This window comes from Micromonospora sp. NPDC049204 (genome assembly GCF_040647935.1).
Lineage (GTDB): Bacteria > Actinomycetota > Actinomycetes > Mycobacteriales > Micromonosporaceae > Micromonospora.
In genome coordinates, this window is record NZ_JBEZDC010000007.1 from 229,028 (window position 1) to 279,711 (window position 50,684).

Sequence of the window (50,684 nt, forward strand, 5' to 3'; positions counted from 1 at the left end):
AGGCGCACGGTTACGTCTCCGCCCCGCCCAGCCGGCAGGCGCTCTGCGCGCAGGGCCGGATGCCCGACTGCGGGCAGATCAGGTACGAGCCGCAGAGCGTCGAGGGACCCAAGGGCCTGCGCAGTTGCAATGCCGGCATCGCCCAGTTCGCCGTCCTCAACGACGACAGCCGGGGCTGGCCGGCCACCTCGGTCGGCAGCTCGCTGACCTTCACCTGGGTGAACACCGCCCGCCACGCCACCAGCAACTGGGAGTACTGGATCGGCAACACCCGCGTCGGCGTGGTCAACGGCAATGGCCAGCAGCCGGGCGCGACGGTCTCGCACACCGTCAACCTGGGCGGCTTCTCCGGACGGCAGAAGATCCTCGCGGTGTGGAACATCTCCGACACCGCGAACGCCTTCTACTCCTGCATCGACGTGCAGGTCGGCGGCGGCGGGTCGAACCCGACCCCCACCACCTCACCCACCCCACGACCCACCCCGACCGCCACGCCGAGCGCGACGCCCGCCCCGGGCGGCAGTTGGACCGCGGGACGGGCGTACCAGGTCGGTGACCAGGTCACCTACGGCGGAGCGACGTACCGCTGCCGGCAGGCGCACACGGCGATCCCGGGGTGGGAGCCGCCGAACGTACCGGCGCTCTGGCAACAGGTCTGACCCCACGGGTGCGGTCATCGGCCGCACCCGTGTCGCCGTCCCCGCGTGAACGGAGCACCGGCATGCGCCGTCGTACCCGTCTGGTGTCCCTTGTCGCCGCGGTGCTGCTCACCGGCGCCTGCGGTGGGTCGCCCACGTCGAGCCCGCCGGTCGTGCCGCAACCGGCCCCCGCCGCGACGGCGTCGTCCGGGGGCGCGGGGTCCGCGGTCGCCGGGGACACGATGAGCGGGATCGACGTGGTCTTCCTGACCACGATGGTCGGGCACAGCGAACGCACCCTGCAGATCGTCGCGCTGGCCCGCGACCGGGTGCGCGACGACGCGCTGCGCACCCTGGCCGCCGCCATCGAGGCGACCGAGGCCGACGAGCTGTCCGCGATGCGCGGCTGGTTGCCCACGGCCGGGCCGGGTGCCGGCGCGGGCGCGCACCAGCACGACGGGCACGGCGACGACGGCGCGCTCGACCGGCTGCGGACCGCGCCCGACCCGGACGTCGACCGCGCGCTGCGCGAGGTGCTCGCCGACCACCAGCGTGCGGCGGCCGACCTGGCCCGAGCCCAGGTCGGCGTCGGCCGAAACGAGCAGGTCCGCGACCTGGCCCGGCGGATCGAGCAGTCCCGGACCGCCGAGGTCGAGCTGCTCCGGGGTACGCCGTGAGCGCGCGTCGACCGCGCCCGCACAGCTCAGGTCAGCGGGGTTCCAACCGGACCGAGATCGAGTTGACGCAGTGCCGGGTGTCCTTCGGGGTGAAGCCCTCGCCGTGGAAGACGTGCCCGAGGTGACTGTCGCAGCGGGCGCAGCGGATCTCGGTGCGCGCCATGCCGAGGCTGCGGTCCTCGATCTCCTTCACCCGGCCCGGGATGGCGTCGTCGAAACTCGGCCAGCCGCAGTGCGAATCGAACTTCGTGTCGCTGGAGAAGAGTTCCAACCCGCAGGCGCGGCAGTGGTAGACCCCCTGGGTCTTCGTGTCCACGTACTCGCCGACCCACGGGCGTTCGGTGCCGGCCTCCCGCAGGACGTGGAACTCCTCGGGGGTCAACCGGACCCGCCACTCGTCGTCGGTGCGGGGCAGCTCGTTGTCGTCAAGACTCACCCCTCAACGGTACGTCGAACGTCGGGGGTGTGGCATAAGGTCGCGAGATGGCGGGCACCAAGGCAGCGGTCACCGAGGTCGAGGTGGCCGGGCACACCGTACGACTGAGCAGTCCGGACCGGGTGATCTTCCCCCAGCGGGGCTTCACCAAGGCGGACGTCTTCCACTACTACCTCGCGGTGGGCGACGGGATCATGCGTGCCCTGCGGGAGCGACCCACCACGCTGCAACGCTTCCCCGAGGGCATCGAGGGTGAGGCGTTCTTCCAGAAACGCGTGCCCACCCGAGGGGTGCCGCCCTGGCTGAGCACCGCCCAGATCACCTTCCCCAGCGGTCGCAGTGCGGCGGAGCTGTGCCCGGCCGATCTGGCGCACGTGGCCTGGGCGGCACAGATGGGCACCATCGTCTTCCACCCCTGGCCGGTGCGCGCCGCCGACGTCGACCGACCCGACGAGCTGCGCATCGACCTCGATCCGCAGCCCGGCACCGACTTCGCCGACGCGGCGCGGGCCGCCGCAGGGGTCCGCGCGGTCCTCGACGAGCTGGGCGTGGCCGGCTGGCCGAAGACCTCCGGTGGCCGGGGTGTGCACGTCTACCTGCGCATCCAGCCCCGCTGGACGTTCACCGAGGTGCGCCGGGCCACCATCGCGCTCGCCCGGGAGGTGGAACGCCGCCACCCCGACCTGGTCACCACCTCCTGGTGGAAGGAGGAGCGCGGCAACCGGGTCTTCGTCGACTTCAACCAGACGGCCCGGGACCGGACGATCGCCTGCGCGTACTCGCTGCGGGCCAACCCACGGGCCACCGTCTCGACCCCGGTCAGCTGGGACGAGCTGCCCGACGTCGACCCGGACGACTTCGACCTGCGTACCGTGCCGGCCCGGCTCGCCGAGCGGGGCGACCCGCACGCCGACATCGACGACGCCCCGTGGGACATCACGCCACTGTTGGAGTGGGCCGACCGGGACGCCGCCGCCGGCCAGGGCGACCTGCCGTACCCGCCGGACCACCCGAAGATGCCCGGCGAACCCAAGCGGGTGCAGCCCAGCCGCGCCAAGCGCACACCCGACGAAAGCGCCTGAGCGAGGCGCGGTGGCGTCCTCGCTGGACGTCGGTCACCGGGTCCATCCAACGAACCTCTCCCATGCCAGACGAATGTCATCGCGAGCGAAGTTGTCGTACACCTGTTCTAGGGTTTGGGTGTGATCGATGAGTTGGTGCGGGCGGAGGGTGCGGTGGCGGCCTGCACCGACGCGGCCGCCTGGGCTCTCGCCGAGCAGGAGCTGATCGATGCTCTCGACGCCGCGCACCGCGTCGAGCAACGTCTTGCCGCCGTCAAGCTGGCGTTGGTGCGTGAGTTGGACGGTCGCGGCACCGCACTGACGCAGGGCGCTTCCAGCACGGCGGTCTGGTTGCGCGAGCGACTGCGGCTGACAGTTCCCGCCGCGCGCCGGCTGGTCGACCTCGCGGCCCGCGTCGACGCGGCCCCGAGCGCCGTGCGGGATGCCTTGACGAGCGGCGCGGTCAGCGTGGAGCAGGCCCGGGTCATCGCTGACACCGTCGCCACCGTGCAGACGGCCGCCGGGCCGGAGGTCGCCGACAAGGCCGTCGGCGTGCTGGTCGACTGGGCCGGCCAATTCGACCCCACCCTGTTGCACAGGCTCGGCAGCCGCATCCTCGACCACGTCGCCCCCGAGATCGCCGACGCCGCAGCCGCGGCGGCCCTGGAGGCCGAGGCCGCTCGCGCCGCCCGCGACCGGCACCTCACCGTCTCCGAGCAGACCGGCGGGCAGCTACGGCTCAGCGGCATCCTCGACGCGGAGACCGCCGCGCTCGTGCGCGCCGCCATCGACCCGCTCAGCGCACCCAGTGCAGCCGACGACACGCGCACCGCCGGCCAGCGTCGGCACGACGCCCTCGCCGACGTGTGCCGGCTGGCTCTGCGCACCGGTGAGCTACCGGAGCAGGGCGGCGACCCGGCCCAGCTCGTCGTCACCACTGGCTTCGACGAGCTGACGCGGCGGTTGCGCGCCGGCGCGCTCGACGTCGGCCCGCGGCTCACCCCGGAGACGGTGCGTCGGCTCGCCTGCGACGCCGCCGTCCTGCCGGCCGTGCTGGGCGGTGCCGGTCAGGTCCTCGACGTCGGCCGGCAACGCCGCCTCATCAGTGGTCCGCTGCGGCGTGCGCTGGTGCTGCGCGACGGAGGCTGCGCCTTTCCCGGCTGCGACCGGCCGCCCCGCTGGTGCGCCGCCCACCACATTCGACACTGGGTCGACGGCGGCCCGACCAGTCTCGACAACGCGGTGCTGCTCTGCGGCCACCACCATCGGCACCTGCACCAGGGCGAGTGGGCGGTTCGGCTGGGGGGCGACGGCAACCCGGAGTTCGTCCCGCCGGCCTGGCTCGACGCCGACCAGATCCCGCGTCGCAACCACTACCACCGGCGGACGTGACCGATCCCAAGCGGCCCCGAACCGGCGACCGAGGTGCGAGGCGGCTCGGGGGATGCCCGCCGCCGCCGGGGGCGTCATGGCGTCCAGGTGTCCCGGTGGACGTGCCGCGTGGATGACGCGGGTTCGGCTCAGCGCGGGTTCGGGTCAGCGCGGGTTCGGGTCAGCGCAGGTTCAGGTCAGCCTGGAGTGAGGACGCAGAACTCGTTGCCCTCGGGGTCGGTGAGGACCTTCCAATGGATCTCGCTCGGGCTCAGGTCGACGGCGGTGGCGCCGAGGGCCTGCAGCCTGGCCGCCTCCGCCGCCAGGTCGTCGCCTGGATAGGGGCGGACGTCGAGATGGACGCGGTTCCACCCGGTCTTCACGTCGGGGGTGCGGACGAACCGCAGATATGGGCCAACGCCCTTGGCGGAGCGCAGCACCGCGCTCTGGTCGGTCACCTCGTGCGAGGTCCAGTCCGTGGCCGTGTCCCAGAAGCTGGCCATGGCCCGTGGATCCGCGCAGTCGACCACCACGGCGGCGATCGGGCCGGTGTCCCGGTAGAGCGGTCGGGGGTCCAGCACGCAGAACTCGTTGCCCTCCGGGTCGGCCAGGACCGTCCAGGGCACATCGCCCTGACCGATGTCGACTGGTGTCGCGCCGAGATCCCGCAGGCGCGTGACCAGTTGCGCCTGCTGGGCCGCGGAGGAGGTGGCGAGGTCGACGTGTACGCGGTTCTTCACCGTCTTGGGTTCCGTCGAGACGACGAGGTCGACGCAGACGGCGACGGGATCGGGGTAGACGAAGCCCTCGGGTTCGAGGTTTGTCACGCCGGGTCCCTCGCTGGAGATTCCCCAGCCGAGCGCCTGCGCCCAGAAACCGCCGAGTGCGGCATCGTCCCGAGCCTTCATGTTGATCTGCACAAGCCGTGTTGCCATGGCGACGATGGTAGAGCCTGACCGGCCGGCGGCTGGCCGTGACGTCGGCCCGGGCGTCGGCCATGCGTCCGCCCCGGCGTCGGTCCTGGTGTCCACCGGGGCGTCGGTGTCGGCCGTGGCGGTTAGCCTGCCGCCATGGTGAGCCCAGAGCTGGATGAGTTGATCGTCGCGGACAACGCGGCCCTGCGCGCGTGGTTGTCGGCCAACCACGCCACATCGCCCGGTGTCTGGCTCGCCCTGACCAAGAAGGGCGGCACGGTCACGACGCTGACCTGGCAGCAGGCGGTCGACGAGGCCCTGTGCTTCGGCTGGATCGACGGGCAGGCCCGGAAACGGGATCAGGAGAGCTCCTGGATCCGGTTCACCCCGCGCCGGGCCCGTAGTGCCTGGTCGCAACGCAACGTCTCCCACGTGGCCCGACTGGAGGCGGAGGGGCTGATGCTGCCCTCGGGTCGCGCCGCGGTGGAGGCCGCGAAGGCGGACGGGCGCTGGTCGGCTGCCTACGCCCCGCCGTCGGAGGCCGAGGTGCCGGCCGATCTCCTCGCCGCCATCGCCGCCGACCCCGCCGCGCAGGCCATGTTCGACGTCCTCACCAAGACCAACCGGTTCGCGCTCATCCACCGCCTCAACGCCGTCAAGCGGGCGCAGACCCGCGAGCGGAAGATCGCCGAGTTCGTCGCCATGCTGGCCCGCCACGAGACGATCCACCCGCAGAAAGCGAGCCCAGTGGCTGCCCAGGCGGGAGATGACGCTTCGGAGAGCGATTGACTTTCGATAGGTAACGAGCGAAACTCGATGCATGGTGACAGAGCATCGAGCGGTAGCCGCTCTCAGGGTTTTTCTCGGGGTGCTGTTCGTGGTCCTGATCGGGTTCCAGACGTTCTCGCTGCCCGGACAGTTCGCGCACATGGCCCAGGAGTCGCCGGAGCAGGCCTACCTCCGGTGGCCGTTGACCGCCATCACGGTGTTCTGGGTGCTGTGCGTCCAGGTGGTCATCGTGTCGACGTGGATGCTGCTCAGCCTGGTCAAGAACGACCGCATCTTCACCGAGGCGTCCCTGCGGTGGGTCGACCTGATCGTGTGGGCCGTCGGCGCCGCGTGGGTGGTGCTCGTGGGGGTCTTCCTCTACGTCGGCTTCAACGCGGACGATCCGGGTGGTCCGATCCTGCTGTTCCTCCTGACGATGGGTGTCACCGTGCTCGGGCTTCTCATGGTGGTGATGCGTGCGCTGCTGCGGCAGGCGACCACGCTGCGGACCGACATGGAGGCGGTGATCTGATGCCCATCGTCGTGCGCATCGACGTCGAGTTGGCCAAACGCAAGATGAGCGTCGGTGAGTTCGCCGAGCGTGTCGGGCTCACGCCCGCCAACGTGGCGGTGCTCAAGAACGGCCGTGCCAAGGCCGTCCGCTTCAGCACGCTGGAAGCGATGTGCCGGGTCCTCGGCTGCCAGCCCGGAGACCTGCTCGAGTGGGTCGAGGAGGACACCCCGTGAGGTACGTCCTGACCGTCGGCGTCGTTCTCGCGGTCGCCCTCGGCGTCGCCGGCATCGTGCACGGGGAGGCCGACGACTCGCCCGGCCTCCAGCTCCTGGGCGTCGTGCTCGTCCTCGGAGCGGTGGCGTTCGGCATCCGCAACCTCCGCGGCGGCAGCTAGCCAGCCGTCCGGGCGCGGGCCGGCAGCCCTCCCGAAGCGCGGGCCGGCCCGCACCGACCCCTCTCGTAGTAACGATCATGTAACGGGCGCGAACCTTTCCCGGTGGGTGGCCTGTCTTGATGGTCGTCGGCCCGTCAGGGCCAGGGGAGGCGTCGGATGAAGCTGGTGTGGAGGCGTGCCCGAGAGGCGCGAGGGTTGCTGGTCGCCGCGGTGATCGCGGCCCTGGTCGCCGTCGCGTTGGTCACCGGGCTGTCCGACTACAACCGTCGGGCGGTGGACGCCGGGCAGCGGGCGCTGGTGGCCGCCTCGCCGGCCGAGGAACGCGGCCTCCTGGTCACCGGGTCGGGCGGGCGCGACGCGGCCGAGTTCGCCACCCGCGACGGGGCGGTCCGCGCCGAGCTCGCCGACGGGCTGGCCGGCGTCCCGGTCGGCGTCTCGGTCGCCCGGTTCGGCACCGGACGGGAGCTGACCGGCTCGCTCGGATCCGTGCCCCGTACCGGCGACGAGCCCGTCTTCGCCAACCTGGCCACCCTCGACGACCTCGCCGCGCACGCGGAGCTGACCAGCGGAACCTGGCCACGCCCAGGGGCGAACCCGACCCAGGTGAGCCTCCCGGAGCGGGCCGCGGGTGCGCTGGGCCTCAGCGTCGGTCAACGCATCCCGGTCCGCGACCGGGCCACCGAACGGCGCAGTGAGCTGGTGCTCGCCGGCACCTGGCGGCCCCGCGACCCGGCGGACGCGTACTGGCTGTTGGCCCCCGGGGTGGGGACGGGCAGCGCGGGCTCCGGCACGTCGTACGGGCCGTTCGTCCTCGACCCGGCTGACTTCGCGGCCATCTTCCCCGGCTCGGTGTCGGCGTCCTGGCTCGTCGAACCGGATCTCGCCGGCGTCGACGCGGCCGACCTGCCCGCCGTGCGGAAGGCCCTCACCGAGGCGTCCGCGGCGGTGCCCGAAGCCGCCCAACTGGGCAGCTCCGGCCAGGCGGTGACCGAGATGCCCCAGCTGCTGGACCGGATGGGCCGCGCCGACCTGGTCGGCCGTTCCGCGCTGGCCACCCCGCTGCTGCTCATCCTGGTGCTCGGCGGGTACGCGCTGGTGCTCGTCGCCGCGCTCCTGCACGAGGACCGTCGCGCGCAGACCGCACTGCTGCGTGCTCGCGGCGCCGCCCGCCGACAGTTGGCCGGCCTGGCCGCCCGCGAGGCGACCCTGGTGGTCGCCCCCGCGGTCCTGCTCGCGCCGGTGATCGCCGGTGTGGCGCTGCGATTCGTCCGACCCGGCGGTGCCGAGCAACTGTCCAGCGCCGGCGGCAGCACCGTCCTGGTCTGGGCGGCCGCCGCCGCCACGGCCGCCGGCTGCCTGGTGGTCATGGTCGCCCCGACGCTGCGCGGCGCCGGCACGTACGTGGCCGACATGGCCGCCCGCTCCCGCCCGAACCGGGCGGCGAGCGTCCAGCGGGCCAGCGTCGACCTGGTGCTCGTGGCGCTCGCCGTGCTCGCCTGGGTGCAGCTGCGCCGGTACGCCTCGCCGCTGGCCGGCTCGGGCGGCCGGCTCGGTCTCGACCCGCTGCTGATCGCCGCCCCGACACTCGGGGTGCTGGCGGGTGCCGTGCTGGCGCTGCGGGTGCTGCCGCCAGTCACCCGGTTCGCCGAGCGGTTCGTCGACCGGCGGCCCTGGACGGCCACCATGTTCGGCATGTGGCAGGCCGGTCGCCGTCCGCACGCCGGCCCGGTGCTGCTGCTCGCCCTCGCCGTCGGTGGCAGCACCCTGGCCTGGTCCCTGATCAGCACGGGGGAGCGGTCCCAGGTCGAGCAGGCCGGGCACACGGTCGGCGCCGACCTGCGGGTCACCGAACGAGCCGGGGCCGCCCCCCTCACCCGGGCCGGTGAACTCGCCGCGCTGCCGGGCGTCCACCGGGTGTTGCCGGCGTGGCGGGACGACATCCGGGTCGGGCGGGCGGACCTGCCGGTGACCGTCGTCGGTATCGACCCGGCCAGCGCCCCCGGGGTCGTCCGACTCCCCGACCGTCTCAGCGATGATCCGGTGTCGGAGCAGTACCGGCGCATGATCCAGGCGCGCGGTGCCAGCGGGGGAGTCGAGCTGCCGGAGGGCACCCGGGCGGTCACCGGAACCGTCCGTACGCCTCTCGAACAACCCACCGAGCCTGTCGACGAACCCATCGAGCCGCACCGGATCGCGGTGACGCTGCTGTTCACCACCACCGACGGCCTCGCCTTCCGGCTGCCGGCGGTCGAGGCACCGAGCACCGGGGAGGCCACGCGGTTCACGGTCACGCTTCCGGACGTGGGCGAGGCGCGGCTGCGGCTGGCCGGCTTCGAGGCCGACGCCGGGTACGCGGCCGGCATGTCGTACCCGTTCCAGGTGCAGGGGTTGGCGTTCGTCGATGGTGGCGGTGCGACCCGGCCGGCGGAGCTGACCGGTGACTGGACGGTGACCTGGCCCGGTGGGCCGCGCGCGCCGGTGGAGTCGAGCGGCGCCGGGTTCGTCGCCAACCGTCCCATCCGGCTGATCGCCGAGGAGGGACGGCCGGACCGGCCGGAGGGCCAGTTCGTCGTCGTGCCGGGAGCGGCGAGCGCGCCGGTCGCCGGCGTCCCGGTGCTGATGACCCCCCGGGTACGCGAGGCGCTGAGCCTTCACCTCGGCGACACCGTCGAGCTGGCGCTCTCCGGGGTGACGCTGCGGGTCCACCTGGTCGGTGAACTGGAAGCCGTGCCGACGACCACCGGCGAGGGCGTACTGCTCGACCTGCCGGCGGCGGTCGACGCGCTTGTCGGATCCGGCGGGACGATCCGCCCGACACCGGAGTGGTGGATCGGCGCCACCGACGCGATGGCCGCCGCCGGGGCGGCCGAGGAGCTGCCGGGAGTCACCGTCCTCAACCGGGAAGCGGTGATCACGGCCGCGGCCGACGACCCGTACTGGCAGGGTTCGCGGACCGGGATGCTCGCCGCGGCGCTCGGCGCGGTGCTGCTCGCCATCGTCGGCCTGATGGTGGACGTCTGGGCGACCGCCCGACGCCGACTCAGTGAGTTCGCGGTCCTGCACACCCTCGGCGCCACGCCCCGACTGCTGGCTCGGGCGCTGCTAGCCGAACAGGCGTTCCTCGCCGGCATCGGCGTGGGGGTCGGTCTGCTGCTCGGCGCCGTGGTCGGAGCCACCATGGCCCCGCTCGTCATCCTCACCCCGGCCGCCGGTCGGCCGATCCCCCCGGCGACGTTCGCGCTGCCCTGGGTGCCGATCGGTCTGACCGCGGTCGGTCTGCTGCTGGCGGCGCTCGCCTTCAGCGCGTTCATCGCCTCCGGCATCCGGCAGCGGGTGGCGGCGGTACAGCTGCGAATCGGGGGAGAACGATGAGCGTCGGCGCGGTGGCCCGGCGGGTCCGGGTGTACGGCGGGCAGTTCCTCCTGCTGGCGGTGCTGACCCTGGTGGTCACGCTGCTGATCAGCGGCGTGCCCCGGCTGGTCAACCAGCTCGCCGAAGAGGGGCTCCGGGCGCAGTTGAACAGTGAGCTGCCGGCCCGGCGGGACCTCTCGTACAGCACCGCCGTGGTGACCGCCCCCGCCCTGAAGCCGGCGATGGCCTACGGCCGCGAGCGGTTCGACGCGCTGGCCGCGGGCCTGCCGCCGCAGGTGCGCTCGGCGGTGTCCGAGCGGTGGTACAACGTGGACGCGCAACCGGCCCGCGTGGTCGGCCCGGACCTCAAGGCCCGCGACCTGCTCGTCGACCTGGGTCTGCGCGGCATGCCCGGCGTCCAGGACGCCAGCACCCTCGTCGAGGGGGCGTGGCCGAGCGAGACGTACCTTCCCGACCGGCCGATCGAGGTGGCGCTCGACGCCGACGTGGCCGGCAAACTCAACCTGCGCACCGGAAGCCAACTGCGCATCGGCCGGGTCGATGAGCAGAAGCGTCTCCACGACGCCGTCCCGCTGACCGTGGTCGGGCTGTACCGCCCCGTCGACCGTACGAGCGGCATCTGGGACGGGCTGCCATCGATGCTCCAGATCATCCCACCGGAAGGGGACGCTCAGCCGTTCATCGCCTCCGGGGTCGTCGCCCAGTCGACCCTCGACAAGCGGGCCGCGGAGGGGTGGCCGATCCGGTCGAACTGGCGGTACCGGCTGGGCGCCGACAAGATCGATACGCGGCAGCTGGACCAGCTGATCGACGGCCTCCAGGAGACGCAGCTGCGTAGGCCTGCCGACCTCTCGCTGGCCCAGGGAATCGACATCCCGTTGCGCGCGTTCGCCGCCCAGGTCAACGCCGCCCGGACCCTGCTGGCGGTGATCGCGGCCGGCGTACTGGCCACGCTGGCCGGGCTGATCGTCCTCGCGGCGACCCTCGCCACCCGGCGGCGTCGGGCGGAGTTCGTGCTGATCCGGGCGCGTGGCGGTGGGAGCACGGCCGGCGCCCGACGCAGCCTCGCCGAGTCACTGCTGGTGGTGCCGGTCGCCGCCGCGCTCGGCTGGTGGCTGGGCACCCTGTTCCCGGGCGCCCCGGACCCGAGCACCCCGTACGCGATCGCCGCGACCGTGCTGGTCACCCTGGCCCTGCCGCTGGCCACGCTGGCCGTGCCGACCGGCGGGGCGTCGCGCCGAGACCTGGTCCGGATGCGCCCGTCGACCCGCCGGCTCACCGTCGAGGTTTCCGTGCTGCTGCTCGCCGTGCTCGCCGCGGTGCTGCTGCGTCGGCGCGGCCTCACCCTCGGTGAGGTGGACCCGCTGCTGGTGTCGGTGCCGGTGCTGCTCGCGATCGCCGCGGCGGTACTCGCGCTGCGGGCGTACCCCTGGCCGTTGTTGCTGGTCAGCCGGCTTGCCGCGCGGAGAAGGGGCAGCGTCGCCTTCCTCGGCACGGCGCGGGCCGGCCGGTCGTCCGTCGCCGCCCCGCTGGTTGTCGTGGTGCTCGCGATCGGCACCGCGGCGTTCTGCGCGGTCGTCGCCGCGGGCGTCGACGCGAGCCGGGACCGGGCCGCCGAACGGATCGTGCCCGCCGACGCGGTGATCCGAGGTGAACGCTTCGCTCCCGACACGATCGACGAGCTGGGTCGCCTGCCGGGGGTCCGGGCCGCCACCGGAGTGCTGTTCGCGTCCGACGAGCGGCTGGCAGCCGACGAACTCGGCACCGACCCGCGGCTCGAGGACACCGCCGTGCTGCTGATCGACGGCTCACGGTTGGCCGAGGTGGCCAAGCAGTCGGCCGTGGATCTGCCGCTACCGGCGGCGTTGCGCACCGCCCGGCCCGAATCGGGGCCGGTGCCGGCGATCGTCTCGCCGGCGGTCGCCGCCGACCTGACCAAGGCCGGACTGGACCGCTCCGCCTTCATCTCGGTGCAGAACCAGCGGTACGAGTTCCGGGTGGCCGGCAGCGAGGACAGTTTCCCCCTGCTGTCGGCGAACACCGACCGGTTCGTCATCCTGCCCTGGCAGGCGCTCCCGGCGCGCCCCACCTCGCCCGTGGCCACCAGCCTGCTGGTCGCCGGCGATCGGCTGGACGTCGAGGCGCTGCGCCGCGCCGGTGACGAGGGACAGTTGCGGTACCAGCAGCAGGGGGCCGTCACCGGGGGGCAACGCCCACTCGGGGTCGTCGTCGACACCCGGGCCGACGTCCGCCGGGATCTCGGCGCGGGCGGCGCGAACGGCGTACTGGCCTTCGGGTTCGTCGCCGGTGCCGTCGGTGGCTCGGTGCTCGGGCTGCTGGCCATCGCGTTCATCGTGCTGGCCGGCGCGCGGGCCCGCGGCCAGGTGCTGTCCCGGCTGCGTACCCTCGGCCTGTCCCGCCGGCAGTGGCGCGGGCTGCTGCTGGTCGAGCTGGCCCCGCTGGTCGGGGTGTCGGTGCTGACCGGCGCGCTCGTCGGTGCGGTGCTGCCCCTGCTGCTCAACCCGGTGCTCGGCCTGTCCGCGTTCACCAGTGGCATGCCGGTCCGGGTGGCCTTCGAGCCCGGCCTGGTGGCGGCGGTGCTCGCGCTCGGGGTGGTCGCCCTCGGCTTCGCGGTCGCCGTCGAGGCCCTGAACAACCGCCGGTTGCGCCTCGGTGAGGTGCTTCGGCTCGGAGAGGAGAGCTGAGATGACCGCTACCGCCCAGACTTCACTGGTGCCCGACCTGGCCTCCCTGCAACAGCGGGCAGCGCAACGCGCCGCCGAGCGGGCCGGCGGGCAGGACCGACTGCGCGGACACATCGTCTGCGACGGCCTGGTGCGCATCTTCAAGACCGAGGGGGTGGAGGTGGTCGCCCTGCAGGGACTCGACCTGGTCATCGACCGGGGGGAGCTGGTGGCGATCGTCGGCGCGTCCGGCTCGGGCAAGTCGACCCTGCTCAACATCCTCTCCGGCCTGGACACGCCCACCGCCGGCATCGCCCGGGTGGCCGACTACGACCTGCTCACGCTGTCCACCAAGCGTCGGCTGAGCTACCGGCGGGAACTGGTCGGCTTCGTCTGGCAGCAGACCGGCCGCAACCTGCTGCCGTACCTCACCGCTGTGGAGAACGTCGAGCTGCCGATGCAGTTGGCCGGCAAACGCGGCGGCCGGGCCCGCCGGGAACGGGCCCGGGAGCTGCTCGACATGGTCGGCGTGGGTTACTGCGCGGACCGCCGGCCGGGGCAGCTCAGCGGCGGCGAACAGCAGCGGGTCGCGGTGGCGGTGGCGGTGGCCAACGACCCGGAGGTGCTCTTCGCCGACGAGCCGACCGGCGAGTTGGACGAGGCGACCGGCGCCGAGGTCTTCGCGGCGCTGCGCACCATCAACGCCGAGCTGGGCGTGACAATCGTGGTCGTGACCCACGACCACGCCGTGGCCACGCAGGTCCGCCGGACCGTCGCGATCCGCGACGGCCGGACCGCCTCGGAGGTACGCCGAACCGCCCGGACCGACGCGGACGGCAACACCGAGCTGGTCAGCGAGGAGTACGCGGTGCTGGACCGCAACGGCCGGATGCAGCTGCCTGCCGCATTCGTCGACGCGCTCGCGCTGAAGGAGCGGGTCCGGCTCGACCTGGAGCCGGACCACGTGCAGGTACGGCCCGGCGACCGGGCCGCGGACGAGCGGGGAGCACGGGCATGAGTCAACGGGACATGGTGGTCACCGGTGCGGCCGGGTTCGACGGCGGAACCGCCGGACAACCGGTCGAGGTGGTCCGGGTCAGCGGTGTGAGCCGCACCTTCGGTCGGGGCGAGCACGCCGTGCACGCGGTGCGGGACGTCTCGTTCAGCGCCAACCGGGGCGAGCTGGTCGCCATCCGGGGCCGGTCCGGGGCCGGCAAGACCACGCTGCTGAACCTGATCGGCGGTCTCGACCGCCCGGACAGCGGTCAGGTGGTGGTGGCCGGGCACGAGGTGACCGCGGCCGGCGAGGCGGAACTCTTGCGGCTGCGCCGGGGCACCGTCGGGTTCGTGTTCCAGACGTTCGGGCTGGTGCCGATCCTCTCCGCCGCCGAGAACGTGGGCGTGCCGTTGCGGCTGGCGCAGGTGCCGGCCGCCGAGCGCGAGCAGCGGGTCGCCGTGCTGCTGGAGATGGTCGGCCTGGGCGGACACGCGGCCCAGCGCCCGTACGAGCTCTCCGGTGGGCAGCAACAGCGGGTCGCGGTAGCCCGAGCCCTGGCCAACGAGCCGGATCTGCTCATCGCCGACGAGCCCACCGGTCAGCTCGACTCGGAGACGGGCCGGTCCATCATGGACCTGCTGCGCGCGGTGGTGCACGCGCGCGGCATGACGGCGCTGGTGGCCACGCACGACCCGGCCCTGATCGACCTCGCCGACCGGGTGCTCATGTTGCGCGACGGCCGCCTGGTCGACGGCTGACCGCTGCGCCCTCGGCTGTGGCTCTGCGCCGTGGAGCGCGGGCCGTGGGCCGTGGGCTGCGAACTCGGTCAGCGACCCGGCGGTCGTAGCGCTTTCTCCGTCGTCGGGTTGGCCCGGCCGGCGTCCTTGCGGCCGTTGGGGAGGGCGCCGGCGAGCGGGATCAGCAGACAGCCCAGCAGGGCCAGCAGAGTGCCGATGCCCGGGCCGGTGCCGAGCAGATCGTCCTCGACGTAGGGGTCGTTGGCCTCGAAATACCAGAACACTCCGGTGAGGCTGCCGCAGGCGAGCACGTTGGAGACGAGCATGCCCAGGCTGGCCTGCCGCCACACCCAACGGGACGGACCGGGGTTGGCAAGTGACAGCACCGCGAACACGGCGCCGACCACCGCGAAGGGCAGCGCCCAGCCGATCACCTCGGTGCCCGGTGTGACATCGGTCCGCCCCGGGTAGACGCTGCGCCAGGCGGGCAACCAGAACGCGACGACGACCAGCAGGCCGCCGACCACCAAGAGAGCTGAGCCGATCAGTCGCCAGGGCGGGCGCGACGGTGCGGCGCTCTTGGCAATCGGCGTCCTGCTCATGACAGCGAACGTAATCCGGTCGGGCGAGCCCTGTTGCCCCGCCGGGCGGGCGTGACGGCGGGTCAGAGCGCGAGCTTCATGCCCTCGTGACTGGCCACGAAGCCGAGGCCCAGGTAGAAGCGGTGCGCGTCCGCGCGGGTCTTGTCGGTGGTGAGCTGCACCAGCGCGCAGCCACGCTGCCGGGCCTGGTCGACCGCCCAGGTCATCAGGTCCCGGCCCAGCCCCTGGCCGCGCCGGTCCGAGTGGACCCGGACCGACTCGATGAGCGATCGCTCACTGCCGTGCCGACCCAGGCCCGGGATGTAGGTGATCTGCAGGCAGCCGACCAGGTCGCCGGCCTGCTCCGCCACGATCAGCTGGTTGCGCGGGTCCGCGTCGATTGCCGCGAACGCCCTCTCGTAGGCCTCGTCGACCTCGGTGAAGTCGCGGGCCTTGCCCAGAACGTCGTCGGCGAGCAGGGCGATGACGCCGGGCAGGTCAGCCCGGACCGCCTCCCGGAAGATCACGTCGGTCATGCCGATGAGCCTGGCACAACGAAACCGGCGAATGGGCCGGCGCTGCTTGCGGGCAACGGGCAGCATGGGGCGCCATGGAGCTCCTGCTGCTGCCGTTCCGGTGGATCTACCGGGCTTTGGTGTGGTTCGCCAACTCGCCCCGCACGTTGATCACCTCGTACCTACTGATGATCGTGGTGGCCGGGATCATCTACGGCGAGGTCGAGCAGCGCAGCCCGGCCGACGCCGTCTGGTGGGCGGTGGTGACCGCCTCCACCGTCGGGTACGGCGACATCTCGCCGACCACCTGGGCGGGCCGGACGCTGGCCGCGCTGCTCATCTCGACAATGGTGCTGCTGGTCATTCCGCTGATCACCGCGCACTTCGCGAGCCGGCTCATCGTCGACGACAACGCCTTCGAGCACGAGGAGCAGGAGCAGCTCAAGGCCGACGTACGTCGGATGCGGGCGTTGCTGGAGGAACTGGCCAGCCGGCAGGGCATCGAGGTGCCCGCGTTGCCGCCATTCCAACCGGTCACCGGGCCGGGCAGCGCTTCCCTTCCGGTGGCACCGTCAGGTCGAGCAGGTAGGCGTCGACCGCGTCGGTGATGCAGGACGTCTGCGGGTACGCGGTGTGCCCCTCGCCCTCCCAGGTCAGCACCCGCCCGACGCCCAGCATCGAGGCGAGCCGCGGGGTCTGCTCGTAGGGCGTCGCCGGGTCGCCGGTGGTGCCGACCACCACGATCGGCGGTGCGCCGTTCGCCTTCCCGGTCGGGTACGGGTCACGCCCGCCCGGCCACTCGACGCAGCTCAGCATGCCGACCGCCAGCGCCGGCCCGAACAGCGGATATTTCCCCCGCCACTCGGACTGCAACTGCCGGATCTGCTCCCGGCTCGGCTTCTCCGTCTCGTCGGCGCAGTTGATGGCCAGGTTGGCGTCGAACAGGTTCGAGTAACGCCCGTCGTCGCCCCGGCCGGCGTACGCGTCGGCGAGCCGGAACACGTCCTTCGGATCGCCCTTGGCCAGCTTGTCGATCGCCTGGGCCAACTCCTGCCAGCCGGATTCGGTGTAGAGCGACGAGATGACCGCGTAGAACACCCAGCCGGCGGTGGCTTCCCGCCCGCCGGCGCCGCCTACCGGAGAGGCCTTGGCCTTGTCGATGGCCGTGGTGACCGCGGCCCGGGCGTCCGGGGCGATCGGGCAACGGCCGGCGTTCGCCGCGCACCAGCGGGTGAAGTTGGTGAAGGCCCGCTCGAAGCCGCGAGCCTGGCTCTCCGAACCCTCCACCAGCCGCTGCTGCGGGTCGACGGCCCCGTCGAGCACCAGCGCCCGCACCCGCTGCGGGTAGAGCTGGGCGTAGGTGGCACCGAGCAGGGTGCCGTAGGAGTAGCCCAGGTAGGTGAGCTTGTCGTCACCCACGGCGGCGCGCACCGCGTCCATGTCACGGGCAGCCTGCTCGGTGCCGTACAACGGCAACTGGTCGCCGTACCGGTCCCCGCAGCCGCGCCCGATGCGCTGGCTCAGGCCGACGAAGCCGTCGAACTCCGACTGGCTCGCCGGGTCCGGGTCGAAGCCGAAGCTGGCGTCCAGGTCGGCGTCGGAGATGCACTTCACCGGGCTGGACCGGGAGACCCCGCGCGGGTCGAAACCGACGATGTCGAAGCGCTCGGTGATCGAGGCGGGCAGCCCGCCGAACTGGGGACCGAACGACAGGTAGACGGCGGTGTCGACGCCGGAGCCGCCCGGACCGCCCGGGTTGACCACGAGCGAGCCGACCCGGTCGCGCTGCTTGGTGGAGCGGGCCCGCAGCAGGGCGATCTCGAAGGTCTCCCCGGCACCCGGGCCGGTGCTCGCCCCGCCGCCGGTGCCCCAGTCTCGGGGTACCGCGATCCGGGCGCACTCGTAGCGCATGTTGGGTGCGCCGCGCCCGACCAGGTCGTCGGGCACGTCCGGGCAGGGCCGCCAGGTGGGCGCGCTGCCGGTCGGCGCGGCCGCGCCCTCCACCTCGGTGCGTGGCGCGAACGCCGGCAGCGTGCAACCGGCGGTGAGCAGCGCCGTGACGACGAGGGCGGCCAGTGTGCGACGGACCCGGCGACTGGTCGCCAGCCGAAGCTGATGGGCGGTGCGGATCACGTGCTCCTCCGGGGTCGGGTCGACGGCCAGGCTACGCCGAGCCATCGGCGGCACGGTCCACGGTGGCCGCCGGGTCACCGCGCAGCACCTGGTCCACATCGAAGCGGATCGGCCGGTCGAGCTGGTCGTAACGGCACGACCGGGGGTCGCGGTCCGGGCGCCAGCGGACGAACCGGGCGGTGTGCCGGAACCGTTCGCCCTCCATGGCGTCGTAGCCCACCTCGACCACCAGCTCCGGGCGGACCGGCTCCCACTCCAGGTTCTTGGTGCCGGTCCACCGGCTCACCCCACCCGGGATGCGTTGGCCGCGCTCGTGGTCGCCGTGCACCCACGGATGCTCGCCGCCGATGTCCCGGTAGGGGGCCAACTCGTCGAGCAACTCGGCGCGACGGGCCATGGTGAACGACGCGCTCACCCCCACGTGGTGCAGGACCCCGGCGTCGTCGTAGAGACCGAGCAGCAGCGAGCCCACCACCGGGCCGGACTTGTGCCAGCGGAAGCCGGCCACCACCGCGTCCGCGGTGCGGGCGTGCTTGACCTTGGACATCAGCCGCTTGCCCGGCTCGTACGGCAGGTCGGCAGGCTTGACGATCAACCCGTCCAGCCCGGCGCCCTCGAACACGTCGAACCAACGGCGGGCGGTGTCGGGATCGGTGGTGACCTGGGTGACGTGCACCGGCGGGCGCACTCCGGCCAGCGCCTCGACCAACCGTTCGCGGCGGAGCGGGTACGGCTGGTCGAGCAGCGCCTCGTCGCCGATGGCCAGCAGGTCGAACGCGACGAAATCGGCAGGTGTGGTCTCGGCCAGCAGCTTTACCCGGGACGCGGCCGGGTGGATGCGCTGGGCCAGCAGCTCGAAATCCAACCGGGGTTGGCCGCTCGGCCCGTCGCGCCGGATGACGATCAACTCGCCGTCGACCGCGCACCGCTCGGGCAACTGCCGGCGGGCCTGGTCGACCACCTCGGGGAAATAGCGGGTCATCGACTTGCCGCCCCGGCTGGCCAGCTCGACCTCGTCACCGTCGCGAAACACGATGCACCGGAACCCGTCCCACTTGGGCTCGTAGGTCAGCCCGGAGGCGGTGGGAAGCTTGGCGACACTCTTGGCCAGCATCGGCTCGACCGGAGGATTGATCGGCAGGTCCACGGCGACCAGTCAATCAGACGGCACCGACAGTCGTGAGGCAGATCACCGTGGGCACCGGGGTGGCGTGTCCGCCCACGCGCCGCTCGTCCCGACCGGGCGAATCGAATATTCGCAGGTCAGAGCTACTTTCGCGAGGTGTCCGAGTGGGTCTGTGACTGCTGCGGGCGGTGGCGGGTGAGCGTCGAGCTGATCCGGGGCCGCTACCGCTACCGGCTGACCCGCCGCTATCCGCAGCGGTTCGGCGGCGGCCGGAACGTGCTCGGCGAGGTCGGTTCGGTGCCTGAGCTGGAGGAACTGCTGCGGCTGCGGACTCCGCTGAGCCTGGCCGACCTCCGCGAGGCCGCCTGATCCCGCCGGGGTTGCGCGCGGGTGTCACGATCCACCCGGCGGCCTTGTCCGCACCCGTGGGCGGTGCGCGACGGCACCGCCCAGGGAGGGGACGTCATGCGGTTCGAAGCCACGGCGGAGATCGTCGCCGACGCCGAGCAGGTCTGGGCGGTGCTTGTCGACGTGGAACGCTGGCCGGAGTGGACGGCCTCGGTGACCCGGGTCGAGCGGGGGGAACCGGAGCCGCTCGCCGTCGGCGCGACCGCCCGGTTGACCCAGCCGAAGCTGCGGCCGGCGGTGTGGCGGGTCACCGAGCTGACCGAGGGACGGGAGTTCACCTGGGTGTCCGACACCCCCGGGGTACGGACCCGTGGGGAGCACCGGCTGCTGCCGCTGCCCGACGGTCGTACCCGGGTCGAGTTGGCCATCGACCAGTCCGGGCCGCTGGCCGGCCTGATCGGCCGGCTGTACGGCGGCCTGCTCCGGCGCTACCTGCGCCTGGAGGCCGACGGTCTCAAGCGCCGGTGCGAGCAGTGGACCTGACGTACCCGGAGGTGGGGGCGACCCGGCACGGGCCGCTACCCGGCGGGTACCACCACCTGCGTCACCGGTATCCGTTGCCGGTCGGCTGCTTCGAGACGGCGGCCGAGGCGGTGCTGACGTGGCGGTTGCACCGCTCCGCCGGGGTCCGGATCCGCACCGACGCCCCCCGGGCCACCGAGGGTGTGCTGGTCAGCTCCGGCCTGGGCGTCGGCCCGGCCCGCATCTGGGGGTCGTGTCGGGTGATCTGGAGCGAGGAGTCGCCGGCACTCGCGGGCTTCGGCTACGGCACCCTGGCCGGGCACCCGGAGCGGGGCGAGGAGGCGTTCGTGGTCGGCCGCGACCACGACGGCGCGGTCTGGTTCGAGGTACGCGCGTTCAGCCGCCCGAGCCGCTGGTTCACCCGTGCCGGTGGCCCGGCGGTCCGTGCGGTGCAGCACGCGTACGCGTGGTGGCTCGGCCGTACCCTGCGCCGGCTCTGCGCCGGGCGGTGACCGTTCAGTACCGGGCAAACGAGCGGATCGTGGCGCGCGGACCGTACTTCGGCGCCCCGATGCCGGCGGCCCCCAGCAGCAGGCAGACCCGGCCCCGGTGCCCCCGGAACGGCTCCAACAGGGCCAACATCCGGGCGTCGTCGCCTCTGGGCTCGCCGGCGAGCGCCCAGGCCACCGTGTTCGGGACGTGGTAGTCGCCGACGCTCACCGCGTCCGGGTCCCCGTACGCGACCCGCACCACCTCGGCGGCCGTCCACGGCCCGATGCCCGGGATGGCGGTCAGTCGACGGGTGGCGTCGGCGGCGTCGGCGCTGCGCTCCAGCCGGTCGGCGAGCGCGGCGGCGCGGCGCAGTGTGTCGGCCCGGCGTTGTTCCACGCCGAACGGGTGGAACACCCAGTACGGGGTGGCGGCCACCGCGGCGGCCTCGGGCGGCAGCAGCAGCGACGGCGACGGGCCGGGCGCCGGCTCCCGGAAGTGCCGCACCGTCGCCGCGTACGCCCGGTACGCCTCCTTGACGGTGACCTTCTGCTCGAAGACGACGCGCAGCAGCCGGGGGAAGACCTGCCCGGTGCGGGGCATCCGCAGCCCCCGGTGCTCCCGAGCCAGCCGGGCCACCAGGGGGTGCGCCCCGGCCAGCTCGGCGAAGCCGGTCAGGTCGTCGTGCAGCCCGGCGATCGCGTCGGCCCGCGCCACCACGTGCGCGGCGCCCGGCCCGTAACCCTCGGCGAGCAGGTCACCGGCGGACGACCGCAGCGCCAGGGTGGCCGGCCCGTCCGGGGTGCGGGTGGCCCACCAGAAGGTGCCGCCGACAAACCGCGCGCACGGGTCGTACGGCGTGAAGGTCAGCGCGTGGACCGACGCCGCCAGCCGGTAGCCGACCGGCGGGCGCAGCACCCGGGTCGCGGCGGGTTCGGTGTCGGTCACCCCACTACTTTGCCAGGTCGCGGCGTGGTCACGGCCACCACCGGCCCCCACGGGTACGACGGTGGCCGGTCGCGCCCTCCCCGGCTGCGACCGGCCACCGTCGTGCCCGTGGTGTCCCTGATCAGTACGAGTAGCCCGAGCCTCCGGCGTCGTTGGTGCCGCTGTCCGCGGGCGGCGCGACCGGCTTCGGCGTGGAGGTGGGCAGGCAGCTGAGGTTCTTCTTGCCGTCCGGCTGGACCACGAACCAGGTGCCACCAACCGCCTGGCCCTTCCACTGGCCGGGCTTCTTGTCGCCGATGTAGCGGTAGACCGGCCAGCCGGCGATGGTGAGCTGGCGGGTGCCGTCCTGGCGGGTCACGCTGCTGACCTTGTCGTCGGACACGCCGCTGAGCTGCGGGTTGCCGTCGGTCAGCGCCGGCGGCCACACCTCGGCGCACTTGTCGACGCAGTTCGACGAGGGCGGGTCGGCGGTGTCCTTGTCGAAGCGGTACAGGATCCAGCCGTCCTGGTCGGTGACCACCTTGCCCATCCGGGCGACGCTCTTGCCGACCAGTTTCTCGGTCAGGTTGACGTTCGCGGGCGGCGCGTCGGCTGGCGGCGCCTCCGCGGACGCTGACGCCTCGGCTTCAACCGACGCGCTGGGCTCGGCCGCGGCGACGGCGACCGGCTCGGCCGCGCTCGAGTTCGCCCCGTCGTAACCTGCGGGAGCGCAGGCCGTTAGTGCGACCATCGCGCTCGCGACGATGACGGTCCGCTTCATCTTTGCCACGTGCCCTCCTCATTCTTGGCAGTTCACCCATAGGTACGGGAGTCAGGCTGTCAAGGTTGAAGTAACAACAGTGGTCAATTTCACGTGGACTGATTGAACCAATTCCAGCGCGAATGCGTACGCCCCTGATGCGAGACCTCTCCGGCAACGACAGATCGGCGCCGGCCATTGTCGCCAGGGCCGGCGCCGATCCGTACGCGAGACTACATCGGTAGCGTGACCAGCGGACTCGCCACACCATTGGCGTCCACCGACTGCACCTGAAGTTGCTTGATGTCATCCACCGGAGCCGACGTCGACGCACTCAACTCCAGACCCTGCGGTCGGGTGTTGGTGCCGTAACCGCCATCCGGCACGGACCAGCTCGAAACGACCTCGGTGCTGGCGTTCTTGCGCACCACCACCAACCGGCAGATGCGGGGGCCGGGCAGCTTCCGCAGAACGAAGTTGATCCGCGTCCCGTACTCCCGCTTCACCAGGAACATGGTGGTCTGCACACCTGTCGTCGGGTCGGTGGCCTCGACCTGGTCGCCCTCCTCCTCGGTGCCGCCGACACCCGGGCCGCTCGGCGGGGCCGTCGGCCCGCTGGTCTGCGGGTCGATCGGTGCGCTCGGCGTCGGACCGGCGACCGGAGTCGATCCGCTGTCGGTCACGTTGACGAAGCCGTACCCGCTCAGACCGCCGAAGACCACCACCGCGGCGGCCGTCGCGAGCATCTGCCGAAACCGGGTACGCCGACGGTCGGCCCGGACCGCGCCCAGCGTCCGGTTCAGCAACGCCGGGTCGGTAGCCGTCTGCTCCAGCGCCATCATCGTCTCGCCGTCGATGTCGGAGAGCAGTCCGACCACCGGCACCATCGTCTCCAACTCGGCCGCGCACGCCCAGCAGGTCGCGAGATGCTCCTCGAACCGCTCCGTGTCCTGCTCGTCGAGCACACCGAGCGCGTACGCCGCGACGTCCATGTGGTCCGGCCGGCTCATTCTGTCACCCCCCGCTCCTGCAGAGCCGTGCGCAGCGCGCGCAGCGCGTAGTAGACCCTCGACTTGGCGGTGCCGAGCGGTAGCCCCAACTCCTCGGCGGCCTCCGGCACCGTCCGCCCCCGGAAGTACGTCGAGATCAGGATCTCCCGGTGCGACTGACTGAGCGTACGCAGCGCGTCCGCGACCGTCATGGTCCGCAGCACCCGGTCGGTGCTGTCCGCCTCGGCGAACGCCGTGAGATCCCGGTCGTACGTCTCCGGCGGCCGAGCCTCCTGGCTGCGATGTTCGTCGATGGCGATCCGCCGGGCCACCGTGACCAGCCACGGCCGCAGCGACCCCTGCCCCTGCGTGCCCAGGCGGTGCGCGTTGCGCCAGGCCCGCAGCAGCGTCTCCTGGACGATGTCCTCCGCACGCTGCCGGTCCCCCCCGGTAAGACGCATCACGAACATCAGCAACGGACCGGCGTGCTCGGCGTAGAGCTGACGGATCAACTGGTCGGAATGGCTGGCCTCGGTTGTCGTCGCCTGATGGCGTCCGGGCGCCGGTCGCGGCGTCACCGGACCATTCTGGCGAGACGGCGCGTGCGCGTCGACCCCCCGGGCAGACGACGTCGGCCGTGACGAGGACCGCGCCGACATCCAGTCCGCGCCAACCACGTCGCCATGCCAACCGGCCGCCACCGCGTGCATGCAGACCTCCGGGGTGTCCGTAACCATCGCCGGCCCACGAAGCGTGGCCGCCCGGTGGTACGCAGCAGCACCCCGAGCGGATCAACGAACGGCGAAAATTTTCCCCGCCGTCGTTGAGTGGACGGTCAGCGACGGACGGAGAACAGGCCCGGTGGCGGCGGATCCGAGCCGGTCGCGTCGGCGTCGTGGACCACAGGCGCCCCGCTGGCGAAGCGGTCCAACTCGTCGCCGGCCACCACCCGTCCCGGGAACCAGTCGCCGGCGGCGCGCCGGGTCAGCTCCGGCACCGGGGGCGTGGACCGCCCGGCGACCAGCACCAGATTGCCGTACCGGCGGCCCCGCAACACCGCCGCGTCCCCGACCAGACAGGCCTGCGGCAACACCGAGCGGACCGTGGCGACCTGCCCACGCGCGTGCCGCAACGGCGGGCCGTCGGCCAGGTTCGCCAGATACCAGCCCGCCGGGCGGAGCACCCGGGCCACCTCGGCCGCGTACTCCACCGAGGTGAGATGAGCCGGGGTGCGGGCACCGGCGAACACGTCGGCGACCACCACGTCGTAACTGGCGTCCCGGGTGGCGGTCAACACGGCCCGCGCATCCTCCACGCGGACCCGCAGCCGGGCGTCGGACGGCCACGGCAGCACCCTGCGGACCAGCTCCACCAGCGCGCCGTCCACCTCGGCCACGCGCTGGGTGGAGCCGGGCCGGGTGACCGACACGTAGCGGGGCAGGGTCAGTGCCCCGCCACCCAGATGCAGCACCCGCAGCGGCTCACCCGCCGGTGCGATCAGATCCACCGCGGCCGCCAGCCGCCGCACGTACTCGAATTCCAGGTGCGTCGGGTCGGTCAGGTCGACGTGCGACTGCGGCGCGCCGTCCAGCAGCAGCGTCCACGAGCCGGGCCGGTCCAGGTCCGGCACGAGCTCGGCCTGCCCCGTGTCGACAGACTCGACCACCCGGTCAGCCGCCCGTTTACGTCCCATCCTGACCAGTATCCGCGGTCAACGGGCCGCGCGGGCCGCGGCGGTCAACGCGCGGTGCAGCAACCGGGAATCGCCGAGCAGGGCACGCAGCCGGCGCTCCAGCCCGGCGATCGGAATCAGGTTCTGTGGGGCCCGCGGGTCCTTGTACGGGGTGGAGGCGAAGCGGGGCAGGGTGACGAGCGACAGGTCGGCCAACTCGATCGCCGCCTCGACGGGCAGGTCGGCCGAACACTCCACCCGGACGATGCCCGCCCACGGTGCGCCGATCGCCACCGGCAACCGCAGATACCACGACCAGCCACCCCAGGCGGTGCCCAGCCGGAACACCGGAGAACGCTCGCCCGACGCCAGACCGGTCACCACCGCGGTCAGTCGGGCATCCAGATACTGGCTGTGCTGGGTCTTGATGTAGCCCAGCGTGCGCGGCAGCTGCCGGCGACTCCGCAACGGGCCGTCCACCACCAGCAGATCGCCGTCGACCCGGGCGGCGTCGGACACCGCCACCTCCAGCGCGGTCAGCGGACCCTGCACGGCGGCCGGCAACTTCGCCAGCTCACCCGTGCCACCGACCCGGTGCACCGGGTAACGGATCGAGCCCGCCACCACATCCTGCGCCGACGGGCTCGCGGTGAACAGGCCCCGACCCACCCGGGTACCGGCCAACTGCGCGGCACCCCGACCCAGGTCACACCGGACCACCCCGGCCGCGTACGAGGCGGCCAGACCGGGGAACGACAGGCCGTCGGCCTCCGCCGTCCAGATGCTCGCGTCGATCCGGCGGACCCCGTCGACGAGCAACACCACGTCGGGCGCCCGCACCTGGGGGCGTACCCCGATCGCCCGCCAGTCCACCGCGGGCAGCTCCACGTCCGCGTCGACCTGCGCGCTGCTCGGCGCGGCCGGTCCGGCGGTCGACGCCTCGAACGACGCGCCATACGCCGGATCCCACGAATCCACGAAGAACGCGGGGTCGCTCCTCGCGCTCACCGGCCCGTCCGCTCCACGCGCGCGGAACGCGCATCCTTGCGCACCTCGAAGCGGACCGGGATGCGTTCGGCCAGCGCCGGCACGTGGGTGACCACGCCGACCATCCGGTCGCCCCGGGCGGCCAGGTTCTCCAACGTGGCGGCGACCGTGTCCAGGGTCGCGGCGTCGAGCGTGCCGAAGCCCTCGTCCAGGACTATCGACTCCAGGCTCGCCGCCGTCGTCGACATCCCGGCCAGCTGCTCGGAGAGCGCCAACGCCAACGCCAGCGACGCCTGGAACGTCTCGCCGCCGGAGAGGGTTCGCACCCCCCGGCGCAGACCCGCGTCGTGGTGGTCGACCACCACGAACTCGCCCTTGTCGTGCACCAGCTCGTACTGGCCGGAGGACAGCTCCCGCAGGATCCCCGACGCGCCGTCGACAAGCAGGTCCAACGCCTCGGCGAGCAACCACCGCTCGAAGTTGTTGGCCCGCAGGTGCCCGGCGAGAGCGCGCGCCACCTGCGCCTCCCGCTCGTGCCCCGCCCGCTGCTCGCGTAACGTGCCGGCCTGCTCGCGACGCTCGTGCAGCCGCCGCCGTTCGGCGTCGGCCCGCTCGACCGCCACTGTCGCCGCGTGCACCGGGTCGTCACCGACCGGCACGTCGGCGTCGGCGAAGATTCCGGTGATGCGCCGCTGCACCGCGTCGGCCACCGACTCCGCCTCGGCGACCGCGACGGCCCGGCTCGCCCGATCGGCGCGGCGGCGGTCCGCCTCGGTCGCCGCCCAACCGGTCAGCGCCGCCCACGCGACGGCCACGTCGTCCCGATCGGTCACCGGCGGGCCGAACCGCGCCAACCCGTCGCGGGACGTGTCGAACGCCCGCCACGCCGCCCGCAGCCGCTCCTCGGCGGCGTCCACCCCGGCCCGGGCCTGGCGCGCGGTCTCGCGGCCGGCCCGCACCGCGGTCGCCGCGTCCTCCAGCGCACGCCGCAACCGGGCGTGCTCGGCCAACTCCCGGCGCAACACCGCCGGCTCCGCCGCCCCGGCGAGCTGCCCGTCCAACTCGGCCAGTCGGGCATCCACCTGCTCCTGCCGGGCCCGCGCCTGCACCAGCAGCCGCTCCAGGTCCCGCGCCGCCGCGTCCCGCTCCTGCACGGTCGCCTGCGCGGCCTTGGTCGCGGCCCGCGCCGCCTTGCCCGCCGCCGTCGCCGCCGCCACCGCCGAGTCGGCAGGCACCGCCGGCACCCGCTCCACCTGCTGCTCGCAGACCGGGCAGGCCGCGCCGGCGTGCAGGTGCACCCGCAGGCTGACCGCCAGGTCGGTGGCCTTCGCCTCCTCGTGCGCCCGGAAGGCCGCCTCCAACTCGGCGTCGGCCCGCTCGGCGACCACGCGGGCGGCGGCCAGGGCCGCCACCGCCGTGACGTGCTCGTCGTTCGCCGCGCGTACCGCCGCGCGGACCGTGTCGGCCTCGCCGGACAGCCGGTCCCGATCGTCGTACGCCCGCAGCAGCAGCCGCACCGCGCTCTCGTCGCCGGCACCGGCCAGCTCGCCGCGCAGCTTCTCCTCCCGCTCCTCGGCCAACGACACAGCGGTCGACGCCGCCTCCGCGTCGGCCCGCGCCGCGGTGACCGCGCGGGCCACCTCGGCCACCCCGCGCGGCGCGCGCACCCCGGTCAGGACGGTCAGCTCGTCGTCGAGGGCGGTCAGCGCCGCCGCCGCCTCCCGGGCGGTGAGCCGGGCCGTCGCCAGCTCCGGCACCGCCTCGGCCACCTTGCCGGCCAGCTCGGCCATCCGGTCGACCCGCGCGTCGGCCTCGGCCAACGCCTCGTCGTCCACGCCGGTCAGCCCGGCGAGCACCTGGTCGACCGCCTCCAGTCGGGCCTCCGCCTGCCCGGCGCGGGCCGTCGCCTTCTTCTGCACGTCCTCGTAGACCCCGAGGCCCAGCAGGTTGACCAGGATCTGCTGCCGGGTCGCCGGCTTGGCGTGCAGGAAGTCCGCGAACTGCCCCTGCGGCAGCACCACACAGCTGGTGAACTGCTCGTACGGCAGCCCCACCGCCTCCAGCACCGCCTGCTCCATCTCGGCGGGGGTGCCGGCCACCACCTCACCGAGGTCGTCCGGGCTCAACCCGGTGTCCAGTTTGGTCACGTCGAAGCCGGCCGGCATCAGCTGCAACCCGGCGTTCGCGGTCTTCACGTTGCCCCGGCCGTCCCGGCGAACCACCCGGGTCGCCACGTACCGGGCGCCGCCGGACTCGAAGACCAACCGCACCCGCGCCTCGGTCGCCGACGGCGCGAGCGCATTCGCCAACCCCCGGGCGCCACCCCAGCGGGGCACCATGCCGTAGAGGGCGAAGCAGATCGCGTCCAGCACCGTCGACTTGCCCGAACCGGTCGGGCCGATCAGGGCGAAGAAGTCGGCGTCGGTGAAGTCGACTGTCGTCTCGTCCCGGAAGACCGTGAACCCGGCCATGTCCAACCGCATCGGACGCATCAGTGCTCGACCTCCTCGAAAAGCTCGTCGAAGAGCTCCCGGACACCCTCGTCGGCGTGGCCCCGGCTGTCCAGGTAGTCGGCGAACAACTCCCGCGGCGAACGCCCCGAACGCTGGGCGATGCGCGCGCCGCTGCCCGGGGCGGTCAACAGCTCCGGGTCGATCCGGATCTCCAGGGCCCGGGGGAGCAGCTCCTGCACCTCCTCGCGCAGGCCGGCCCGGGGCTGCTCGCGCACGTACACCCGTAGCCAGGCGTCCGGTGCCTCGATCTCGGCGAGCTGGGCCAGGGTGCCTCGCACCGTGCGCAGCGCGCTCGCCGCCGTCACCGGCACCTCCCGCACCCGGGCGGCGGTGCTGGCCGTCACCTCGACGATCGTCACCGAGGGGACGTTTTCCTGCTCACCGAAGTCGACAGCGAGCGGACTGCCGCTGTACCGCACCGGGCAGGGGCCCGCGACCCGCTGCGCCCGGTGCAGGTGGCCCAGCGCCACGTAGTGCGCGGTGGCCGGGAAGACCGTGGCCGGAACGGCGTAGCCCAGCACGGTGTGCGCGTCGCGTTCGCCGCCACCGGTGGCCGCGCCGGTCACCGTGAGGTGCGCGGTGACCAGGTGGACCCGGTCCGGTTCGGTGAAACTCTCGGTCAGGCGCCCCAGCACCCGGCCCAGGTGGTCGGCGTACGTCTGGTTGGTCTCCGCGGCGGTCAGGTCGTACATCTCCAGGGCGCGGACCGCGTACCGCTGGGACAGGAACGGCAGCGCGGCCAGCCGCCACCGCTCACCGCCGGCGGTGGTGCCGTCGATCACGTGCTCGTCGGGATCTTCCCGCACCCCACCGCGGAGCGTGATGCCGGCGGCATCGGCCCATGGGCGCAGCGCGTCCAGCGCGGGGCCGTTGTCGTGGTTGCCACCGATCGCGACCACGTCCGCGCCGGTACGCCGCAGCGCGGTCAGCGCCCGGGTGACCAGCCGGGTCGCCTCGGAGCTGGGCGCGGCGGTGTCGTAGAGGTCACCGGCGACGATCACCAGATCCGGCTGCTCGGCACGGGCGATGTCGATCACGCCGGCCAGCACGGCCTTGTGCTCGTCGGCCCGGGACTGCCCCTTGAGCACCTTTCCCACGTGCCAGTCGGAGGTGTGCAGGATCTTCATTGCTGTGCTGGCCCCTGCCTAGAACGGGATGTCGTCGTCGGAGCTGCCGCCGCCCGAGCCCACCACGGCGAACGGGTCGGCGGACTGGGTGATCGAGCGCAGCGTCTCCGATGGTGCCCGGCCCGCCTCGGAGACCCGGGTCGCCCAGGCCGGGAACGGGAACTCCAGGCACAGCGGCACCGGAATGTCCGGCTGGTTGACGAACATCGTGCCCGGCTTGGCCAGCAACGCCCGCTGCCGTTGCGCGGGCGGGAGGAAACCGTACTCCGGGCGGGAGGCCTCGGCCGGGTCGAGTCGGCCGACCACCCGGATCGCCGAGTTGGTGACGATGCGCCGCTCCACCTCACTCGCCGTCTGCTGCGCGCCGATCAGGATCACCCCGAGCGAGCGGCCCCGCTCGGCGATGTCGAGCAGGACCTCCTTGATCGGCGAGGAGCCCTCCCGGGGGGCGTACTTGTTGAGCTCGTCGAGGACGACGAAGAGCAGCGGCTTGGCGGTGCCGGACTTCTCCTTGCGCTCGAACTCGCTCTTCAGCGTCACACCCACCACGAACCGCTGCGCCCGGTCCGGAAGGTTGTGCAGGTCGACCACCGTCACCTGCGCCGACTCGCTCGTGTTGATCGAGTGCGGGCGACGGGTGGCCAGATCGCCGCGGATCAGCCGGGCGAGGTCCTTCTTGCTGCCGATCAACCGCCGGGCGAACGCGTTGACGGTGCCCAGGCCGACCGCGCTGCCCGCCCAGTCGGAGCGGGTCTCGTCGTCGTTGAGCTGGTCGACGATGTGGTCGACCAGGTCACCGTAGGAGCCGAGCCGCACCCCGTCGATGCTCACCCCGCCGTCGGCCGGCTGGGCGTAACGGGCCAGGTGCGCGGTCACCGAGTGGACCACCATCGTGTACTGCTGGCGCTCGTCGTCGGCGTCCGCGAAGACGTACGGCAGCAGGCGGTCGGCGCAGAACTCGCTCAACGTCCAGTAGAACGAGTCCACCCCGGTGAGCCGGCTGCTCACATCCGGTGTGCCCGCCGCGTCACCGACCCGGGGCGGGGCGTACACCCGCACGTCGGGGAAGGCGCCGGCGCTCAGCCCGAGCTTCGCGTACGCCGCGCGGGTGGGATCGTCGAGGCGGGAGTTGGGGTGGTCCAGGAAGAGCAGGTCCTCACCCTTGACGTTGAAGATCAGCGCCTTGGCGTTGACCGCGTCGCCGCCCAGCACGCCGGAGCGGAAGACCGAATAGAGCAGGAAGGTCGCGAAGCTGGTCTTGGTGGCCACCCCGGAGATGCCGGAGATCGAGACGTGCGCGCCGCGGCTGCCGTCGAGGAAGTCGGCGTTGAGATAGACCGGGACGCCGTCGCGACCCATCCCCATCGGGATGCGCCGCTCCATCCGGTCGAAGTGCAGCGCGCGCGCCCGGGCGTCGCCCTCGGCCCGGAACACCACCGCGCCCGGGGTCGGCGGCACGTACAGCTCCGGATCGACACGTGTCGTCGTGACCTCGGCCGCCTCCTGCACCTGAGCGGGGAGCGTGCCGTCCGCGATGGCGAACACATCGGAGTCGAACTGGGCACCCTCGTGGCGCGCGCGGACCTGGGTGACCACCCCGGCGATCGTCACCGGCTCCCGGTCCGGCAGCTCCCGCCGGGTGACCACCACGTCGTCGAGCTGGAGATAACTGCCGGGCGCCACGGCCGTCCAGAACTGCAACGGGGTGGCGTCGGCGGTGCCCAGCACCCGCCCGACCGCCTCGCCAGGGCTGTCGAGCTCGGCGTCGGTCATCGGGCGACTCGGGTCGGTCGGTCAGCACGGTCGGGAACCATGACGTGCATCCTGCCCGAGGAGTACGACAGGTCGCCACGCGACGCGTCGGACGACACCCTGCGCCGTCACACTCACGACGGTGGGTGTGCGACCGGGCGACGGCGGGTTACCGACGGGCGTGGCGCAGCAGGAGGACACCATCCTCGGCGGCGAGCACGTGCCGCAGGGTGAGCTGGCGCGGCGGCGCGGGTTCTCCCGCGCTGATCCGGCCCGGTCCGGGACCCGCCAGCAGCGGCGCGACGGTGAGGCACAGCTCGTCCACCAGATCGGCATCGGTGAGCGCGCCGAACAGGTGCGGGCCGCCCTCGCAGAGCAGTTGGGTCAGCCCGCGTCGGTGCAGTTCGGCGAGACCGGCGGCCAGGTCGACCCGCTCGGTGCCGCTGCGCAGCAGGTCGGCGACGTCGGTCAGGCCGGGCGGCGGCTCGACGTCGGCGTGGGTGAGCACGATCGGCCGGGTCGGGGCGTCGGCGAAGGCGGCCTGCGTCGGATCCAGGTCCAGCGAGCCGGAGACGACCACGAGCGTGGGGTACTCGGCCAGCCCGTGCTCGCGTCGCCAGGCGCGGCGGCGCTCGTCGAGGCGGACCGCGCGGTACCCCTCGTGGCGCAGCGTGCCGGCGGCCACCACCAGCGCGTCGCAGAGCATCCGCAGCAGCCCGAACACCCGTTTGTCCGGCTGCCCGGAGAGCCCGGCGGAGTAGTCGTCCACGGTGACCGCGCCGTCCAGGCTGGTGACGAAGTTGACCCGCAGTCTCGGCTCGTCCGCGCGGCCGTAGAGCGTGGTCAGCGCGGCGTCGTCGAGGGGCTGCGTCGACGGCTCGGGCCAGAGCCGTCGGATCGGAATTCCGACGCTCATTCGCCGGCCGGACCGGTGACGGGAGGGGTCGGTTCGGCGGTACGGTGCTGGCAGTCGCACCAGTTCCGGCCCGGGCAGTGGTCGTGTCGCCGGGCCCGGCACGCTCGGCAGATCATGCTCGCAGCCTAAGCCGCGGGAGGACAGGACAGCATGCCGCGTCAGATCTTCCAGCTGAAGATGTCCCTCGCCGGTGTCCGCCCGCCGGTGTGGCGACGGGTGCTCGTGCCGGCCGGCTACACGCTGGACCGGTTGCACCGGGTGGTGCAGCACGCGATGGGTTGGCGTGACTGCCGCCTGCACTCGTTCGAGATCGACGCGATGCAGTACGGCGAACCCGACCCGGACGGGGAGTTGGCGCTGCACGACGAGCTGGACGCGCGGTTGGACTCGGTGCTCGGCAAGGGCAGCCGGTTCTCCTACACCTACGACTTCGGCGACTGGTGGGAGCACGACCTGGTCGTGGAGGACGCGCTGACCGCGGACCCGGACGAGCGGTACCCGGTCTGCCTGGACGGCGAGCGGGCCTGTCCGCCGGAGGGTGTCGGCGGGCCGTCGGGCTACCAGGCCCTTCTGGTCGCGTTGGCCGACGAGGACGACCCGATCGGGCCGATCGATCCGCGGCACGCGACGCTGCGCGACTGGGCGGGGTCCACCTTCGACCCGGCCCGGTTCGACCCGGACCGGGCCACCACCCTGCTGCGCCGCTTCTGCTGAAAATCCCCGCAGGCTGGGCGGAGTTCCGAGCCCGGGAGCGGTAACGATCTGGGAACGCTCCCAACGTCCTATTGACACCCCCGTTACCTGTCGGCAATCTCATGGGAGCGCTCCCGGAGGTGGCACGGGTCACTCACACACCCTGGCGTGGCGCGATGAGCACCCCCCACCACACACATCAGCCTCACCACCGGAAAGAGGGGTCAGCGAATGAGTGTCACCACGCGGCGTACCCGCCTGGCGGCCGCTGCCCTGGCCGCGATCACCGCGGTCAGCGGTCTCGCAGCCTGCGGCAACGACGACGACAAGCCGGCGGCCGGCGAGAAGCCGGCCAAGCTGGTCGTCGACACCTTCAGCGAGTTCGGCTACGACGAGCTCGTCAAGCAGTACGAGAAGGACACCGGCATCAAGGTCGAGCTGCGCAAGACCGCGCAGCTCAGCGAGTACCGGCCGAAGCTGGTCCGCTACCTGGCCACCGGCAAGGGCGCGGCGGACGTCACCGCCCTGGAAGAGGGCATCCTCAACGAGTTCAAGACCAACCCGAAGAACTGGGCCGACCTCAACCCCTTGATCGCCGACCACTCCAAGGAGTTCCTGCCCTGGAAGTGGGAGCTGGGCAAGGCGCAGGACGGTCGGCTGATCGGCCTCCCGACCGACGTCGGCAGCCTCGCCGTCTGCTACCGCAAGGACCTGTTCCAGGCCGCCGGTCTGCCCTCCGAGCGCGACCAGGTGTCGGCGCTCTGGCCGGACTGGAAGGGCTTCCACGACGCCGGCCTGAAGTACAAGCAGGGCAGCGGTGGCAAGGCGTTCGTCGACTCGATCACCGCCGTCTCCAACGGTGTGATGTTCCAGGGCAACGGTGACCTGTTCTACGACAAGGAAAACAACATCATCGCGGACACCAGCCCCGCGGTGAAGAACGCCTGGGACACCGCCACCTCGATGGCGGACATCTCCGCCAAGGCGCAGACCTGGTCGCCGGAGTGGTCGGGTGGCTTCAAGCAGGGCACCTTCGCGGTCACCTTCTGCCCGTCCTGGATGCTCGGCATCGTGTCGGACAACTCCGGTGCGGCCAACAAGGGCAAGTGGGATGTCGCGGCCGTTCCGGGCGGCGGCGGCAACTGGGGCGGCTCGTGGCTCGCGGTTCCGGAGCAGAGCAAGTACCCGAAGGAGGCGGCGAAGCTCGCCGAGTACCTGACCAACGCGAAGAGCCAGGTGGACGCCTTCAAGCTCAAGGGCCCGCTGCCGACCAACCTGGAGGCGCTGAAGAACGAGGCGTTCCTCAGCTACACCAACGAGTACTTCAGCAACGCGCCGACCGGCAAGATCTTCGGGGAGAGCGTCGCCAAGATCCAGCCGACCTACCTGGGTCCGAAGCACCAGGCGGTGAAGGAGAACGCGTTCGAGCCGGCCCTGCGGGCGTTCGAGAACGGGCGGGCCGACAAGGCGAAGGCCTGGGAGCAGTTCACGAAGGACGCCAAGACTCAGGGCGCTTTCTGAGTGATCCCCTGCCGGTGGCGTTCGGGGCTTCCCGGACGCCACCGGCCGGTCCCCTCCGCGTAGCGCCCTGCGCGAGGGCCCCCGGGCCTCGCCGGAAAAGGAAATTCGCATGAGCCTGTCGGCCACGACGGCACCGCCGTCGCCAGCAGCACCGCCTTCTCGCGACGTCTCTTCCCGACGTAGCCGGGCAAGGTTACTCAACCGTCTCGATGTCAAGTACTCGCCCTACCTCTACATCGCCCCGTTCTTCCTGATCTTCGGCGTGTTCGGGTTGTACCCGATGCTGCGTACCGTCTGGATGTCCCTGCACGACTGGGACATGATCGGCGACCACTCGTTCATCGGCTTCGACAACTACACCCGGCTCGTGTCCGACGAGTACTTCTGGAACGCGCTGGTCAACACGTTGGGCATCTTCGCCCTGTCGACCATCCCGCAGTTGTTGCTCGCACTCTTCCTGGCGAACCTGCTCAACCGGACCTTCCTGCGCGCCAAGACCTTCTTCCGGATGGCCATCTTCGTGCCGAACGTGGTGTCGGTGGCCGCGGTCGCGATCGTCTTCGGGATGCTGTTCCAGAAGGAGTTCGGCCTGTTCAACTGGCTGCTCAGCCTCGTCGGTGTCGACGCGGTCGACTGGGACGGGCAGCGGTGGAGTTCCTGGTTCGCCATCTCCACGATGGTCAACTGGCGGTGGACCGGTTACAACACCCTGATCCTGCTCGCCGGCATGCAGGCGATCCCGAAGGACCTCTACGAGGCCGCGGCGATCGACGGCGCGAGCCCGTGGCGGCAGTTCTGGCAGATCACCCTGCCGATGCTCAAGCCCACCTTCATCTTCGTGGTCATCCTCTCCACGATCGGCGGCATGCAGCTCTTCACCGAGCCGCTGCTCTTCGCCAACGGCAACATCCTCGGCGGCGACCAGCGGGAGTTCCAGACGCTGGCCATGTACATGTACGAGATGGGCATCGAGAACCTGAGCACCGCCGGTTACGGAGCCGCGGTCGCCTGGGCGATCTTCATGATCATCGTCGTGGTGTCGCTGTTCAACTTCCTACTCGTCCGCCGCTCGGCGAAGTGAGGAGAGATCGATGACCTCGGCCTCCCAGCGCCTGTGGCGCACAAGTCCGCTCACCTACGTGGCGCTCGTCCTGGCGGCGCTGCTGTCGATCTACCCGTTCTACTACATGCTGGTGATCGCCACTCGCAGCCTGGACCAGATCAACGACGTGCCACCACCGATCACCCCCGCCGGCGCGTTCGGTGACAACTTCCAGCGGGTGCTCGACAACGACGCCGCCAACTTCTTCACCGGCATGATGAACTCGGTCATCGTCTCCTCGGTGGTCACCGTGTCGGTGGTGCTCACCGGTTCGCTGGCCGGGTTCGCCTTCGCCAAGCTGCGTTTCCGGGGCAGCAACGCCCTCCTGCTGACGATCATCGTCACCATGATGATCCCGACCCAGATGGGGCTCATCCCGCTCTGGAGCATGATGCAGGACCTGGGGTGGTACGACACCCTCTACGCGGTCACCGTGCCGTTCCTGGTCACCGGCTTCGGCGTGTTCATGATGCGGCAGTACGCCAGCCAGGCGATCTCCGACGAGCTGATCGAGGCCGGTCGGGTCGACGGGGCGAGCACGTTCCGGATCTACTGGAGCATCGTGCTGCCCGCACTGCGCCCCGCCGCCGGCGTCCTCGGTCTGCTGACCTTCATGGAGACCTGGAACTCGTTCATCTGGCCGTACGCCATCCTCACCCCGGAGAACCCGACCCTCCAGGTCTCGCTCTCCTTCCTGTCGTACGCCTACTACACCGACTACTCCCAGGTGTTCGCCGCCACGGCGATCGGCACCATCCCCCTGGTAATCGTCTTTCTCGTGTTCGGCCGCCAGATCATCGGCGGGATCATGGAAGGTGCCGTCAAGTCGTGAGCAACCCCGCCAGCCCCAACGCCGTCGACGTCCTCGACGAGCGCCCCGGGCTGACCTTCCCACCCGGTTTCCTGTGGGGGGCCGCGACCGCGGCATACCAGATCGAGGGGGCGGCGGCCGAGGACGGCCGTACCCCGTCGATCTGGGACACCTTCAGCCACACCGACGGTCGGGTCCTCCTCGGGCACACCGGCGACGTCGCGTGCGACCACTACCACCGGCTCGGCGACGACGTCGCCCTGATGGCCGAGCTGGGCCTCAAGTCGTACCGTTTCTCGGTCTCCTGGTCCCGGGTGCAGCCCGGCGGCGTCGGCGCGGCCAACCCGCAGGGGTTGGACTTCTACCGCCGGCTGGTCGACGAGCTGCTGGCCAACGGCATCGAGCCGTGGCTGACCCTCTACCACTGGGACCTGCCGCAGCCGCTGGAGGACGCCGGCGGCTGGCCGGCCCGGGACACCGCGGCCCGCTTCGCCGACTACACGACACTGGTGGCCGACGCGCTCGGCGACCGGGTGCGCTACTGGACCACGCTGAACGAGCCGTGGTGCTCGGCGTTCCTCGGCTACGGCGCCGGTGTGCACGCCCCCGGCCGCACCGACGGTGCGGACGCGGTGCGCGCCGGGCACCACCTGATGCTCGGACACGGCCTGTCCGTGCAGGCGCTGCGGGCCGCCCGGCCGACCGCCGAGGTGGGCGTGACGGTCAACCTCTACCCGGTCGACCCGGCCACCGACGCCCCGGCGGACGTGGACGCCGCCCGCCGGATCGACGGGTTGGCCAACCGGTTCTTCCTCGACCCGCTGCTGCGGGGGTCGTACCCGGAGGACCTGGTGGCCGACCTGCGCACGGTGACCGACTTCGGCCACGTGCACGACGGCGACCTGGCGACCATCGCCACGCCGCTGGACCTGGTCGGGGTCAACTACTACAGCCGGCACGTGGTCGCCGCGGCGGCCGAGGGCGCCGCGATCGACCCGGCCCCGTCGTGCTGGCCGGGCAGCGAGGACGTCCGGTTCGTCACCCGTGGCGTACCGGTCACCGACATGGGCTGGGAGATCGACGCCCCGGGCCTGGCCGAGACGCTGCGTCGGGTGCACGGCTACACCGACCTGCCGCTGTACGTCACCGAGAACGGTTCCGCGTTCGTCGACTCGGTGGTCGACGGGCAGGTCGACGACGTCGACAGGTTGGCCTTCTTCGACGCCCACCTGCGCGCCGCGCACGAGGCGATCGACGACGGAGTTCCCCTGCGGGGATACTTCGCCTGGTCGTTGATGGATAATTTCGAATGGGCCTGGGGTTACACGAAGCGGTTCGGCATGATCCACGTCGACTACGACAGCCAGGTCCGCACCCCCAAGTCCAGCGCCAAGTGGTACGCCTCGGTGATCCGGCGCAACGGTCTGGCCGCACAATAGGCTCGGGCCAGCCATCAGGACGGCCCTGGCGTCCACCTCTCGCAGGTGGCGCCGGGTCCGCCCGCCGTCGGAGGAGCAGACGATGACAACGCAGCGCACCCGGTCACTCGGGCGTCCGACCCTCGATGCGGTCGCGGCACGCGCCGGTGTCGGTCGCGGCACGGTCTCCCGCGTCGTCAACGGCTCGCCGCAGGTCAGTCCGGAGGCCCGGGCCGCGGTCCAACAGGCCATCGCCGAGCTGGGGTACGTGCCGAACCGAGCCGCCCGCGCGCTCGTCACCCAGCGGACCGACTCCGTCGCGCTCGTGGTGTCCGAGTCCGGTGAGCGGGTCTTCACCGAGCCGTTCTTCGCCGCGATCGTCCGGGGGATCAGCTCCGGCCTGCTGGAGACGCCGATGCAGCTCTGGCTGGCCATGGCGCAGTCGCCGGTGGAGCGGGAGCGGGTCGAGCACCACCTGACCAACCAGCACGTCGACGGCGTACTGCTGCTGTCGTTGCACGACTCCGACCCCCTGCCGACGCTGCTGGAGGAGCGCGGCCTGCCCGCGGTGCTCGGTGGCCGGCCCGCCCGGATGCTGCAACCGGGCGCCCAGCCGGCCTGGTTCGTCGACGTGGACAACGTTGGCGGGGCCCGGCAGGCGGTCGAGTACCTGGCGAGGCAGGGGCGTCGTCGCATCGCCACCATCGCCGGCACCCAGGACATGGGCGTGGGCCTGGCCCGCCTGGCCGGCTACACCGAGGCCGTGAAGGCCACCGGGGCCGGCGTCAACCCCGACCTGATCGCGTACGGCGACTTCAGCGAGGGCAGCGGCGCGTCCGCCATGCGCCGGCTGTTGGACGTCTGCCCGGACCTGGACGCGGTCTTCGTCGCGTCCGACCTGATGGCGTTCGGCGCGCTGCGTACGCTGCGGGAGGCCGGCCGGCGGGTGCCGGAGGACGTCGCGGTGATCGGCTTCGACGACGCGACGATCGCCCTCCGGGCGGACCCGCCGCTGACCACGGTCTTCCAACCGGTGGAGGAGATGGGCCGACAGATGGCCCGCCTGCTGGTGGCCCGGATCCGCGGCGAGGACCTCCCGGCCACGCACCTCCTCCTGGACACCCACCTGATCCACCGCGCCAGCGCCTGACCCACCCACCTCCGCGCGCCCTCCGCGCTGCCCTCGGCCCTGCGCCCCGCGCGCCCTCGGCCCTGCGCTCCGCGCGCCCTCGGCGCTGCCCTGCGTGCGCCCTCCGCGCTGCCCTGCGCGTTGATCATGAGGTTGGCGGGCACAAATCACCCGAACCGCCCGGTCAACCTCATGATCACCCGCCGCAATGCCCTAGATCGTGCTCGATCCTGGTTGTAGTGGTGATCCTGGAGGCGGAGGCCACTACATCCCGGATGTAGCGCGATCTTGCCCGGGGCGTGATCTTGCCCGTGTGGGCGCGATCTTGCCCGTGGGGCGCGGTCGCGGGCGTGGTCGTGCCCGTGGGGCGCGGTCTTGCCCGTGCGCGGTCTTGCCCGTGCGCGGTCTTGCCGGTGGGGCGACCCCGGCAGGGCGGTGCGGTGCGGTGTGGCGTGGCGTGGGTGGTCAGGTGAGGGCTACGGGGTCCAGCGGCGGAGTTCGCGCTTGGCCAGGGAGTTGCGGTGGACCTCGTCGGGGCCGTCGGCCAGGCGTAGGGTGCGGGTCTGCGCCCAGAGGGCGGCCAGCGGAGTGTCCTGGCTGACGCCGGCGCCGCCGTACCCCTGGATGGCCTTGTCGATCACCCACTCCGCCATCGCCGGGGTGCCGATCTTGATGGCCTGGATCTCGGTGTGCGCGCCCTTGTTGCCGACGGTGTCCATCAGCCAGGCCGTCTTCAACACCAGCAGCCGGGCCTGCTCGATACGCACCCGCGACTCGGCGATCCACTCCCGGACGACGCCCTGCTCGGCGAGGGGCCGGCCGAACGCGACCCGCTCGAGCGCCCGCTTGCAGAGCAGCTCCAATGCCCGCTCAGCCATTCCGATCAATCGCATGCAGTGGTGGATCCGGCCCGGGCCGAGCCGGGCCTGGGCGATGGCGAAGCCGGTGCCCTCGGCGCCGATCAGATTGTCCGCCGGCACCCGGACGTCGGTGAAGTCGATCTCGGCGTGCCCGCCGTGGGATCCGTCGGTGTAGCCGAAGACGGTCATGCCCCGGCGCACGTGCACCCCGGGGGTGTCCCGGGGGACCAGCACCATGCTCTGCTGGCGGTGCCGATCGGCGTCGGGGTCGGTCTTGCCCATCACGATGAAGATCTCGCAGCGCGGGTCCATCGCGCCGGACGACCACCACTTGCGGCCGTTGATGACGTACTCGTCGCCGTCCCGGGTGATCGAGGTGGCGATGTTTGTGGCGTCGGAGGAGGCGACGTCCGGTTCGGTCATGCAGAACGCGGAGCGGATCTCGCCCTCCAGCAGCGGCATCAGCCACCGTTTCTGCTGCGCCTCCGAGCCGAACTCGGCCAGCAGCTCCATGTTGCCGGTGTCCGGTGCCGCGCAGTTGACCGCCTCCGGCGCCAGATGCGGGCTGCGGCCGGTCAACTCGGCGAGCGGCGCGTACTGGAGGTTGGTCAGGCCGGCGCCGTAGCGCGGGTCGGGCAGGAACAGGTTCCACAGGCCGCGCTTACGGGCCTCCGCCTTCAGCTCGGCCAGGACCGGGGTACGCGACCACGGGTCACCGGCGGCCACCTGCTCGGCGTGCACCGCCTCGGCCGGGTAGACGTGCTCGGTCAGGAACCGGGTCAGCTCGTCGCGCAGCTCCTCGGTCCGGCTGTCGTATGAGAAGTCCATCACCGCTCCCTGGCAGCGGTCAGTCCGTGCGCGACCAGCGGTGCCACCATCTCGCCGATCCGGTCGAAGCCCTCGCCGAGCGTCTGCCCGAGCGTGTGGCGGTAGTGGATGCCCTCGCAGATCACCGCAAGCTTGAAACAGCCGAGCGCCACGTGCCAGTGCAGCGGCCCGACGTCCACGTCGCTGCGCCCGGCGTACCTGTCGATCAGCTCGCCGCCGGTCGGGAAGCCGGCGCGCGGGCCGAGCCCGTCGGCGACCGGGTTGCCCTCGGCCGTGTCGCTGCCACCGAGCACGTCCCAGTACGTCAGGAGCAGCCCCAGGTCGGCGAGCGGGTCACCGAGGGTGGCCATCTCCCAGTCGAGGACGGCGTGCACGGCCACCGGGTCGGCCGAGGCGAGGAGGTTGTCCAGCCGGTAGTCGCCGTGCACGATCCGGCCGGCGTTCGCGCCCTCCGGGGCGGTCGCCGCGAGCAGGTCACGCAGCTCGTCGATGCCGGGCAGTTCCCGGCTGCGCGAGCGGTCGAGTTGCCCGCCCCAGCGGCGGACCTGCCGGGCCAGGTAGCCCTCCGGGCGGCCGAAGTCGCCCAGCCCGACCGTGGCCGGCTCGACGCTGTGCAGCGCGGCGAGCGTGTCCATCATCGCCATGGCGAGATCCCGGCGTCGGTCGTCGCCGAGCGGGTCGGTCTGCGCGCGGGTGCGGAACACCTCGCCGGGCATCCGCTCCATCAGGTAGAAGGGCGCGCCGATCACCTCGGGGTCGGTGCAGAGCAGCAGCGCGCCCGGGACCGGCACCTCGGTCGGCGCCAGCGCCGAGATGACCCGGAACTCGCGGGCCATGTCGTGCGCGGTCGCCAGCACGTGCCCCAGCGGAGGGCGGCGCAGCACGACCTCCCGGTCGCCGACGCGCAGCAGGTAGGTGAGGTTGGACTTGCCCCCCGCGATCAGGTCGGCCCGCAGCGGCCCGACCGCCAGCTCGGGTCGGTGTGCGGCGAGGTAGCCGGCGAGCCGGTCCAGGGACAGCCCGGCGGGGGAGGCGGGAACGGTGCCCGGTCGCGGCGCACTGACGGCCGGATCACTCATCCGACTAGTTGATGGCAGCTCGCTCACGTTGTCAAGGTCAGAATTTCCCCTCGGGACATGCCTCTGCAACAGGGACGAAATGGTCAACCGGCAGGCTGTGACGCAGCCTGCCGGACGCTTGTCGCCGGCCCGCCGAGCGGAGGGACAGACATGTTGCTGCGAGTTCGGGTCACCCTGCCGGACCGTCCGGGCACGCTCGGCCAGGTCGCCCGCACGCTGGGCGTCTCCGGCGCGGACATCGTCCAGGTGGTGGTCCTCGAACGACTCGGCGGACGCGCGGTGGACGACTTCACCGTCGTCTGGCCGGGTGCCGCCCGGGTGGAGCGGCTGCTGGCTGGTCTCGCGGCGATTCCTGGTGTGCGGGTGGACGGTGTGTGGCGGGCGATCGGCGCGCCCACCACCACCGGCCAGGACGCGGAGTTGTTGGCCCAGGTCGCGGCCAACCCGGCCGACGGGCTGGCCACCCTCGTCGACGCGGTTCCCGGGCTGCTGGCGGCGGACTGGGCCGTCGCCGCCGTGGTGCCTGTCGACTGGGCCTCCCGGACCGGGGGCGGCGGGGCGACGGTGGGGCACGCGAGCTGGCGTACCCCGGTGCCTCTGCGGTTGCCGGAGGTGACGCCGCTGCGCGGTCGGTCGATGACCACGCCCGACGGCACCCACCACGCGATCGCGCCGTTCGGCCGGGCGGGCCTGGTGCTGGTGGTGGCCCGGGAGTACAGCGACACCCTCTGCGCCGCCAACTTCCACAGCACCGAGGTCGACCGGCTCACCCAACTGGTCCGGGCCAGCGCGGTGATCCTCGGCGACCGGCTGGACCTGGTCGGCGCGCCGCCGGTGGTCGCCGGCCCCTGACCGGCCGGGGAGTTCCCGGGCACGACACCACCGGGCAATCGGGCGGCAACAGCCGGCGACGAGGCTCAGCGGTGAGGAAGGGAGCCAACCATGACGTTGTGGCGGATCCGAGCGACGGTGGACGACCGACCGGGCTACCTGTCGGTGCTCACGGCCAGCCTCGCGCTGCGTGGGGTCAACATCCTCACCGTGCAGGTGCAACCCACCGAGCAGGGCGCGGTGGACGACTTCCTGGTCGACGCGCCGGACGCGCTCGACGAGGCCCAGCTGATCGCCGCCGTCGAGCGCGGTCGGGGCCGGGACTGCTGGGTGGCGCGCAGCGAGGCGCGCGGCCTGGCCGACCAGCCCACCCGGGTGCTCGGGCTGGCCAACCGGCTGGTGCGCGACCCGGACGCCACGGGCGAGGCGTTGCAGACCCTGCTCGGCGCCGACTCGGTCACCTGGCGACCCGCGTCGACAGGCATCGACCGGGGGATCACCGGCGCCACCATGACGCTGGCCGACCCGGCGGGCGGCTCGTTCGCGCTGCGCCGGGCCGCGCCCGCCTTCACCCCGGCGGAGTACGCCCGGGCGCAGGCCCTGGTCGAGTTGGCCGCCACCGTGGCGCGTCGGGCCGCGGAACAGGTCACCCTGGTGCTGCCCGACGGGGCCGAGGTGGCCGTCCGGCCGGGCTGCGCGCACGACCTGTCCGGCCTCGTCGAGCTGCACGAGACGTGCTCACCACGTAGTCGGCAGCGGCGTTACCTGGGCGGGGGGCTGCTGCCGCAGCCGGCCCGACTGCGCCGGCTGCTGGAGCCGGGGCGCGGGTTGACGCTTGTCGCCACGACCACCGGTCCCGACGGTGCGGCGGGGTCGGTGGTCGCCATGGCCAACCTGCTCGGCGAGGGCGACGAGGCCGAGGTGGCGCTGCTGGTGCGCGACGACTGGCAGCGGCGGGGGCTCGGCTCGGCGTTGCTGCGCCGCGTGGTCCGGCACGCCGACGCGGCCGGGTACGCGGCGTTGGTGCTGCACGTCCAGGCGGAGAACACCCCGATGCTGCGGACGCTGCGCCGGCTGGGCCGGCCCAGCTCGGTGGAGCGCGACGGCGCGTTGCTCACCCTCACCGTTCCGCTCGCCGTCCGCGCTGCGGCGGAGAGGACGGGCACGGTGCTGACGCCCGGGGCGTAGCGAGGGTCCCGGTCACCGCCGGGGCGGTTCGCGGCGGCCCGAGACGCAGAACCGGTTGCCCTCCGGGTCGGCCAGCACCACGTACGGCGGTTCGGTCGGGAGTGGGTCCGTCGGGTAGTGCCGCCAGTCGACCCGCTGGGCGCCGAGGGCGAGGAGCCGGTCGACCTCCTCGTCGAGACTTCGTTCACCGGCGTCCAGGTCGAGGTGGGTGCGGGGAAACTCCTCGACCGGGCTCTCGCTGAGGTCCATCGCGATGGGTGTGCCGGGCATCCCGGGCGGCGGCTCCACCACGATCCACTCGTCGCCCGGGTGGCGGGGTGGGCGGCGGCGGTAGCCGAGGGCGGCAGCCCAGAACGCTCCGGCTCGCTCCGCATCGGACACTCCCAGCGAGAGCTGCGCGATGATCGCCATCTCCCGACCGTACGCGGTCGGGCCGGTGGAGACGCTTCCCAATCGCCGGCCGGCGCATTACATTGTCGGTTATCCATGGGAGCGCTTCCACGGCTTCCGTGGTCACACCGCCACCTCGCTGTCGCCGGTGGCCGTGCCGCCCGTACGCCGTCCCGCGTCGGTGCGACCGCCGGCGGCACCTCCGACAGGAGCCCGCATGCGCCACCTGACCCGGCCGTCCAGCGGCCACCCCGGTCGGTCACCGGTCGCCGACCAGCCTTGGCCCCGGCGCTTGCTGGCCGTCGGCGTCGCGCTGCTCACCGGCGCGTCCCTCGCGGTGACCGCACCGCCGTCCGGTCCCGCCGCCGCCGCGCCGGCCGCGACCTACAACTACGCCGAGGCGCTGCAGAAGTCGTTGCTCTTCTACGAGGCGCAGCAGTCCGGCAAGCTGCCCGACTGGAACCGGGTCTCCTGGCGCGGCGACAGCGCCCTCACCGACGGCGCCGGCGCGGGGCTGGATCTCACCGGTGGCTGGTACGACGCCGGCGACCACGTGAAGTTCGGGTTCCCGATGGCGTTCAGCGCCACCATGCTCGCCTGGGGCGCGGTCGAGTACCGCAGCGGCTACACCTCCTCCGGCCAACTGCCGCACCTGCTCAACAACCTGCGCTTCGTCAACGACTACTTCATCAAGGCGCACCCGTCGGCGAACGTCCTCTACGGCCAGGTCGGCAAGGGCGACGACGACCACAAGTGGTGGGGTCCGGCCGAGGTGATGCAGATGGCGCGTCCCGCGTACAAGATCGATGCGAGTTGTGGCGGCGCGGACCTGGCGGGGGAGACGGCGGCCGCGATGGCCGCGTCCTCGATGGTGTTCCGGCCCACCGACGCGGCCTACGCGGACAAGCTGCTGGGCCACGCCCGGCAGCTCTACACCTTCGCCGACACGGTGCGGAAGTCCTACCACGAGTGCATCACCGACGCGACCAGCTTCTACCGCTCGTGGAGCGGCTGGCAGGACGAGCTGGTCTGGGCCGCCATCTGGCTGCACCGTGCCACCGGCGAGGCGAGTTACCTGGCCAGGGCCGAGAGCGAGTACGACAAGCTCAACACCGAAAACCAGTCCACCACCCGCTCCTACAAGTGGACGATCGCCTGGGACAACAAGCAGTTCGGCGCGTACGTTCTGTTGGCCAACCTGACCGGCAAGCAGAAGTACGTCGACGACGCCAACCGGTGGCTCGACTACTGGACCGTCGGGGTGAACGGGCAACGGGTTCCGTATTCCCCGGGCGGGATGGCGGTGCTCGACTCCTGGGGGGCGCTGCGCTACGCCGCGAACACCTCCTTCGCCGCGCTCGTCTACAGCGACAAGACCACCGACACCACGCGCAAGGCGCGCTACCACGACTTCGCCGTCCGGCAGATCAACTACGCGCTCGGCGACAACCCGCGCAACTCCAGCTACGTCATCGGGTTCGGCGCCAACTCGCCGAAGAACCCGCACCACCGCACCGCGCACGGCTCCTGGTGGGACAGTCAGACCGTGCCCGTGGAGACCCGGCACACCCTCTACGGCGCGCTCGTCGGTGGCCCGTCCTCGGCCAACGACGCGTACAGCGACAGCCGGTCGGACTACGTGATGAACGAGGTGGCCACCGACTACAACGCCGGCTTCACGTCCGCGCTGGTCCGGCTGACCTCCGAGTACGGCGGCACTCCGCTGGCCAACTTCCCGGTCGCCGAGACGCCGGACATCGACGAGTTGACGGTGGAGACCACCGTGGCGCAGGCCGAGCCGCGGGCCACCGGGCTCAAGGTGATGGTCTACAACAAGTCGGCGTTCCCGGCGCGTGCGCTGAGCGACGGGAAGTTCCGGTACTACTTCCGGCCCGACGGCACCGGCCCGGTGCAGGTCACCGCCGGCTACACCCAGGGCTGCCCGTCCCCGACCACGGCCAAGCAGTTCAGCGGCGACATCTGGTACGTGGAGGTCGACTGCACCGGCTACACCATCGCCCCGGCCGGCCAGTCGGCGCACCGGATGGAGGTCCAGTTCAAGATCGGGGTGCCGGAGGGCGGCACCTGGGACCCGACGAACGACCCGTCGTACCAGGCCACCGCCGGCCCCAACCGGAAGGTGCCGCTCTACTCCGGCACGACCCGCGTCTGGGGCGAGGAGCCGGGGCCGGTCGTGCCGGACACCACCGCCCCGACCACGCCGGGTAAGCCCGTCGCGTCCGGCCTCGCGCCCCGCTCGGTCACCCTGACCTGGCCAGCCTCCACCGACAGTGGCGGCAGCGGCCTGGCCGGCTACGACGTCCGCGAGATCCAGGTTGGTGGCGACACGGTGCTGAACCGGCCCGTCACCGGCACCACGCTCACCATCTCGACGCTGCTGCCGGAGCACACGTACGAGTTCGCGGTCATCGCCCGCGACGGCGCGGGCAACAGGTCGGCGGCCTCACCGGTGCTCACCGTGACCACACCGCCGACCGGCTCGGCCGACACGACGGTGCCGAGCACGCCCGGCACCCCGGTCGCGTCGGCGGTCACCGCCACCGGGCTCACCCTGGCCTGGACCCCGTCGACCGACAACGTCGGCGTCACCGGTTACCGGGTCTACCGCGAGGCCGGCGCCACCGACGCGCTTGTCGGCTCGCCGACCGGCACCACCGTGGCGGTGTCCGGGCTGACCGCGTCGACGGCGTACCAGTTCTACGTGGTGGCCGTGGACGCGGCGGGCAACACCTCCGCGGCGTCCGCGCCGGTCGCGGTGACCACCGCGGCCCCGCCGGTCGGCGGGGCCTGCACGGTGGGGTACGCCGTCACCGACTGGAGCCCCGGCTTCACCGCCAGCGTGACGATCACCAACACCGGCACCAGCGCGATCAACGGCTGGACGTTGCGGTTCAGCTTCCCCGGCGGGCAGACCGTCAGCCAGGGCTGGTCGGCGACGGTCAGCCAGACCGGGGCCGCCGTCACCGCCACGGGCCTGTCCTACAACGGGACGATCGCGCCGGGCGCGTCGGTCAACTTCGGCTTCAACGGCGCGCACACCGGCACCAACCCGAAGCCGACGGCCTTCACTGTCAACAACGTCACCTGCGCCATCGCCTGAGCTGAGTTCCGACGAGATCTTGGACAGTTGTCGTCACGCCGAGACGGTAACTGTCCAAGATCTCGCTCGGGCCGGGGATAACCGGCCGGGATTTCGGGCAAGTCAGCCGCGTGGGGGAGTTGCTGACCGTCGGGCACGGCACAGCCGACCGGGTGCGGCTGGGCGAGCTGCTGACCGGCGCCGGGGTGGCCCTGCTGGTGGACGTGCGGCGATACCCGGCCAGCCGCACCAACCCGGACGTCCACCGCGAGGAACTCGAACGGTGGCTGCCCGAGTACGGGATCGACTACCGCTGGGAGCCGAACCTGGGTGGACGCCGGCACGTCCCGGCCGGCGAGCCGGAGCCGGACACCTGGTGGAAGGTCGCCGCGTTCCGGGCGTACGCCGCGTACACCCGCACGCCGGCGTTCGACGCGGCGCTGACCGGCGTCCTGGCCGACGCTGCCCAACGGAGCACTGCCGTGATGTGCAGCGAGAGCCTCTGGTGGCGCTGTCACCGCCGACTGATCGCCGACGTCGCGACCCTCGGTCGGGCAACACCGGTGGCGCACCTCACGCCGGACGGGCGGCTCAGCACCCACCAACCCGCCGAGGGTGCCCGGCGCCTCCCGAACGGGCACCTGTGCTGGGACGGCTGAGTCACTCCACGAGATCGTCGGCGAGCAGGTCCATCAGCAGGCCGTCGTGCCAGCGCCCGTCGTCGCCGCGCTCGTAGCGGCGCAGCACGCCGACCGGGCGGAAACCGACCTTCGCGTACGCGCGGATCGCGGCGCTGTTCGCCGCAGCCGGGTCGATGGTGAAGCGGTGGTGGCCGTACTCGTCGATCAGGTGCCGGGCCAGGGTGCGGATCGCGTCGACGCCGAGCCCTGCGCCGCGCACCGTCGGGTCGAGGAAGATGTCCATGCTGGCGTGCCGGTAGTCCGGGTCCGGTTCGGCGTGCCACTGGATCGCGCCGATCACCCGGCCGTCGTGCTCGATGGCGTACAGGGCCAGGTCGTCGTCGGCGAGGTCGTCGCGGACCGCCGCGGCGAGGTCGTCGTCGCCACGCCACCAGCGGCGCACCTCCGGCGTGGCCCGGATCGCCGCGAGGGCCGGCACGTCCTCGACCGTCGCCGGTCGCAGGGTCACCGCCCGTCCACGCAGCACCGGCTCAGCCCAGGGTCTCGCCGTGCTCGACGCAGACCGCCGACCAGCCGACCGGCAGCACCTGCACCTTCATCCGGCGGCGGCACCGGTGGCAGAACCGGGGCGGCTCCAACTGGCGGGCCGAGGCGCAACCCGGATGGGCGGCGGTCGTCGCCGACTCACCGCACCTGTCGCACCACACCTCGGTCGTCGTCATCGTCGTCACAGCGTGGCGGAGAGTGCCTTGACCGGCATCTTCAGCTCGTCCAGCAGGTCCAGGTCGGCGGTCGCCGGCCGACCCAGCGTGGTCAGGTAGTTGCCGACGATCACGGCGTTGATGCCGCCGAGCAGGCCGTCCCGCGTGCCCAGGTCACCGAGGGTGATCTCGCGACCACCCGCGTACCGGAGGATGGTGCGGGGCATGGCCAGCCGGAACGCGGCGATGGCCCGCAGCGCGTCCTTGCCCTCCACCACCGGACGGTCGCCGAGCGGCGTGCCCGGCCGGGGGTTGAGGAAGTTGAGGGGCACCTCGTGCGGGGCCAGCTCGGCGAGTTGCGCGGCGAACTCGGCCCGCTGCTCGACGGTCTCGCCGAGGCCGAGGATGCCACCACAGCACACCTCCATGCCGGAGTCGCGCACCATCCGCAGCGTCTCCCAGCGCTCCTCCCAGGAGTGCGTGGTGACCACGTTGGGGAAGTACGACCGGCTGGTCTCCAGGTTGTGGTTGTAGCGGTGCACGCCCATGTCGACCAGCTCGTCGACCTGCTCCTGGGTGAGCATGCCCAGCGAAGCGGCGACCTGGATGTCGACAGCCTCCCGGATGGCGGCGACGCCCTCGCGCATCTGCTTCATGAGCCGGGCGTCCGGGCCACGCACCGCGGCCACGATGCAGAACTCGGTCGCCCCGGTCTTCGCCGTCTGCTTCGCCGCCTCGACAAGGGACGGGATGTCCAGGTAGACCGAGCGCACCGGAGAGGTGAACAGGCCGGACTGGGAGCAGAAGTGGCAGTCCTCCGGGCAGCCGCCGGTCTTCAGCGAGACGATGCCCTCGACCTCGACCTCCGGGCCGCACCACCGCATCCGCACCTCGTGGGCGAGTTGCAGGGCGGCGGGCAGGTGCTCGTCGGGCAGGTTCAGCACGGCGAGGATGCCGGCCTGGTCGAGGCCGACGCCGTCACCCAGCACCTGGGTCCGGGCCTGGTCGAGGATCTCTGGCATGGCTCGTAGCCTACTAGGCCTGGTCCACGCCCCCCGATCAGCCGGAATGGCCGGGCCGCCCGCCGGCCGCCCGCACCGAGTGGATCCGTCGGGCTGACGGGGGCGGGTGGTAATTTCGCCCGGCGGGTGTCGGGCTGACCGGCGCGGACGGCGGCGAAGGGGTGACGGTGGCGGACTGGCTGGCGGCGCTCGACCGCCGTGCGCAGTTGCGGGCGAAGGCGGGGCTGACCCGGCGGCTGCACCCGCGACCCGCTGGCGACGGCGTGACCGATCTGGCCGGCAACGACTACCTCGGCCTGGCCACGCACCCGGAGGTCACCGCGGCGGCCATGGCGGCGCTGTCGGCGTACGGGCTGGGGGCCACCGGGTCCCGCCTGGTCCGTGGGTCCACCGACGCCCACCAGGCGCTGGAGGACGACCTGGCGCAGTGGTTGGGCACCGATCGCGCCCTGGTCTTCTCCTCCGGCTACCTGGCCAACCTCGGTGCGCTGCGGGCGCTCGTCCAACCTCGGACGCTGCTCGTCTCCGACGCCCACAACCACGCGTCCCTGATCGACGGCTGCCGGATCTCCGGCGCGGAGACGGTGGTCACCCCGCACGCCGACGTGGACGCCGTGGCTGCCGCGCTCGCGGCCGTTCCGGGCCGCCCGGCGGTGGTGGTGACCGAGTCGGTCTTCTCGGTCGACGGTGACCTCGCACCGCTGGCCCGGCTGCACGCGGTGGCCCGCCGCCACGGTGCGCTTCTGCTTGTCGACGACGCGCACGCGCTCGGCGTGACCGGTCCGGCCGGCGCCGGCGCGGTGGCCGCCGCGGGGCTGGCCGGCGAACCGGACGTGCTGGTGACCGCCACCCTGTCCAAGGCGCTCGGTGGCGCCGGCGGTGTGGTCGCCGGCCCGGCCGAGTTCGTCCGGCATCTGGTCGAGACCGGGCGCACGTTCATCTTCGACACGGCACTGCCACCGGCGGTCGCCGCCGGGGTGCATGCCGCGCTGCGACTGGCCCGGGTCGGCGACGAGCTGCGCGCGGAGCTGTCCGACCGGGTGCGGCTGGCGGTCGGTCGACTGGGTGCCGCCGGGCTGTCCGTCTCCGCGCCGGACGCGGCGGTGATCTCGGTGACCGCCCCCGGGCCGGAGGCGGCGACCGCCTGGGCCGCCGACTGCCGGGCTCGGGGTGTCGCGGTGGGCTGTTTCCGGCCCCCGTCCACCCCGGACAGCCGTTCCCGCCTGCGCCTCACGGTCAGCGCCGGGGTGCCCCGGGTGGATTTCGAGCGTGCCCTGGAGGTCATCGTGGACTGTGCCCCGTGAGCGCGAGGAGTGAGCCGGGGTTGCGAGCCCCGCAGTCGCGAGCAGAGGTGGCCCCGTGAGCGCGAGGAGTGAGCCGGGGTTGCGAGCCCCGCAGTCGCGAGCAGAGGTAGCCCCGTGAGCGCGAGGAGTGAGCCGGGGTTGCGAGC

At 72.4% G+C, this 50,684-nt stretch carries 49 protein-coding genes (1 of these 49 cut by a window edge); 27 read left to right on the plus strand and 22 right to left on the minus strand.

Features of this window, described 5'->3' with window-relative positions; translation table 11 throughout:
• Together AB0A90_RS16280 and AB0A90_RS16285 are read left to right on the plus strand one after the other, a co-directional pair.
• A protein-coding gene (locus tag AB0A90_RS16280; protein WP_357247706.1) for a lytic polysaccharide monooxygenase crosses the window boundary here: on the plus strand, window positions 1-659 show its 3' portion. It extends 76 nt beyond the left edge of the window; the window shows 659 of its 735 coding nt (coding positions 77-735); the start codon falls outside the window, past its left edge; its stop codon occupies window positions 657-659.
• 62 nt (window positions 660-721) lie between these two features.
• Window positions 722-1,315: a DUF305 domain-containing protein gene (locus AB0A90_RS16285; RefSeq protein ID WP_357247709.1), complete on the plus strand. Its 594-nt coding sequence runs from the start codon at window positions 722-724 to the stop codon at window positions 1,313-1,315.
• Window positions 1,316-1,346: 31 nt separating this feature from the next.
• Here AB0A90_RS16285 and msrB read toward each other — a convergent pair whose 3' ends face one another.
• Window positions 1,347-1,751: a peptide-methionine (R)-S-oxide reductase MsrB gene (gene msrB, locus AB0A90_RS16290; RefSeq protein WP_357247712.1), complete on the minus strand. Its 405-nt coding sequence runs from the start codon at window positions 1,749-1,751 to the stop codon at window positions 1,347-1,349.
• A gap of 47 nt (window positions 1,752-1,798) precedes the next feature.
• On the opposite strand from msrB, the gene ligD reads away from it, so the two are divergent.
• Both ligD and AB0A90_RS16300 read left to right on the plus strand, forming a co-directional pair.
• Complete coding sequence (ligD, locus tag AB0A90_RS16295; RefSeq protein WP_357247715.1) at window positions 1,799-2,833, plus strand: non-homologous end-joining DNA ligase; 1,035 nt, start codon at window positions 1,799-1,801, stop codon at window positions 2,831-2,833.
• 120 nt (window positions 2,834-2,953) lie between these two features.
• The gene (locus AB0A90_RS16300; RefSeq protein ID WP_357247717.1) at window positions 2,954-4,204 is read left to right on the plus strand and encodes a DUF222 domain-containing protein; all 1,251 of its coding nucleotides are present in this window, start codon (window positions 2,954-2,956) and stop codon (window positions 4,202-4,204) included.
• A 176-nt stretch (window positions 4,205-4,380) separates the two neighbouring features.
• Here the strand turns inward: AB0A90_RS16300 and AB0A90_RS16305 are convergent, their stop codons facing one another.
• On the minus strand, window positions 4,381-5,118 hold the full coding sequence (locus tag AB0A90_RS16305) for a VOC family protein (RefSeq protein WP_357247720.1): 738 nt from the start codon (window positions 5,116-5,118) through the stop codon (window positions 4,381-4,383).
• Window positions 5,119-5,253: 135 nt separating this feature from the next.
• On the opposite strand from AB0A90_RS16305, the gene AB0A90_RS16310 reads away from it, so the two are divergent.
• The 8 genes from AB0A90_RS16310 to AB0A90_RS16345 all read left to right on the plus strand — a co-directional run bounded on the left by AB0A90_RS16310 (window position 5,254) and on the right by AB0A90_RS16345 (window position 14,584).
• Window positions 5,254-5,886 carry a YdeI/OmpD-associated family protein gene (locus AB0A90_RS16310; RefSeq protein ID WP_357247723.1) on the plus strand — a complete coding sequence of 211 codons (633 nt, stop codon included), beginning with the start codon at window positions 5,254-5,256 and terminating at the stop codon, window positions 5,884-5,886.
• Between the two features lie 31 nt (window positions 5,887-5,917).
• Window positions 5,918-6,397 carry a DUF2975 domain-containing protein gene (locus AB0A90_RS16315; RefSeq protein WP_357247726.1) on the plus strand — a complete coding sequence of 160 codons (480 nt, stop codon included), beginning with the start codon at window positions 5,918-5,920 and terminating at the stop codon, window positions 6,395-6,397.
• Window positions 6,397-6,612: a helix-turn-helix transcriptional regulator gene (locus AB0A90_RS16320; protein ID WP_357247729.1), complete on the plus strand. Its 216-nt coding sequence runs from the start codon at window positions 6,397-6,399 to the stop codon at window positions 6,610-6,612. Before AB0A90_RS16315 ends, AB0A90_RS16320 begins: the two co-directional genes overlap by 1 nt.
• The gene (locus tag AB0A90_RS16325; RefSeq protein WP_357247732.1) at window positions 6,609-6,773 is read left to right on the plus strand and encodes a hypothetical protein; all 165 of its coding nucleotides are present in this window, start codon (window positions 6,609-6,611) and stop codon (window positions 6,771-6,773) included. Before AB0A90_RS16320 ends, AB0A90_RS16325 begins: the two co-directional genes overlap by 4 nt.
• 156 nt (window positions 6,774-6,929) lie before the next feature.
• Window positions 6,930-10,145 carry an ABC transporter permease gene (locus AB0A90_RS16330; RefSeq protein WP_357247734.1) on the plus strand — a complete coding sequence of 1,072 codons (3,216 nt, stop codon included), beginning with the start codon at window positions 6,930-6,932 and terminating at the stop codon, window positions 10,143-10,145.
• A complete protein-coding gene (locus AB0A90_RS16335; protein ID WP_357247736.1) occupies window positions 10,142-12,850 on the plus strand; it encodes an FtsX-like permease family protein in 2,709 nt (902 codons plus the stop codon). The genes AB0A90_RS16330 and AB0A90_RS16335 overlap by 4 nt, the downstream gene beginning before the upstream one ends.
• A gap of 1 nt (window position 12,851) precedes the next feature.
• Window positions 12,852-13,847: an ABC transporter ATP-binding protein gene (locus tag AB0A90_RS16340; RefSeq protein WP_357247739.1), complete on the plus strand. Its 996-nt coding sequence runs from the start codon at window positions 12,852-12,854 to the stop codon at window positions 13,845-13,847.
• Window positions 13,848-13,858: 11 nt separating this feature from the next.
• Window positions 13,859-14,584 carry an ABC transporter ATP-binding protein gene (locus tag AB0A90_RS16345; protein ID WP_357248060.1) on the plus strand — a complete coding sequence of 242 codons (726 nt, stop codon included), beginning with the start codon at window positions 13,859-13,861 and terminating at the stop codon, window positions 14,582-14,584.
• Window positions 14,585-14,652: 68 nt separating this feature from the next.
• On the opposite strand, the gene AB0A90_RS16350 is transcribed toward AB0A90_RS16345, so the two are convergent.
• On the minus strand, window positions 14,653-15,165 hold the full coding sequence (locus AB0A90_RS16350) for a hypothetical protein (protein ID WP_357247742.1): 513 nt from the start codon (window positions 15,163-15,165) through the stop codon (window positions 14,653-14,655).
• 62 nt (window positions 15,166-15,227) lie between these two features.
• Window positions 15,228-15,680: a GNAT family N-acetyltransferase gene (locus tag AB0A90_RS16355; RefSeq protein WP_357247745.1), complete on the minus strand. Its 453-nt coding sequence runs from the start codon at window positions 15,678-15,680 to the stop codon at window positions 15,228-15,230.
• A gap of 74 nt (window positions 15,681-15,754) precedes the next feature.
• Between AB0A90_RS16355 and AB0A90_RS16360 the strand changes: the two genes are divergently transcribed.
• A complete protein-coding gene (locus AB0A90_RS16360; protein ID WP_357247749.1) occupies window positions 15,755-16,267 on the plus strand; it encodes a potassium channel family protein in 513 nt (170 codons plus the stop codon).
• Here AB0A90_RS16360 and AB0A90_RS16365 read toward each other — a convergent pair.
• Window positions 16,194-17,837, minus strand: coding sequence for an alpha/beta hydrolase (locus AB0A90_RS16365; RefSeq protein ID WP_357247752.1), 1,644 nt, complete (start codon window positions 17,835-17,837; stop codon window positions 16,194-16,196). The two genes, AB0A90_RS16360 and AB0A90_RS16365, sit on opposite strands and share 74 nt — an antisense overlap.
• On the minus strand, window positions 17,824-18,939 hold the full coding sequence (locus AB0A90_RS16370; protein ID WP_357247755.1) for an ATP-dependent DNA ligase: 1,116 nt from the start codon (window positions 18,937-18,939) through the stop codon (window positions 17,824-17,826). The genes AB0A90_RS16365 and AB0A90_RS16370 overlap by 14 nt, the downstream gene beginning before the upstream one ends.
• Before the next feature lie 135 nt (window positions 18,940-19,074).
• Here AB0A90_RS16370 and AB0A90_RS16375 point away from each other — a divergent pair, with 135 nt between their 5' ends.
• The 3 genes from AB0A90_RS16375 to AB0A90_RS16385 all read left to right on the plus strand — a co-directional run bounded on the left by AB0A90_RS16375 (window position 19,075) and on the right by AB0A90_RS16385 (window position 20,300).
• On the plus strand, window positions 19,075-19,287 hold the full coding sequence (locus AB0A90_RS16375; protein WP_355029384.1) for a hypothetical protein: 213 nt from the start codon (window positions 19,075-19,077) through the stop codon (window positions 19,285-19,287).
• Between the two features lie 96 nt (window positions 19,288-19,383).
• On the plus strand, window positions 19,384-19,809 hold the full coding sequence (locus AB0A90_RS16380; RefSeq protein ID WP_357247758.1) for an SRPBCC family protein: 426 nt from the start codon (window positions 19,384-19,386) through the stop codon (window positions 19,807-19,809).
• On the plus strand, window positions 19,800-20,300 hold the full coding sequence (locus tag AB0A90_RS16385) for a DUF1990 domain-containing protein (protein WP_357247761.1): 501 nt from the start codon (window positions 19,800-19,802) through the stop codon (window positions 20,298-20,300). Before AB0A90_RS16380 ends, AB0A90_RS16385 begins: the two co-directional genes overlap by 10 nt.
• A gap of 4 nt (window positions 20,301-20,304) precedes the next feature.
• Here the strand turns inward: AB0A90_RS16385 and AB0A90_RS16390 are convergent, their stop codons facing one another.
• From AB0A90_RS16390 to AB0A90_RS16435, 10 genes are all read right to left on the minus strand, one after another.
• A complete protein-coding gene (locus tag AB0A90_RS16390; RefSeq protein WP_357247764.1) occupies window positions 20,305-21,225 on the minus strand; it encodes a DNA-3-methyladenine glycosylase 2 family protein in 921 nt (306 codons plus the stop codon).
• A 121-nt stretch (window positions 21,226-21,346) separates the two neighbouring features.
• Window positions 21,347-21,994 carry a hypothetical protein gene (locus AB0A90_RS16395; protein WP_357247767.1) on the minus strand — a complete coding sequence of 216 codons (648 nt, stop codon included), beginning with the start codon at window positions 21,992-21,994 and terminating at the stop codon, window positions 21,347-21,349.
• Window positions 21,995-22,197: 203 nt separating this feature from the next.
• Window positions 22,198-22,974 (minus strand): zf-HC2 domain-containing protein, encoded by a 777-nt coding sequence (locus tag AB0A90_RS16400; protein ID WP_357247770.1) that lies wholly within the window; start codon window positions 22,972-22,974, stop codon window positions 22,198-22,200.
• Window positions 22,971-23,663, minus strand: a complete 693-nt coding sequence (locus AB0A90_RS16405; protein ID WP_357248063.1) for a sigma-70 family RNA polymerase sigma factor — start codon at window positions 23,661-23,663, stop codon at window positions 22,971-22,973. The genes AB0A90_RS16400 and AB0A90_RS16405 overlap by 4 nt, the downstream gene beginning before the upstream one ends.
• A gap of 125 nt (window positions 23,664-23,788) precedes the next feature.
• Window positions 23,789-24,646: a fused MFS/spermidine synthase gene (locus AB0A90_RS16410; RefSeq protein WP_357247773.1), complete on the minus strand. Its 858-nt coding sequence runs from the start codon at window positions 24,644-24,646 to the stop codon at window positions 23,789-23,791.
• 18 nt (window positions 24,647-24,664) lie between these two features.
• Window positions 24,665-25,633 (minus strand): hypothetical protein, encoded by a 969-nt coding sequence (locus AB0A90_RS16415; RefSeq protein ID WP_357247776.1) that lies wholly within the window; start codon window positions 25,631-25,633, stop codon window positions 24,665-24,667.
• Window positions 25,630-28,104 carry an SMC family ATPase gene (locus tag AB0A90_RS16420; protein WP_357247779.1) on the minus strand — a complete coding sequence of 825 codons (2,475 nt, stop codon included), beginning with the start codon at window positions 28,102-28,104 and terminating at the stop codon, window positions 25,630-25,632. The genes AB0A90_RS16415 and AB0A90_RS16420 overlap by 4 nt, the downstream gene beginning before the upstream one ends.
• Window positions 28,104-29,252, minus strand: coding sequence for an exonuclease SbcCD subunit D (locus AB0A90_RS16425; RefSeq protein ID WP_357247781.1), 1,149 nt, complete (start codon window positions 29,250-29,252; stop codon window positions 28,104-28,106). The genes AB0A90_RS16420 and AB0A90_RS16425 overlap by 1 nt, the downstream gene beginning before the upstream one ends.
• An 18-nt stretch (window positions 29,253-29,270) precedes the next feature.
• On the minus strand, window positions 29,271-31,025 hold the full coding sequence (locus AB0A90_RS16430; protein WP_357247784.1) for an ATP-binding protein: 1,755 nt from the start codon (window positions 31,023-31,025) through the stop codon (window positions 29,271-29,273).
• A gap of 148 nt (window positions 31,026-31,173) precedes the next feature.
• Window positions 31,174-31,920: a pyrimidine reductase family protein gene (locus tag AB0A90_RS16435; RefSeq protein ID WP_357247787.1), complete on the minus strand. Its 747-nt coding sequence runs from the start codon at window positions 31,918-31,920 to the stop codon at window positions 31,174-31,176.
• A gap of 150 nt (window positions 31,921-32,070) precedes the next feature.
• Here AB0A90_RS16435 and AB0A90_RS16440 point away from each other — a divergent pair, with 150 nt between their 5' ends.
• From AB0A90_RS16440 to AB0A90_RS16465, 6 genes are all read left to right on the plus strand, one after another.
• Window positions 32,071-32,634: a plasmid pRiA4b ORF-3 family protein gene (locus tag AB0A90_RS16440; protein ID WP_357247789.1), complete on the plus strand. Its 564-nt coding sequence runs from the start codon at window positions 32,071-32,073 to the stop codon at window positions 32,632-32,634.
• A 210-nt stretch (window positions 32,635-32,844) separates the two neighbouring features.
• Window positions 32,845-34,134 (plus strand): extracellular solute-binding protein, encoded by a 1,290-nt coding sequence (locus AB0A90_RS16445; protein WP_357247792.1) that lies wholly within the window; start codon window positions 32,845-32,847, stop codon window positions 34,132-34,134.
• Window positions 34,135-34,243: 109 nt separating this feature from the next.
• The gene (locus AB0A90_RS16450; protein WP_357247795.1) at window positions 34,244-35,215 is read left to right on the plus strand and encodes a sugar ABC transporter permease; all 972 of its coding nucleotides are present in this window, start codon (window positions 34,244-34,246) and stop codon (window positions 35,213-35,215) included.
• 10 nt (window positions 35,216-35,225) lie between these two features.
• Entirely contained in the window at window positions 35,226-36,068 is an 843-nt protein-coding gene (locus tag AB0A90_RS16455) for a carbohydrate ABC transporter permease (protein WP_357247798.1), read from the plus strand.
• Window positions 36,065-37,486 (plus strand): GH1 family beta-glucosidase, encoded by a 1,422-nt coding sequence (locus AB0A90_RS16460; RefSeq protein WP_357247801.1) that lies wholly within the window; start codon window positions 36,065-36,067, stop codon window positions 37,484-37,486. Before AB0A90_RS16455 ends, AB0A90_RS16460 begins: the two co-directional genes overlap by 4 nt.
• Before the next feature lie 82 nt (window positions 37,487-37,568).
• Window positions 37,569-38,615 carry a LacI family DNA-binding transcriptional regulator gene (locus AB0A90_RS16465; RefSeq protein WP_357247804.1) on the plus strand — a complete coding sequence of 349 codons (1,047 nt, stop codon included), beginning with the start codon at window positions 37,569-37,571 and terminating at the stop codon, window positions 38,613-38,615.
• A gap of 455 nt (window positions 38,616-39,070) precedes the next feature.
• Here the strand turns inward: AB0A90_RS16465 and AB0A90_RS16470 are convergent, their stop codons facing one another.
• Together AB0A90_RS16470 and AB0A90_RS16475 are read right to left on the minus strand one after the other, a co-directional pair.
• Window positions 39,071-40,282, minus strand: coding sequence for an acyl-CoA dehydrogenase family protein (locus AB0A90_RS16470; RefSeq protein WP_357247807.1), 1,212 nt, complete (start codon window positions 40,280-40,282; stop codon window positions 39,071-39,073).
• Window positions 40,282-41,361: a phosphotransferase family protein gene (locus AB0A90_RS16475; RefSeq protein WP_357247810.1), complete on the minus strand. Its 1,080-nt coding sequence runs from the start codon at window positions 41,359-41,361 to the stop codon at window positions 40,282-40,284. Before AB0A90_RS16475 ends, AB0A90_RS16470 begins: the two co-directional genes overlap by 1 nt.
• 150 nt (window positions 41,362-41,511) lie before the next feature.
• Between AB0A90_RS16475 and AB0A90_RS16480 the strand changes: the two genes are divergently transcribed.
• Complete coding sequence (locus AB0A90_RS16480; RefSeq protein ID WP_357247813.1) at window positions 41,512-42,213, plus strand: amino acid-binding protein; 702 nt, start codon at window positions 41,512-41,514, stop codon at window positions 42,211-42,213.
• Window positions 42,214-42,303: 90 nt separating this feature from the next.
• Window positions 42,304-43,380 carry a GNAT family N-acetyltransferase gene (locus tag AB0A90_RS16485; protein ID WP_357247815.1) on the plus strand — a complete coding sequence of 359 codons (1,077 nt, stop codon included), beginning with the start codon at window positions 42,304-42,306 and terminating at the stop codon, window positions 43,378-43,380.
• A 12-nt stretch (window positions 43,381-43,392) separates the two neighbouring features.
• On the opposite strand, the gene AB0A90_RS16490 is transcribed toward AB0A90_RS16485, so the two are convergent.
• A complete protein-coding gene (locus AB0A90_RS16490) occupies window positions 43,393-43,791 on the minus strand; it encodes a VOC family protein (RefSeq protein ID WP_357247818.1) in 399 nt (132 codons plus the stop codon).
• Window positions 43,792-43,987: 196 nt separating this feature from the next.
• Here AB0A90_RS16490 and AB0A90_RS16495 point away from each other — a divergent pair, with 196 nt between their 5' ends.
• Entirely contained in the window at window positions 43,988-46,891 is a 2,904-nt protein-coding gene (locus tag AB0A90_RS16495) for a glycoside hydrolase family 9 protein (protein ID WP_357247821.1), read from the plus strand.
• Window positions 46,892-47,001: 110 nt separating this feature from the next.
• Window positions 47,002-47,529 (plus strand): DUF488 domain-containing protein, encoded by a 528-nt coding sequence (locus AB0A90_RS16500; RefSeq protein WP_357247823.1) that lies wholly within the window; start codon window positions 47,002-47,004, stop codon window positions 47,527-47,529.
• 1 nt (window position 47,530) lies between these two features.
• Here AB0A90_RS16500 and AB0A90_RS16505 read toward each other — a convergent pair whose 3' ends face one another.
• From AB0A90_RS16505 to bioB, 3 genes are read right to left on the minus strand one after another with little or no spacing between them, the layout of a single operon-like run.
• The gene (locus tag AB0A90_RS16505; RefSeq protein WP_357247826.1) at window positions 47,531-48,037 is read right to left on the minus strand and encodes a GNAT family protein; all 507 of its coding nucleotides are present in this window, start codon (window positions 48,035-48,037) and stop codon (window positions 47,531-47,533) included.
• A 4-nt stretch (window positions 48,038-48,041) separates the two neighbouring features.
• Entirely contained in the window at window positions 48,042-48,233 is a 192-nt protein-coding gene (locus AB0A90_RS16510) for a hypothetical protein (protein WP_357247829.1), read from the minus strand.
• A gap of 5 nt (window positions 48,234-48,238) precedes the next feature.
• On the minus strand, window positions 48,239-49,234 hold the full coding sequence (gene bioB, locus AB0A90_RS16515; RefSeq protein ID WP_357247832.1) for a biotin synthase BioB: 996 nt from the start codon (window positions 49,232-49,234) through the stop codon (window positions 48,239-48,241).
• A 167-nt stretch (window positions 49,235-49,401) separates the two neighbouring features.
• Between bioB and AB0A90_RS16520 the strand changes: the two genes are divergently transcribed.
• Window positions 49,402-50,538, plus strand: a complete 1,137-nt coding sequence (locus AB0A90_RS16520) for an 8-amino-7-oxononanoate synthase (protein WP_357247835.1) — start codon at window positions 49,402-49,404, stop codon at window positions 50,536-50,538.
• The last annotated feature ends 146 nt before the right edge of the window (window positions 50,539-50,684 follow it).

What these genes read in the sequence shown, in the direction of transcription:
- AB0A90_RS16285 (WP_357247709.1), top strand. Translation starts at nt 722, where the DNA reads ATGCGCCGTCGTACCCGTCTGGTGTCCCTTGTCGCCGCGGTGCTGCTC.
- ligD (WP_357247715.1), top strand. Translation starts at nt 1,799, where the DNA reads ATGGCGGGCACCAAGGCAGCGGTCACCGAGGTCGAGGTGGCCGGGCAC.
- AB0A90_RS16305 (WP_357247720.1), bottom strand. Translation starts at nt 5,118, where the DNA reads ATGGCAACACGGCTTGTGCAGATCAACATGAAGGCTCGGGACGATGCC.
- AB0A90_RS16310 (WP_357247723.1), top strand. Translation starts at nt 5,254, where the DNA reads ATGGTGAGCCCAGAGCTGGATGAGTTGATCGTCGCGGACAACGCGGCC.
- AB0A90_RS16315 (WP_357247726.1), top strand. Translation starts at nt 5,918, where the DNA reads ATGGTGACAGAGCATCGAGCGGTAGCCGCTCTCAGGGTTTTTCTCGGG.
- AB0A90_RS16320 (WP_357247729.1), top strand. Translation starts at nt 6,397, where the DNA reads ATGCCCATCGTCGTGCGCATCGACGTCGAGTTGGCCAAACGCAAGATG.
- AB0A90_RS16330 (WP_357247734.1), top strand. Translation starts at nt 6,930, where the DNA reads ATGAAGCTGGTGTGGAGGCGTGCCCGAGAGGCGCGAGGGTTGCTGGTC.
- AB0A90_RS16335 (WP_357247736.1), top strand. Translation starts at nt 10,142, where the DNA reads ATGAGCGTCGGCGCGGTGGCCCGGCGGGTCCGGGTGTACGGCGGGCAG.
- AB0A90_RS16340 (WP_357247739.1), top strand. Translation starts at nt 12,852, where the DNA reads ATGACCGCTACCGCCCAGACTTCACTGGTGCCCGACCTGGCCTCCCTG.
- AB0A90_RS16345 (WP_357248060.1), top strand. Translation starts at nt 13,859, where the DNA reads ATGGTGGTCACCGGTGCGGCCGGGTTCGACGGCGGAACCGCCGGACAA.
- AB0A90_RS16350 (WP_357247742.1), bottom strand. Translation starts at nt 15,165, where the DNA reads ATGAGCAGGACGCCGATTGCCAAGAGCGCCGCACCGTCGCGCCCGCCC.
- AB0A90_RS16355 (WP_357247745.1), bottom strand. Translation starts at nt 15,680, where the DNA reads ATGACCGACGTGATCTTCCGGGAGGCGGTCCGGGCTGACCTGCCCGGC.
- AB0A90_RS16360 (WP_357247749.1), top strand. Translation starts at nt 15,755, where the DNA reads ATGGAGCTCCTGCTGCTGCCGTTCCGGTGGATCTACCGGGCTTTGGTG.
- AB0A90_RS16365 (WP_357247752.1), bottom strand. Translation starts at nt 17,837, where the DNA reads ATGGCTCGGCGTAGCCTGGCCGTCGACCCGACCCCGGAGGAGCACGTG.
- AB0A90_RS16380 (WP_357247758.1), top strand. Translation starts at nt 19,384, where the DNA reads ATGCGGTTCGAAGCCACGGCGGAGATCGTCGCCGACGCCGAGCAGGTC.
- AB0A90_RS16400 (WP_357247770.1), bottom strand. Translation starts at nt 22,974, where the DNA reads ATGAGCCGGCCGGACCACATGGACGTCGCGGCGTACGCGCTCGGTGTG.
- AB0A90_RS16405 (WP_357248063.1), bottom strand. Translation starts at nt 23,663, where the DNA reads ATGCACGCGGTGGCGGCCGGTTGGCATGGCGACGTGGTTGGCGCGGAC.
- AB0A90_RS16410 (WP_357247773.1), bottom strand. Translation starts at nt 24,646, where the DNA reads ATGGGACGTAAACGGGCGGCTGACCGGGTGGTCGAGTCTGTCGACACG.
- AB0A90_RS16420 (WP_357247779.1), bottom strand. Translation starts at nt 28,104, where the DNA reads ATGCGTCCGATGCGGTTGGACATGGCCGGGTTCACGGTCTTCCGGGAC.
- AB0A90_RS16425 (WP_357247781.1), bottom strand. Translation starts at nt 29,252, where the DNA reads ATGAAGATCCTGCACACCTCCGACTGGCACGTGGGAAAGGTGCTCAAG.
- AB0A90_RS16430 (WP_357247784.1), bottom strand. Translation starts at nt 31,025, where the DNA reads ATGACCGACGCCGAGCTCGACAGCCCTGGCGAGGCGGTCGGGCGGGTG.
- AB0A90_RS16435 (WP_357247787.1), bottom strand. Translation starts at nt 31,920, where the DNA reads ATGAGCGTCGGAATTCCGATCCGACGGCTCTGGCCCGAGCCGTCGACG.
- AB0A90_RS16440 (WP_357247789.1), top strand. Translation starts at nt 32,071, where the DNA reads ATGCCGCGTCAGATCTTCCAGCTGAAGATGTCCCTCGCCGGTGTCCGC.
- AB0A90_RS16445 (WP_357247792.1), top strand. Translation starts at nt 32,845, where the DNA reads ATGAGTGTCACCACGCGGCGTACCCGCCTGGCGGCCGCTGCCCTGGCC.
- AB0A90_RS16450 (WP_357247795.1), top strand. Translation starts at nt 34,244, where the DNA reads ATGAGCCTGTCGGCCACGACGGCACCGCCGTCGCCAGCAGCACCGCCT.
- AB0A90_RS16455 (WP_357247798.1), top strand. Translation starts at nt 35,226, where the DNA reads ATGACCTCGGCCTCCCAGCGCCTGTGGCGCACAAGTCCGCTCACCTAC.
- AB0A90_RS16465 (WP_357247804.1), top strand. Translation starts at nt 37,569, where the DNA reads ATGACAACGCAGCGCACCCGGTCACTCGGGCGTCCGACCCTCGATGCG.
- AB0A90_RS16470 (WP_357247807.1), bottom strand. Translation starts at nt 40,282, where the DNA reads ATGGACTTCTCATACGACAGCCGGACCGAGGAGCTGCGCGACGAGCTG.
- AB0A90_RS16475 (WP_357247810.1), bottom strand. Translation starts at nt 41,361, where the DNA reads ATGAGTGATCCGGCCGTCAGTGCGCCGCGACCGGGCACCGTTCCCGCC.
- AB0A90_RS16480 (WP_357247813.1), top strand. Translation starts at nt 41,512, where the DNA reads ATGTTGCTGCGAGTTCGGGTCACCCTGCCGGACCGTCCGGGCACGCTC.
- AB0A90_RS16485 (WP_357247815.1), top strand. Translation starts at nt 42,304, where the DNA reads ATGACGTTGTGGCGGATCCGAGCGACGGTGGACGACCGACCGGGCTAC.
- AB0A90_RS16490 (WP_357247818.1), bottom strand. Translation starts at nt 43,791, where the DNA reads ATGGCGATCATCGCGCAGCTCTCGCTGGGAGTGTCCGATGCGGAGCGA.
- AB0A90_RS16495 (WP_357247821.1), top strand. Translation starts at nt 43,988, where the DNA reads ATGCGCCACCTGACCCGGCCGTCCAGCGGCCACCCCGGTCGGTCACCG.
- AB0A90_RS16510 (WP_357247829.1), bottom strand. Translation starts at nt 48,233, where the DNA reads ATGACGACGACCGAGGTGTGGTGCGACAGGTGCGGTGAGTCGGCGACG.
- bioB (WP_357247832.1), bottom strand. Translation starts at nt 49,234, where the DNA reads ATGCCAGAGATCCTCGACCAGGCCCGGACCCAGGTGCTGGGTGACGGC.